Annotated in this window: 40 protein-coding genes, 4 tRNA genes and 1 pseudogene (1 of these 45 only partly in view); 22 read left to right on the plus strand and 23 right to left on the minus strand. The window is 35.0% G+C overall.

All coding sequences use genetic code 11. The annotated features are described in order from the left end of the window. Positions 1-1,215, plus strand: partial view of an exodeoxyribonuclease V subunit alpha gene (recD, locus tag A9G31_RS06405; RefSeq protein ID WP_065560948.1) — the 3' portion only. It extends 636 nt beyond the left edge of the window; 1,215 of the gene's 1,851 nt are visible here — the last part of the coding sequence; the start codon falls outside the window, past its left edge; it ends in the stop codon at positions 1,213-1,215. 96 nt (positions 1,216-1,311) lie between these two features. On the opposite strand, the gene A9G31_RS06410 is transcribed toward recD, so the two are convergent. From A9G31_RS06410 to rsfS, 9 genes are all read right to left on the minus strand, one after another. Then, complete coding sequence (locus A9G31_RS06410; RefSeq protein WP_065560949.1) at positions 1,312-2,037, minus strand: amino acid ABC transporter ATP-binding protein; 726 nt, start codon at positions 2,035-2,037, stop codon at positions 1,312-1,314. Beyond that, the gene (locus tag A9G31_RS06415; RefSeq protein ID WP_065560950.1) at positions 2,034-2,735 is read right to left on the minus strand and encodes an ABC transporter permease subunit; all 702 of its coding nucleotides are present in this window, start codon (positions 2,733-2,735) and stop codon (positions 2,034-2,036) included. The genes A9G31_RS06410 and A9G31_RS06415 overlap by 4 nt, the downstream gene beginning before the upstream one ends. Position 2,736: 1 nt before the next feature. Further along, positions 2,737-3,456: an amino acid ABC transporter permease gene (locus A9G31_RS06420; protein ID WP_065560986.1), complete on the minus strand. Its 720-nt coding sequence runs from the start codon at positions 3,454-3,456 to the stop codon at positions 2,737-2,739. Positions 3,457-3,610: 154 nt separating this feature from the next. Beyond that, positions 3,611-4,519, minus strand: a complete 909-nt coding sequence (locus A9G31_RS06425) for a glutamate/aspartate ABC transporter substrate-binding protein (RefSeq protein WP_065560951.1) — start codon at positions 4,517-4,519, stop codon at positions 3,611-3,613. A gap of 227 nt (positions 4,520-4,746) precedes the next feature. Beyond that, positions 4,747-6,288 (minus strand): apolipoprotein N-acyltransferase, encoded by a 1,542-nt coding sequence (gene lnt, locus A9G31_RS06430; RefSeq protein WP_065560952.1) that lies wholly within the window; start codon positions 6,286-6,288, stop codon positions 4,747-4,749. Then, the gene (gene corC / locus A9G31_RS06435; protein WP_065560953.1) at positions 6,281-7,153 is read right to left on the minus strand and encodes a CNNM family magnesium/cobalt transport protein CorC; all 873 of its coding nucleotides are present in this window, start codon (positions 7,151-7,153) and stop codon (positions 6,281-6,283) included. The genes lnt and corC overlap by 8 nt, the downstream gene beginning before the upstream one ends. A gap of 116 nt (positions 7,154-7,269) precedes the next feature. Then, on the minus strand, positions 7,270-7,737 hold the full coding sequence (ybeY, locus tag A9G31_RS06440; protein ID WP_065560954.1) for an rRNA maturation RNase YbeY: 468 nt from the start codon (positions 7,735-7,737) through the stop codon (positions 7,270-7,272). 18 nt (positions 7,738-7,755) lie between these two features. Next, entirely contained in the window at positions 7,756-8,226 is a 471-nt protein-coding gene (rlmH, locus tag A9G31_RS06445; RefSeq protein WP_065560955.1) for a 23S rRNA (pseudouridine(1915)-N(3))-methyltransferase RlmH, read from the minus strand. Positions 8,227-8,230: 4 nt separating this feature from the next. Continuing rightward, a complete protein-coding gene (gene rsfS, locus A9G31_RS06450) occupies positions 8,231-8,548 on the minus strand; it encodes a ribosome silencing factor (RefSeq protein ID WP_065560956.1) in 318 nt (105 codons plus the stop codon). A gap of 758 nt (positions 8,549-9,306) precedes the next feature. Between rsfS and A9G31_RS06460 the strand changes: the two genes are divergently transcribed. From A9G31_RS06460 to A9G31_RS06470, 3 genes are all read left to right on the plus strand, one after another. Further along, a complete protein-coding gene (locus tag A9G31_RS06460; RefSeq protein WP_141671399.1) occupies positions 9,307-10,698 on the plus strand; it encodes a hypothetical protein in 1,392 nt (463 codons plus the stop codon). Positions 10,699-10,969: 271 nt separating this feature from the next. Next, entirely contained in the window at positions 10,970-12,307 is a 1,338-nt protein-coding gene (locus A9G31_RS06465; protein ID WP_141671400.1) for a hypothetical protein, read from the plus strand. 253 nt (positions 12,308-12,560) lie between these two features. Then, a complete protein-coding gene (locus A9G31_RS06470) occupies positions 12,561-13,946 on the plus strand; it encodes a hypothetical protein (protein WP_065560960.1) in 1,386 nt (461 codons plus the stop codon). A 766-nt stretch (positions 13,947-14,712) separates the two neighbouring features. On the opposite strand, the gene cydC is transcribed toward A9G31_RS06470, so the two are convergent. From cydC to trxB, 3 genes are read right to left on the minus strand one after another with little or no spacing between them, the layout of a single operon-like run. Then, positions 14,713-16,344: a heme ABC transporter ATP-binding protein/permease CydC gene (gene cydC, locus A9G31_RS06480; protein WP_065560962.1), complete on the minus strand. Its 1,632-nt coding sequence runs from the start codon at positions 16,342-16,344 to the stop codon at positions 14,713-14,715. After that, on the minus strand, positions 16,338-18,053 hold the full coding sequence (cydD, locus tag A9G31_RS06485; RefSeq protein WP_065560963.1) for a heme ABC transporter permease/ATP-binding protein CydD: 1,716 nt from the start codon (positions 18,051-18,053) through the stop codon (positions 16,338-16,340). Before cydD ends, cydC begins: the two co-directional genes overlap by 7 nt. Before the next feature lie 15 nt (positions 18,054-18,068). Continuing rightward, complete coding sequence (trxB, locus tag A9G31_RS06490; protein WP_065560964.1) at positions 18,069-19,022, minus strand: thioredoxin-disulfide reductase; 954 nt, start codon at positions 19,020-19,022, stop codon at positions 18,069-18,071. Between the two features lie 363 nt (positions 19,023-19,385). Here trxB and A9G31_RS06495 point away from each other — a divergent pair, with 363 nt between their 5' ends. Beyond that, positions 19,386-19,571 carry a hypothetical protein gene (locus tag A9G31_RS06495; protein ID WP_034909658.1) on the plus strand — a complete coding sequence of 62 codons (186 nt, stop codon included), beginning with the start codon at positions 19,386-19,388 and terminating at the stop codon, positions 19,569-19,571. A gap of 62 nt (positions 19,572-19,633) precedes the next feature. Here A9G31_RS06495 and A9G31_RS06500 read toward each other — a convergent pair whose 3' ends face one another. Further along, on the minus strand, positions 19,634-20,305 hold the full coding sequence (locus A9G31_RS06500) for an NAD(P)H-dependent oxidoreductase (protein ID WP_065560965.1): 672 nt from the start codon (positions 20,303-20,305) through the stop codon (positions 19,634-19,636). Between the two features lie 8 nt (positions 20,306-20,313). Then, positions 20,314-21,564: an AmpG family muropeptide MFS transporter gene (locus A9G31_RS06505; RefSeq protein WP_065560966.1), complete on the minus strand. Its 1,251-nt coding sequence runs from the start codon at positions 21,562-21,564 to the stop codon at positions 20,314-20,316. A gap of 274 nt (positions 21,565-21,838) precedes the next feature. Between A9G31_RS06505 and A9G31_RS06510 the strand changes: the two genes are divergently transcribed. Further along, positions 21,839-22,834: a 2-hydroxyacid dehydrogenase gene (locus A9G31_RS06510; protein ID WP_065560987.1), complete on the plus strand. Its 996-nt coding sequence runs from the start codon at positions 21,839-21,841 to the stop codon at positions 22,832-22,834. Positions 22,835-22,883: 49 nt separating this feature from the next. Beyond that, positions 22,884-23,957, plus strand: coding sequence for a lytic murein transglycosylase B (gene mltB / locus A9G31_RS06515; RefSeq protein ID WP_065560967.1), 1,074 nt, complete (start codon positions 22,884-22,886; stop codon positions 23,955-23,957). A 67-nt stretch (positions 23,958-24,024) separates the two neighbouring features. On the opposite strand, the gene A9G31_RS06520 is transcribed toward mltB, so the two are convergent. Further along, entirely contained in the window at positions 24,025-24,831 is an 807-nt protein-coding gene (locus tag A9G31_RS06520; RefSeq protein ID WP_065560968.1) for a sulfite exporter TauE/SafE family protein, read from the minus strand. A 294-nt stretch (positions 24,832-25,125) separates the two neighbouring features. Between A9G31_RS06520 and A9G31_RS06525 the strand changes: the two genes are divergently transcribed. The 3 genes and pseudogenes from A9G31_RS06525 to A9G31_RS12095 all read left to right on the plus strand — a co-directional run bounded on the left by A9G31_RS06525 (position 25,126) and on the right by A9G31_RS12095 (position 27,717). Continuing rightward, entirely contained in the window at positions 25,126-25,545 is a 420-nt protein-coding gene (locus A9G31_RS06525; protein ID WP_065560969.1) for an OsmC family protein, read from the plus strand. Between the two features lie 112 nt (positions 25,546-25,657). Then, positions 25,658-27,007, plus strand: coding sequence for an APC family permease (locus tag A9G31_RS06530; RefSeq protein ID WP_218056397.1), 1,350 nt, complete (start codon positions 25,658-25,660; stop codon positions 27,005-27,007). An 83-nt stretch (positions 27,008-27,090) separates the two neighbouring features. Further along, positions 27,091-27,717: pseudogene (locus A9G31_RS12095) on the plus strand (LysE/ArgO family amino acid transporter). A 177-nt stretch (positions 27,718-27,894) separates the two neighbouring features. Here A9G31_RS12095 and A9G31_RS06540 read toward each other — a convergent pair. From A9G31_RS06540 to A9G31_RS06560, 5 genes are all read right to left on the minus strand, one after another. Further along, positions 27,895-28,848, minus strand: coding sequence for a tetratricopeptide repeat protein (locus A9G31_RS06540; protein ID WP_065560971.1), 954 nt, complete (start codon positions 28,846-28,848; stop codon positions 27,895-27,897). A 159-nt stretch (positions 28,849-29,007) separates the two neighbouring features. Then, positions 29,008-29,613: a tetratricopeptide repeat protein gene (locus A9G31_RS06545; RefSeq protein WP_065560972.1), complete on the minus strand. Its 606-nt coding sequence runs from the start codon at positions 29,611-29,613 to the stop codon at positions 29,008-29,010. A gap of 444 nt (positions 29,614-30,057) precedes the next feature. Further along, positions 30,058-30,133: transfer RNA gene (locus A9G31_RS06550), tRNA-Lys, on the minus strand. A gap of 9 nt (positions 30,134-30,142) precedes the next feature. After that, positions 30,143-30,218: transfer RNA gene (locus A9G31_RS06555), tRNA-Val, on the minus strand. A gap of 35 nt (positions 30,219-30,253) precedes the next feature. After that, positions 30,254-30,329 (minus strand) — tRNA-Val (locus A9G31_RS06560). Between the two features lie 203 nt (positions 30,330-30,532). Between A9G31_RS06560 and A9G31_RS06565 the strand changes: the two genes are divergently transcribed. The 6 genes from A9G31_RS06565 to tusA all read left to right on the plus strand — a co-directional run bounded on the left by A9G31_RS06565 (position 30,533) and on the right by tusA (position 34,804). Beyond that, positions 30,533-31,483, plus strand: a complete 951-nt coding sequence (locus tag A9G31_RS06565; RefSeq protein ID WP_065560973.1) for a PilN domain-containing protein — start codon at positions 30,533-30,535, stop codon at positions 31,481-31,483. Continuing rightward, positions 31,473-31,940, plus strand: a complete 468-nt coding sequence (locus A9G31_RS06570; RefSeq protein ID WP_065560974.1) for a hypothetical protein — start codon at positions 31,473-31,475, stop codon at positions 31,938-31,940. The genes A9G31_RS06565 and A9G31_RS06570 overlap by 11 nt, the downstream gene beginning before the upstream one ends. A gap of 1 nt (position 31,941) precedes the next feature. After that, on the plus strand, positions 31,942-32,313 hold the full coding sequence (locus tag A9G31_RS06575; RefSeq protein WP_065560975.1) for a hypothetical protein: 372 nt from the start codon (positions 31,942-31,944) through the stop codon (positions 32,311-32,313). Positions 32,314-32,446: 133 nt separating this feature from the next. Continuing rightward, positions 32,447-33,643 (plus strand): secretin N-terminal domain-containing protein, encoded by a 1,197-nt coding sequence (locus A9G31_RS06580; protein ID WP_081299370.1) that lies wholly within the window; start codon positions 32,447-32,449, stop codon positions 33,641-33,643. 108 nt (positions 33,644-33,751) lie between these two features. Further along, positions 33,752-34,558 (plus strand): Cof-type HAD-IIB family hydrolase, encoded by an 807-nt coding sequence (locus tag A9G31_RS06585; protein WP_065560976.1) that lies wholly within the window; start codon positions 33,752-33,754, stop codon positions 34,556-34,558. Between the two features lie 9 nt (positions 34,559-34,567). Beyond that, positions 34,568-34,804: a sulfurtransferase TusA gene (tusA, locus tag A9G31_RS06590; RefSeq protein ID WP_065560977.1), complete on the plus strand. Its 237-nt coding sequence runs from the start codon at positions 34,568-34,570 to the stop codon at positions 34,802-34,804. Between the two features lie 47 nt (positions 34,805-34,851). Here the strand turns inward: tusA and A9G31_RS12210 are convergent, their stop codons facing one another. After that, a complete protein-coding gene (locus A9G31_RS12210; protein ID WP_065560978.1) occupies positions 34,852-35,256 on the minus strand; it encodes a protein YgfX in 405 nt (134 codons plus the stop codon). 244 nt (positions 35,257-35,500) lie between these two features. Between A9G31_RS12210 and A9G31_RS06600 the strand changes: the two genes are divergently transcribed. The 5 genes from A9G31_RS06600 (at position 35,501) to A9G31_RS12215 (ending at position 39,654) form a co-directional block, all read left to right on the plus strand. After that, positions 35,501-38,041 (plus strand): PBP1A family penicillin-binding protein, encoded by a 2,541-nt coding sequence (locus A9G31_RS06600; protein WP_218056399.1) that lies wholly within the window; start codon positions 35,501-35,503, stop codon positions 38,039-38,041. A gap of 13 nt (positions 38,042-38,054) precedes the next feature. After that, complete coding sequence (rsmD, locus tag A9G31_RS06605) at positions 38,055-38,618, plus strand: 16S rRNA (guanine(966)-N(2))-methyltransferase RsmD (RefSeq protein WP_065560979.1); 564 nt, start codon at positions 38,055-38,057, stop codon at positions 38,616-38,618. Then, positions 38,618-38,890: a DUF1145 domain-containing protein gene (locus A9G31_RS06610; RefSeq protein ID WP_065560980.1), complete on the plus strand. Its 273-nt coding sequence runs from the start codon at positions 38,618-38,620 to the stop codon at positions 38,888-38,890. The genes rsmD and A9G31_RS06610 overlap by 1 nt, the downstream gene beginning before the upstream one ends. A gap of 69 nt (positions 38,891-38,959) precedes the next feature. Then, positions 38,960-39,035 (plus strand) — tRNA-Gly (locus A9G31_RS06615). A gap of 460 nt (positions 39,036-39,495) precedes the next feature. Continuing rightward, entirely contained in the window at positions 39,496-39,654 is a 159-nt protein-coding gene (locus tag A9G31_RS12215) for a transposase (protein ID WP_366940312.1), read from the plus strand. A 106-nt stretch (positions 39,655-39,760) separates the two neighbouring features. Here A9G31_RS12215 and A9G31_RS06620 read toward each other — a convergent pair whose 3' ends face one another. Both A9G31_RS06620 and A9G31_RS06625 read right to left on the minus strand, forming a co-directional pair. Further along, the gene (locus A9G31_RS06620) at positions 39,761-40,765 is read right to left on the minus strand and encodes a hypothetical protein (RefSeq protein WP_141671401.1); all 1,005 of its coding nucleotides are present in this window, start codon (positions 40,763-40,765) and stop codon (positions 39,761-39,763) included. A gap of 303 nt (positions 40,766-41,068) precedes the next feature. Further along, positions 41,069-41,410: a hypothetical protein gene (locus A9G31_RS06625; RefSeq protein WP_065560982.1), complete on the minus strand. Its 342-nt coding sequence runs from the start codon at positions 41,408-41,410 to the stop codon at positions 41,069-41,071. On the opposite strand from A9G31_RS06625, the gene A9G31_RS06630 reads away from it, so the two are divergent. Then, positions 41,364-42,554 (plus strand): hypothetical protein (locus A9G31_RS06630; protein ID WP_141671402.1); only part of this gene is annotated, 1,191 nt, incomplete at its 3' end. The two genes, A9G31_RS06625 and A9G31_RS06630, sit on opposite strands and share 47 nt — an antisense overlap.

Raw genomic sequence — 42,554 nt, forward strand, 5'->3', positions numbered from 1 at the left:
GGAAAAGCGGCATCAAGGTTAACCGAATCACTGAGTCGCACAATCGAGCAACTCGATTTTGCATCACTAAATATAAAAGCAGAAGCAATCACTTTACATCGTTTATTAGGTGCAAAAGCAGATAATCGTTCATTTAAGCATGATAAGAATAATCCATTGCATGTCGATGTGTTAGTCATTGATGAAGCATCTATGGTTGATTTAAATATGATGGCAAGAGTAATTGAAGCATTACCTAATTCTGCTCGTTTAATTTTGTTAGGTGATAAAGATCAACTCTCATCAGTTGAAGCCGGAGCCGTGTTTGGTGACCTTTGTACCTTTATTTCGCATGGTTATAGTGAAGCACGGGCAAAAGAGCTAAGTCAATTGACTGGTTATGATGTACCAGCTTGCCAGCAAACAGCAAAAATTACTGATAGCATTTGTTTATTACAAAAAAGTTATCGTTTTAACGAATCATCTGGTATTGGCTTGTTGGCTAATGCAGTCAAAGCTGGGAGCTCAACTTCTGTTAAAAAATTATTATTAGATGAATCACTGAGTGATATTCAGTATCATGCTCTTTCTTCACAACAGGCTTATGAAGATATTTTACACGATAGTATTAATCATTATAAACATTATTTAAATGTGATTAAGCAGAATGGAACTAATGATATAGCGTTGGTTTTATCTAAATTTGCTGAATATCGCTTACTTTGTGCTGTCAGAGAAGGACATTTTGGTGTCGAAGGTTTAAATAAACAAATTGAATTACTTTTAGCCAAAAACAAATTAATTTATTTGAAAAATAAAGAGGCATGGTATGTTGGTCGACCCATCATGATATTACGTAATAGCACTTCATTAGGGCTCTATAATGGCGATATTGGCATTACATTAATGGCTGAGCATGACAGCTCAAAATTGCGAGTATATTTTCCATTTGCTGACGGTTCAATTAAAGGATTTTCACCATTTCGCTTACCTGAACATGAAACAGCGTATGCCATGACAATTCATAAATCGCAAGGTTCAGAGTTTGATCATGTCAATATTATCTTACCAACTGATAATTCGCCGTTACTTAATCGTTCTTTACTTTATACTGCTATTACCCGTGCTAAAAAAACGGTTTCAATTTATGCGACTGAAGCTATCTTGTTACAAGCAATTAAATCACAAACGCAAAGACATAGTGGTTTAGTCAGTTTATTGCAAAATAATAGCTGATTCTGTTTTGATAAGCATATTTGAGTTTATTTTTTGAAAGATGATGTGTAATTCGAGGAAGAATATAACAGGGCTAAAAGCCCTGTAATAATTAAATTAATGGATAATTTTAGCTAAGAAGTCTTTAGCACGATCTGATTGTGGATTAGTAAAGAACTGCTCTTTTGAGGTATCTTCAATAATTTCACCAGCATCCATAAAGATAACTCGGTGGGCTACCTTACGCGCAAAGCCCATTTCATGAGTAACCACCATCATAGTCATACCTTCATAAGCCAGTTCAACCATAACATCTAGCACTTCGTTTACCATTTCAGGATCTAGTGCTGAGGTTGGTTCATCAAACAACATAACAATAGGATCCATACATAATGCACGAGCGATCGCTACACGTTGTTGTTGACCACCAGAGAGCTGAGCAGGGTATTTATCTGCATGGGCAAGTAAACCAACACGCTCTAAAAGATTAAGCGCTTTTTCTCGAGCTTCTTCGTCTGTTCGACCTAACACTTTAATTTGTGCAAGTGTTAGATTTTTTAAAATAGTTAAATGTGGAAACAGTTCAAAGTGTTGAAACACCATGCCCACTTTAGAACGTAATTTTGCTAAATTTGTTGATTTGTTAGTAATTTCTGTACCATTAATAACAATTTTACCTTTTTGAATTGGCTCTAAAGCATTAACGGTTTTTATCAGTGTTGATTTACCTGAACCTGAAGGACCACACACAACAACAACTTCGCCTTTACCAACTCGCGTGGTGCAGTTTTTTAATACCTGAAATTGTCCATACCATTTTGATATATTTTCTAAGGAGATCATCGATTTATCCCTTTTTTAAAATAATTAACTAAACATGAAGCAGTAAAACAAATTACAAAATAACTTGCTGCTGCAAAAATAATCATTGAATATTTATCTGTACCGCCTTGGGTGCCCCCAATTTGAGTTACACTTGCGCCAAATAAATCTATTAACCCCATAACATAAACTAAAGACGTATCTTGAAATAAGATAATACCTTGGGTTAATAATAATGGCACCATAGATCTAAATGCTTGCGGTAAAATAATTAAACGCATTGCTTGGCTTTTAGTCATTCCTAGTGCATAAGCAGCGTGGTATTGTCCTTTTGCAACGGCATTAATACCCGCACGAATGATTTCAGAATAATAGGCAGCTTCAAATAGAGCAAAAGCAATCATCGCTGATGCAATACGTACATCTGCATAAGGTGGTAAGTTAAATACATATTTAATCACTTGTGGTAGTGCTAAATAGAACCATAATAACACTAATAAAAGAGGTATTGAGCGAAATAAAGTAACATAACTTTTTGCAAAAATATTTAATATTTTAATATTAGATAAGCGCATTAACGCCAGTAAGGTTCCCCAAACAATGCCAAAAGCAACTGCGATGAAAGTGATTTTAGTTGTTAGCCATAATCCACTTAATAATAATTCATAATTATCTAATACTAATGAAGGGATATTTGCAATCCAATTAATTAACTGCATATTATCCTCCATGACTCATGTTAGGTAAGCGAGTGTACTTTTCAACAATTCGCATCACAGTAATTACCAAATAATTAATCAGCATAAAGGTAATAGTCACACCCAACAATATTTCAATAATGCTATTAGTTGACTCATTGATACGATCGATTTGACCAATCAAATCAATTAACCCAATTGTTGAAGCGACCGATGAGTTTTTAATAATATTGGTCATTTCTGATGTTAATGGTGGAATAATACGTCGATAAGCGTTTGGTAATAAAACATACATATAAGCTTGTCGATTCGTTAAACCTAGAGCAATAGCGGCATAGCGTTGACCTTTTGGTAACGTTTGAATGCCAGTTCTTACCTGTTCAGCAATACGTGCTGAAGTAAACAAACCTAGTGCTATTGTCGCAGTGATAAATGCGCTTACATTGGGCGATAAATCAGATATAAACCAAACTTTTATACGGCCACTTAATATTACAGGCAGTATCATGTACCACAAAAACATTTGTACAAGTAATGGAATATTACGAAATAGCTGAATATAACTTGCTGCAAAGTTATTTAAAAATTTATTATCTAATGTTCTACATATCCCAACAAGCGATCCTAGTACAAAAGCGATGATCCATGCCGTAAAAGCTAATGAAGCCGTGACGATAACACCGTCTAAAAGCCAGTTTAAATAAATTCCATCACCATAAGGAGTTGGTTCAAAAAAAAGCATCCAGTTAAAGTTTACAAAGAAGTCGAAAACACGTATACAGCATGCTTTAATAAATTGTATCCAATCAAAAATCATAATATATTTAATTCGCTAAATTAGATCATGTACCAAATGCTGTCACATTCAGTACATGGATGGAAAGACAAGAAAAGTACTAATCTAATGCTTTATCATTAGGATTGGCAAATAGTTCAACCATTTTTGGTGAAATCTCAAGACCCATATTTGCACCTTTTGGCGGAACAGGTTGAGTAAACCATTTGTTATAGGATTCTAATGCCTTTCCTGACTTTTGTGCATCAGCAATGGTTTTATCCATTAATTGTTTAAATTGAGTATCGCCTTTTCTTAACATACAACCATAAGATTCATAAGAAAGCGGTTCACCAATAATTTTCCATTCAGCAGGATTAATTGCACGAGAACGTTCACCAGCAAGTAATGCATCATCCATTAAAAATGCCACAGCGCGACCCGTTTCAAGTGCATTGAATGCATCGCCATGATCTTTTGGCGTAATGATACGAATACCTAGGTTATCTTTATTGTTGATTTGATTTAAACGGATTTCTGACGTTGTGCCAGCAGTAGTTACCACATTTTTGCCTTTTAAATCTTCAATACTATTGATATTGCTATCTGCTTTGACTAAGAAGCGCGTACCAACAATAAAAATACTGTCTGAAAAATCAACTGTTTTTTGACGTTCAAGGTTATTTGTGGTTGAACCACATTCGAAATCATAAGTATAGTTGTTAAGTAATTGAATACGAGTCTTAGAGGTAATTGGTAAATATTTTACTTGAAGATTTGGCAAATTTAATTCTTTTTTAACTGCATCAACAATTAAATTAGAATAGTCTTGTGAATAACCAATAACTTCTTGTTTTTCACCATAATAGGAAAATGGAATCGAAGATTCTCGATGACCAACAACAATAACACCTGTATCTTTAATTTTGGCTAATGTACCGCTTAGCTCTTCTGCAATAGCTGAACCAGTCATTAGACCTAACATTGCAAATGATAACACTAGTTTGGTTAATTTTGTCTTTTTGTTCATACTCATCTCCTACTGTTTTATTTTGTATCATATTAAATAATTTTAATATTTTTACAAAGGGCGTATATTATAACTTATTTTTTAGCATAAAAGTACTTTTTACTGTTTATTTATCTATCATTGGAGCTAGATGTAACCAGTAATTAACGCAATATTAGATTATTAATTACATCAAGACTTATTTAAACCCAATTATATTTAAGCAATAATTATGCCAGTATCGTGAACTATGAACGTCTTTTAATAAAAAGAGAGATAAACATTAATGTCATCACAACTAAATAAGGCCAATTTCCCCATATAGCATAAGGCGTTAGGCCTGTTGTTGGTGATACAGATGCAGATAAAGCGCCTGTTTCAAATTGCGGTAATTGTTTAACAATATTGCCATGCTGATCAATAATGGCTGTAATACCTGTATTAGTACTACGAATTAACGGTCTACCAAATTCAAGCGCTCTAGCTTGCGCCATTTGTAAATGTTGTTTAGGTCCAATGCTATCACCAAACCAAGCATCGTTTGAAACAGTAAGTAAAAAATCAGTGTCTGGAACAAAATTTTGCCACATTAAATTAGATAAAATCACTTCATAACAAATGGCTGGGGTAAATTTAAAGCCTTTTATTTGTAATTGAGGTTGTTTTGCTTCGCCAGATTTCATTGAGGACATAGGAATGTTGAGCAATTCAGCAATTGGTTCAAGTACTGATTCTAACGGTGTAAACTCCCCAAAGGGCACTAGATGGTGTTTTTTATAACGGTTGATAGTTGGATATTGATAAGGCTCCTTTTCTCCTAATACTAATAAAGTATTGTAGATATATCCATTAGATTGATACCCATCTTCGCCAAAACGATAATCAATAATACCAACAGCTATTTCAGAATCATGGGCTCGGGCTTCGTTATCTAGATATTGTAAAAAAGATTGTTGATTTATTTCGTAATCGGTGATGCTAGCCTCTGACCAAATGATAATTTTATCTTTACCAAAGTTTTGTTTAGTCAGTTTTGTATAGGTTTGTAGTGTGTTGTTAAGTTGTTCTCTTGTCCAACGAATTGACTGCGAAATATTTCCTTGAATTAAAACAAAATTAGCTGAACGAGTGTCATTAACTTTAGTCCAATTAATATTATTGAATAAAATTGGTGCAAATAAGATCACAAGCAGTGCAATAAATGCACCAAGCGTGTGCCTTTTTGGCGTTTTGCTATTTATTGTCTTTATGCAATAAACAAATAATCCGCATAAAATTGTTAGCAGTAAATTAACACCATCAATCCCCAATATAGGAAAATAGCCTTTTAACGGACTATCTAGTTGGCTATAACCGAGTTGCAACCAAGCAAATCCGGTTAAAATATACCCTCGTAAGAATTCGGTTAATTGCCAAAGCACTGGAGCAAGAAATATAAGTTGTTTAAATGAAAATTTTCCAGCAAAACGATTTGCCATCCTTAATAGAAAAGCAAATAGCATAGGATAGAGCGACAAGTATAGGATTAAAAAACCTAAAATAATAATAGCAATGGGGGTGGGTAACTCTCCATATTGCTTAATACTGATATAAACCCAATGGATCCCAGCGGCAAAATAGCCAATGCCCCAACTTAATCCCAGTAACATAGCTTGTTTTTTAGAGCTATCGGCAATCAGCCATAAAAGACCGGCAAACGATACAAAAGCTAAAGGCCAAATATGAAATGGAGCATAACTAAAAACTGCTATACCACCAAAAATTAGGCTTAATAATATTTTTTTAAGCATTTTCAGGTAACTCTAAATTAGGCACGGTAGCCCCATCAGGAATAGTCACATGCAATTGAATAATTCGTCTTCGATCTGCAATGGTAACTTTAAATTGATAGCCGTCAATGGTAATGGTTTCTCCGCGTAAGGGTAAGCGTCCAAAATGTTGCATTACCAGTCCTCCAATGGTATCCATCTCATCATCACTAAAATCAGTTGAAAATATTTCATTAAAATCTTCCACTGGAGTGAGGGCTCGCACAGTATAAACCGATTGTGTTAAGCGACGAATATCGCGATCTTCAACTTCATCATACTCATCTTCAATATCGCCCACGATGAGTTCTAAAATATCTTCAATAGTCACAAGCCCCGAAACACCACCAAATTCATCAATAGCCATTGCCATATGATAGCGCTGCATACGAAACTCTTTTAGCATATGATCAACACGTTTACTTTCAGGCACAACAACGGTTGGTCTAAGGATTTTTTTCAAATCAAAATTATCGACGCCTTGGCGAATAAAAATCAACAGATCTTTTGCCAATAAAATCCCTTCAATATGATCGCGATCTTCACTAATAACAGGATAACGGGAATGCCCATGTTCAGAAATAATATCTAAACACTCATCAAGTGAATAATTGTCTTTAATGGTAACAATTTGAGAGCGGGGGATCATAATATCGCGAATGCGTTGTTCAGCAATATCCATAACACCTTCTATCATATCAAGCGTATCTGGATCGATAAGCTCGTTTTCTTCGGCTTCGCGGATCACTTCGATCAGTTCTTCTTTATCTTTTGGTTCTGAATGAAATAACTGACTTAACCATAATGCAAACCCTTTTTTAGGTCTCCGGTGATTATCATCACTCATTTGTGCTTTTCCTTTCTTACTTTATTATTAATTTACTATTTTTGGCTTAGTTTACTTAATTTACTTACTAAAAAAGTTTGCAAAATAGCATATAACTAAACGGCCTATCGTACATTTTATTCATCAATGGGTTGATAAGGATCTTCAAACCCCAACTGCTGCATAATATCAATTTCGATATTTTCCATTTCTTCGGCCTCGTCGTCAAGGATATGATCATAGCCTAATAGATGCAAACAACCATGCACAATCATATGTGCCCAGTGTGAAGTTAATGATTTATGTTGCTGATCTGCTTCCGCTTCAACCACTTGCTTACAAATCACCAAATCGCCAAGCAAAGGAACATCAATTTCAATGGGTGACTCAAATGGAAAAGATAATACATTGGTTGGCTTATCTTTATGACGATAGGTATTATTTAATTGCTGACTTTCTTGTTTATCGACAATACGGATAGTGAGCTCGGCGTTATCCATAAACTGAGGTAAAATAACCTCTAACCATTGCATAATTTGCGCTTCGGTAGGCAAATTTTGGTTATCTTCTGTAGCAATTTGCAAATCTAAAATAATTGCGCTCATCATATTTACCTTACTTTATTATTCACGATGATAAGGATGATTAGTGGTTAAACTCCATGCACGGTAAAGGCTTTCAGCTACAATAACCCGCACTAAAGGATGAGGTAGGGTAAGTGGCGACAGTGACCAACTCTGTTCCGCCGCCGTTTTGCAAGAAGGAGATAACCCCTCAGGTCCACCAATTAATAAACTCACATCACGGCCATCTACTTTCCAACGTTCTAATTGTTCAGCTAAATTATGCGTTGTGTAAGGTTTACCTGGAATATCAAGAGTAACAATGCGATTGCCTTTACCACAGGCACTTAACATTGCTTCGCCTTCTTTATCTAAGATCCGTACAATATCTGCATTTTTGGTACGTTTTCCAGCGGGGATTTCAATAAGCTCTAAAGGCATATCTTTAGGAAATCGTGATTGATAATCATTAAAAGCAGTGGTAACCCAGTTTGGCATTTTATTGCCAACAGCAATAAGCTGTATCTTCACGTGATTAACTCCAAAGCTTCTCAAGTTCGTAAAGCTGACGGCTTTCTTCTTGCATTATATGTACAATGATCGCATCCATATCAACTACGACCCAATCGGCATCACTTTTACCTTCGCTACCTAACACCAAATGACCTTGTTTTTTTGCTTCATCAAGTAAATGGTTAGCAATAGAGGAAACATGACGGTTTGAAGTGCCAGTACAAATAATCATATAATCGGTAATACTTGATTTGCCACGAACATCAAGGGTAACAATGTCTTTTCCTTTTAGATCATCAATTTTATCAATAATAAAATCTTGTAACGACTGCTGCAAAATAATCTCTCTTTTTATTAAAAATAAAGCGCCATTATAGCATATATTTTAAAAATAACGGTGATGAATAATTTGTGTATGTATTTATTTGGAGGTGACAAAATATATCGATATTGAGCAATATAATTCATACTCCTTTATTAATATTTGTTTGCTAATGCAAAATAGTATTATTTAAATCTACCTGAAAAGGCGATTTTTTAATTATCTGTTTTCTTTTTTCTCTTTTTCAATAAGTTATATTCTCTCATTTTTTTATTTAACTTTTTTTCAGTTTTTTTGTTTATTTCTAGCTAAACGCGTTTCTTTTTTATTGCGTCTTTTATCGCATTTTCGCATTATTACTAGTAGTTAAGTGAGGTTTGCGTGCAGTGCGTAAAAGTCAAAAAGTTATCTTAACCGAATATTAAATTGATTTATCTTAACAAAACTTTACAAAAATCTCAATTAAGAACCTATCTAAAATTTTTACAAACGACTATACTTTCACTCACCTTTATATAGGTAATAAGAAAAAAGCATAAAAAAACGAAATAAAACAGAAAAACAATTGACGGGCAAGATAAAATGCGTTATAATTTCAGGCACCAGGCACCAGGCACCAGCACTGGCAAACCTATGTCTTAAATATTTTTAAATACTCAAATCTTTTTAAAACCTCACAAATCTCAATTCTTTCGAAGAAATCTGCGAACTTGTTTTTATTCGCTTTGCGATTAAAATTCGCTCCAAAATCTACTATTTCATTATCGTTGTCTTTAATGCCACTATGGTTATTACTATGTCCAGTTTCTTCGCAAGCATTAACAGTTAGTACGACCAACAGTATTCAAGGAACTGCACCGTACTTAACGTTTGATGGAGGACGGACAAAGGCAATAGACACTGAAACTTTGTTGTCTATCAAGTTACTCGACAATACAGTAATTACACCATCAACAAACCAATCAAGCCCCACAAATCCAATTCGGTTATTTAGTGTAGGGGATGATTTATCGATGGTAGAGATGTTTTTTCCGGTTCGCTTCTTTCATCCAGGAAACACAATTGGATTAAATGAACTCATTCAGGCACCGTATAACTATTTAAAAGATGATGATGGTGACAATGGTGCTACCGCGACTGGAAGTTTATCGATGACAATTACTAATAAATATGGCGATTTAGTAAATCGTGCTGATCCTATAGATATTTGTAAGTTGCCTTATAAGATAACGTTAAGTACTACAGGTGGTAGTTTAACTACAGAATATGGTGTGCCGAATAGTACTTCTTTCAGTGCAGGTACGGTGTCGTATTATATCTCTCTACCTCTATCACCAACTATTTGTGCGGTAAGGCCAAATTTAGCACAAGGCAGCTCTAATTTTGCAGGTCCATCTAGAGTTTGGGATCCAAATAAGGGTTTTTTAACTCAGGCTCAAAGTCCATTTTATGATTTTAATTTTCCTTCTACCGGTGCTGATGGTTTATATTTTGACCTAGACATTAATGAGATAGATGCAAGCCAATTGACGTGGTCTCCTGTCTCAAAAGGAGGAGTAACTGCAACGGTGAGGTTGGTAAAACCAAACAATAGTGATAATTGGATTAGTGATAAATCAAAATATGTAACACGAGTAACGTTAAATGGCCCTAGGGCAAGTAGTAGTCAAATAAATTCAAGCAATCCTGGTTTACTTACTGGACCTTCTTTTACTCCTCAGACCTTCGAGTTAGAGGGTAGAAATAGTAGAGGTCAAGTAGTCGTAAAATATGGATTTGTGTTGTGGAAGTGGTTTGTGAATCGTGGGGATAAGGATGATACGTTATCTAATCAATCCTCTTGGTGTCGTAGTATAGGTTATCGTTTATCACAGGTAAGGGATCTAACTAATGCAACCTGCGCCGGTCAGAACTCAGGAAATTGGTGTCAAGGTGCTATCGGCGCTACTCCATCATCGAGTAATAATTTTTACCAACGCCAAATAGGAGCAGGATTATTCACAGAATGGGGCTATATAAGTCGTTACACCGGTCCGAACTTCGCTGATTTCCACTATTGGACAAGTGATGCATCGGGGAACGATCAGTTCATAGTACTTTCATCCTTAGGCACTGTTAGCGGTGGTGAACCGAACGATAATTTTTATGCTGTTTGTGTTACTCCTTAACATTTAATTCTTATAGTGTATATGGGGTTATGAACAATTAGAGACAAATTACTAAAAAAATTGTTTTTAGAATGTTAGAAACAAACAATAGTGAGTTATGCGCTTTTGCAGGTAAATATCAGAAGCGCATAGGAAAAATAAAAATAGGTTGGAAACGATGCAGTATTATTACCACTACCGCAGCTGGTGGATTCATATTTTAAATTTTTTTAAGTATCAATTTGTACAAATTATTTATTTGATTTTATTTGTATCATCAAAAGTTTTGTTGATGTCGTTATTAATATTGCCATATTCATTGGAATCGCAGGCATTAACCGTCAGTTCGACCAATACTATTCAAGGAACTGCACCCTATTTAACGTTAGATGGTGTAACTAAAATCACTAAAATTGAGGATTTGTTAGGTATCAAATTATCAGATGGTACCAAAATTACACCAGAAACTAATAACTCATCGCCGACAAATCCTATTGAGTTACCGTTGGTAGGTCAAAGTTTTGCTAATGTTAATATGATAATTCCTCCATTAACTAGTGTAGTAAATTTTAGTGATTTAGTGGCACAAGGGAATTGGGGGGATGATGATGGAGATGGACAAGGACCAAATGAAGTAACGGCTACAGGGAATATAACGCTGATAATCACGGATAAGAATAACCAAACGATAAGTCGTAGTGAAGTATTAACAAAATGTAATGCACCTTATAAAGTGGTATTAAGTAGTACTGGAGGTAGTATAAGTACTCGTTACGGCATACCTAATAGCAGTGCATTTGAAGCAGGGAGTGAAATATATTACTTCAACCCTAACTCATCAAGTAACAATGTCTGCGCAAAAGTAGAATTTGCAAAGCCGAGTTTGAGATATGATTCTGGCGAAAGTCCTGATTTCATGTGGAATGCTGATAAGGGTTTTCTTACTCAATCAGTTATACCCACATCATACGGTTTAAATTTCCCAACCACGGCGGCAAATAACTTATATTTTGATTTGGAAATAACAGGAAGTGACCAACCACTTACTTGGGACTCAGTTTCTGGTGGGGGTATAACTGCTACCATGAGTAATGTCACTAGCACTAGTGTACGAGTTACTCTAACTGGTCCAGAGGCAAAAAACCAATGGGGAAATTCAAATCCTAGTCAAATAATCAAACCAAATTTACCTCAGGAATTCGAGTTAAAGGGTAGAGATAGTAATGGAAAGACAATAGTAAAATATGGTTTTGTGTTACAGACATGGTTTGTTAATCGCGGATTTACAAATGATATTCCTTCGAACCATGCTATATGGTGTAGCGGTTTGGGATATCGTATGCCACAAGTGAAAGACCTTGTTAATACAGACTGTACTACTGAATTAGGCAGTAATTGTCAAGGAGCCCTTCCGTCATCAAGTGGAAACTGGTATTCGCGATATATAGGATCGGGTCTTTTCTCCGAGTGGGGCAACATGCAATATTATAGCAATGCTGATTTCGATTTCGTCGAATACTGGGCGAATGGCATAACCGAAAACTCTTATTTTGCTGTTAGCCCGTTCGATGGTTATATGTACGACTACGGTGATTCTGCTGATTTCAACGGAATATGTGTTACTCCTTAGCTTTTTAATTTCTAGCTATCGTGGTAGAGCTTATAGGAACAACTAAAGCATTAAAAATATATATAAAAAATAGAGTAAATAATATTAAAGGGTTAAGTGCTTTTGTAAATAACAAAAGTGTTTATGAATAGAAAATACTATTTTATAGGCCTAAAAATAATGAGATATCGTCATGGTTGTTGTAAATTTTTTTAAGAGTCACTTTGTGCAAATTACTTTTTTGATTTCATTTGTATCATCAAAGGTTTTGTTGATGTCGCTATTACTATTATCATACTCATTAGAATTGCAGGCATTAACAGTTAGTACAAGTAATACTATTGAAGGTAGCGCACCGTATTTAACGTTTGATGGTGTCACTAAAACTACCACAATAGATAGTTTGTTAGGTATCACTTTGTCGGACGGTACTAAAATTACACCGCAAGATAATAATTCAGCAGTAACACCAATTGTGTTACCACGCGCAAGCGATACTTTTGCTAATATTGATATGGTAGTTCCGCCTTCAAGCAACTCAGTTAGCATAAATGACATAGTGACAAATGGTAACTATTGGGGGGATGATGATGGAGATGGACAAGATGGCATAACGGCAACGGGGGATATAACTGTTACTTTCACAGACAAGAATGGCAAAGTGGTTAATCGTGGTGATGCTTTAGATATTTGTAATGCTCCTTATAGAGTGGAATTAAGTAGTGCCGGTGGTCGTTTAACCACTCGTTATGGTGTGCCTGATAGTAGTACTTTCTCTGGTAGCAGGGTAACGTATTATATTAATCCTAATTTGCCACCCGTTATCTGCTTTGTAAGGCCAAATCTACTTGAGGGCGCAACTGTATCTAGACTCAACTTCGCTGGTCCCGATACTATATGGAATCCAATTAAGGGATTTCTAGTTCAATCAACCAATCCCTCATCCTACGATCTAAACTTTCCGACCACGGGATCTGATGGTTTATATTTTGATTTAGACGTAAGTGGAGGCGTTCAATTAACATGGTCATCTGTTACGCATGAAGGGATAACCGCTACAGTCAGAAGGTTAACTGCACGCGATACTTGGTTCCCTAGCAACAATCGCACTCAAACTGTAACACGAGTTACCTTAACAGGGCCTAAGGCAAGTGATGTACAAAAAAGTCAAGCAAATCCTGATCAAATTTATAAGCCAAATTTACCACAGGTATTTGAATTAGAAGGTAGAGATAGTAGTGGTAACGTAGTAGTCAGATATGGTTTTGAGTTGAAAAAGTGGTTTGTAAACCGAGGAAACAATGACAATACTGCCCCTAATCAAGCATCTTGGTGCCGTAGTTTAGGTTATCGTTTAGCACAGGTAAAGGATCTGACTAATTCAGTCTGTTCTGGTGTAAATTCTAGCAGTCTTTGTAGCGGAGCTGTTGCTGCTACCCCATCATCAGTAGCTAATCACTACCAGCGTCGAATAGGTGCTGGATTATTCACTGACTGGGGTTTTGTGGAAAACTATATTGGTGTGGGTTTTTCCGATGGCTACTATTGGACAAGTGACAACGCGACGGGAAACACCCAGTTTGTTGTGTCCTCACACAACGGTGGAGTTAACAAACATAGTCCGGTTATTAACAATTACGGTGTTTGCGTTAATCCTTAACATCTAATTTTTAAGTTGCTAATGAATCTATAATGTTAACCGATGATAATCGGCTAACGGAAATAGTTCCAGACTAAGGCGACTTTTTAGTAGGTAAAGTCGATAAGTTTGTAGTTTACAGTCGATAAGACAAGTTCGTAGGGAGATAAAAAGATATAGGTTGGATTGAGCTAACATATTCGTTCCAAAAATAGCAAATGGACCGTTGATGGAGATGAATATAGAAATGGTTTAACCAAAGTAGGATAGTTTAATAGTAAGCATTATAAATAAAATTAACCAAGCAGTTGGTTACAGCGATGTTTTAAGTATTCGTATGGTGTCCCTAACAGCAAAAAATTCATTGCTGAACGGTTATTTACTACATCAATCCAGCTTATTTTTACAGTCAGCTAAGTAAAGCAGAATTGATATGCTGAACTTACCGACAAGTGAAATAAAAGTGGGATTTTATTGTTCAATTTATTATATTTTTCACCTTACAGTCGCAACTTCCCGACTACTGGTGTTAAAAGTTATATTTAAAATTGATAATATTAGCAAACAACCAACTGACTTGGCCCTTATTACACCTGAAATGGTAAGAACAACCACCCTAAAATCATCCGTCATAAAAAATAGAAGTTGTTTTAATGTTTTTATTTTATTTATAAATAAAGAAAACTCTAATAAGTCTAATACATTAACTGAATGTTTTTTATAGAAAAACACACCACAAAATATAGTCCTTTATAAGCAATGAATGATATATAAATTAAACCATTGATTAAAGAGAAATAATTCGATCAAACAGCGGATTATCAGTCAAACGATGCGTAACCATGATTAGTGTTTTGCCTTTACATGTCTGCTTTATCAATTGGATAATTTGTTGTTCTGTTCGTTGATCAAGGCTTTCTGTTGGTTCGTCCATTAAAATTAAAGGGGAATTATGCAGTAATGCTCTTGCAATGCCTATACGACGAATTTCACCACCAGATAAAGTACGCCCACCTTGTCCAATTAGCATATCTAAACCTTGTTCTGTAGTTAGTAATTTGTCCAATTCAACTTGATGTAGAACCTCAATAAGCTGTTGATCAGTTGCATTAGGATTACCAATGAGTAAATTTTGCCGTAAAGTTTCACTAAAAATAGTAATAACTTGTGGAACCATTGCAATGGCTTGTCGCAAAGTTTTTTCATCCAGTTGATTTATTGGGGTATCATTAAAATAAATATTGCCGGAGCTTGCCTCCCAAGTCCGATTTACTAGGCTTAATAAAGTTGATTTACCACAACCTGTTTTACCAATTATTCCAATATGTTCACCTTGTTCAACCGTTAAGGAAAAATCAGTTAATATCGCAAAAGGTTGATTTGGGTAGCTGAAATTAATTTGTTCAAATTTTAATTTTGCTGTAGTTAAATCTATCGCTTTACCTTTAGAAACAAATTGAATGTTGGGCGTTTGATTAAAAATAGCCGTTGTGCGTGTGGCAGAAGTAAGTACTTGCCCTAAAAAGATAAATGCGCCAGGAATTGGCATGAGTATTTCAGCACTTGCAAGACTAACAAATACAAATAGTGCCACTAACGGGGATAGGGTGTATTGGGTAATTAGCCATAGAACAAGCAACGTTAAAAATCCAGCAATCAGCACAATCAATGCGCTTGATAGTGCCATTAATGTTGATTGACGTTGCTGGTTATAAAGCCAGTTTGATTCAAGCTCATCAAGTTTAGCACGATAGCGTGGTTGTGCATTAAATAGGATAAGTTCAGCTTGTCCTTGTAGATAATTAATTAATAATAAACGATATTCACTTTGTTGTTTAGCTAGTGTTTTGCCGAGTTGTTTTCCTGCTTGATAAAAAATGACCGGAACCACAAGTAAGGTGGTTGTAAGGATAATAGTAATAATTAACGCAATAGGTAAGTTTATATTTGCTAACCCAACAAACAAAACAACAATGGTAACAAGTGCGGTTACAATAGGTGAAAAAAGTTTTAGGTATAAGTGATCAAGTGCGTCAATATCGACAATAAAGCGATTAAGCAAGTCAGCCCGTTGGTAGTGGGCTAATTGATTGGCACTTAAGGGCAAAATCTTACGAAAAGCTAACGTTCTTAAATAAGCTAAGATTTTAAATGTAGTATTATGATCAACTAAACGCTCCATATAGCGAGCAGCGGTTCGAATAATTGCCGCAGCACGAACACCAGCAGCAGGCAACATATAATTGAAAGTATACAAACCTGCAACGCCAACAAAAGCGGTAGAAGCCAAAAACCACCCTGATAATGACAGCAAAAATACGCTGGCAAATAGGGTAAGAATTGACAAAAATAATCCCAATAAAATTTGCCCAAAATAGTGTTTATATAGTGCGATATAAGGGCGTAATATAGCTAGCATAAATCCCCCTTGATATCACAGTGTAGCTTACCATTAGCCAATTGCCAGATTTGTTTAAAATCTTGCATGTCATCTGTTTGATGAGTAATTGTAATGCTATTAGGGGCAATGTGTTGCTGATCCAAATTTTGGATGGTTCGTTTATCTAAACTAGCAGTTGGTTCATCAAGAATCAATAATTGACAGGGTTTTAGCATTGCTCTGGCTAAGGCGATCCGCTGTGCTTGTCCAACTGATAAACGTACCGCATCTTCGCCAACTTGGGTTTTAATGCCTTGTGGTAATTTAGCAATAACTTCGGTCAATTGGGTTTTGGCTATCACGTTATCCAGTTCATGGTTGGTTGCATTTTGTTTACCCAATAAAATATTTTCACGGATAGTACCATTAATCAAGTAAGGATTTTGACCAATCCAGCTTACTTGTAGTTGCCAATCATTAATATCTAATTGATTAAATTCAATACCATTAATCTTTAGTGAGCCTTGATAAGGTAAAAAACCGAGTAGTACTTGCATTAACGAAGTTTTACCCTCGCCACTAGTTCCTATTAGAGCTAATTTAAATGGTGCTTGCAAACTAAACGATAATGGACCAACGATAGGTTGTTGTTCGTTAGATAATACAATTAAATTATCTGCTTCAATTGTTTTTAATGGTTCAGTCAATTTTATGTTTGTTATATTATCATTGGCTTGTTTTGGTGCGATTTTTTTACTTAAAAAACTTTCGATATTATCTGCTGCTGCGATTGCTTCAGCTTTGGCATGATAGTAAGTGCCCAAATCACGTAAAGGTTGAAAGTATTCAGGGGCTAACATTAGCGCAAAAAAACCAGCAAATAAAGTAACCGTTCTATTATATGCACCAAAATCGAATTCGCCTAAATACGAAAATCCAAAATAAACCGCCACAATGGCGATTGAAATAGAAGTAAAAAACTCCAATACGGCTGAAGATAAAAAGGCTATTTTGAGCACTTGCATAGTTTTAATACGAAAATCTTCAGAGGCAATGGCTATTTCGTTAGTTTGTTTTTCGCCTTGGTTGAATAATCGAATGGTATTGAGTCCTTTTAAACGATCTAAAAAATGACCGCTTAAATATGCGAGCGCTTTAAAATGACGACGATTAATATCAGCGGCTCCCATTCCCACTAAAATCATAAAAATAGGAATCAGGGGGGCGGTGCCCAGTAAAATTGTAGCAGCAGCCCAGTTAAATGGGAAGATAGCAATGCAGATTAAAATCGGTGCCATGCCTGCCAATCGCATTTGGGGAAGATAACGGGCAAAAAAGTCATGCAATTTATCAACTTGTTCAATAAGCAACGTACTCCATGCGCCGATCGTGCTTTGATTTAAATAAGCAGGCCCATGCAACTCAAGTTGATCAATTAATTGCTGTCGAATTTGCTGACGAACTTTTTTGCCTATGGCAAAGTTGATCTTTTCGCGTAGATAAATTAAGCCTGCTCGACCAAGTAACACTGCAATTAGTGCGCCAAAAAAAGGCAGAATATCCACAAAATAGTGTTGTTCAATAATAATTTTTTGCAAAATTACAGCGAGTAATGCAGATTGAATAATAACTAATATAGTTAAAACCAAGCTGGTTAAAATTGAAGCACGCAAATTAGTTTTATGCATTTTTGCTTGCTGTTTTAACCAACCAAGTAGATAGGTCTGGCGTTTTTTATCTAATGACATAAAGATCTTTACTGCTTATTTTAAATTATCCAAATAATGTTCTGCATCTAAAGCAGCCATACAGCCTGTACCTGCTGAAGTGATTGCTTGACGATAGACATGATCCATTACATCACCAGCAGCAAAAATCCCTTCGACACTGGTTTGAGTAGCGTTGCCTTGCGTGCCTGATTGTACTTTGATATAACCGCCATTTAGTTCAAGTTGACCTTCAAATATAGCGGTGTTTGGTTTGTGGCCAATAGCGATAAACACGCCTAAAACCGATAACTCTTCGGTAATATTAGGATCTTGTGAGCTACGGATTCTAACTCCAGTTACTCCCATGTTATCCCCTAAAACTTCATCAACTACACGATGAGTATGTAGGATAACTTTACCTTCTTTAATTTTTTGCTCTAAGCGATCCATTAAGATTTTTTCTGCTCTAAAGGTATCTCGACGGTGAATTAAATGTACTTCACTTGCGATATTGGCTAAATAAAGCGTTTCTTCAACCGCGGTATTGCCACCACCCACGACAGCAACTTTTTGGTTGCGATAGAAAAATCCATCACAGGTAGCACAAGCCGACACACCTTTACTTTTGAATGCTTCTTCTGACGGTAAACCAAGGTATTGCGCTGATGCGCCAGTTGCAATAATAAGCGCATCACAACAGTATTGCGTTTCGCTACCATAAAGCTTAAATGGTTTTGTGCTAAAATCAACGCGATCAATTTGATCTAAAATAATTTCAGTATTAAATCTTTCTGCATGTTCTTTCATCTTAACCATTAATTCTGGTCCTGTTAAATCAGGAGCACCGGCTGGCCAGTTTTCAAGATCGGTTGTGGTTGTTAGTTGCCCACCTTCTTGCATTCCAGTAATTAACACGGGTGAAAGGTTAGCTCGTGCGGCATAAACAGCAGCAGTGTAACCGGCAGGACCAGAGCCAAGTATTAATAAACGAGCATGTTTGGTTTTCATTTTAAATCCTTACTTATTTTAAAATTTTGACGATTTTAGACAAAGTTAACGCAATTTATTGCCAATAAGTCTAACATTATCAATCGTTATAATGTAAAAGAATTGTTTATTGCAGCAATAGGTAATCATAATAGGCTTTTTTGTATTGCGTTAATTTTCATTAAACTACAAGTTTATCTTTTTCTTTTCAATTATTTTAAATACATTTATTCTTTATTTAAACTACATTAATTTTTGTTTGTGTTTTTACTGTTTAGAATATGCGATTTTCTTATTCTGATATCCTTTATCTGAAATTTTTTATTATTTAATAAGATATTTTTGATTATTGGTTTAGTTAACATCCTAACAGTAGGAGAGAAGATGAGTAATCCTTCAAAAGAAAGTGTTGAAGCTGTACTTACAAAAATTAATTGGGCTCAAGAGATTTTAAACTCAGTACAACAAAATATTACCGATCCACAGATTGGGAATATTTTATCTGGAATTGCCTTTATTATGGATTCAGCTTCATCTGAAGCGGAAGCGCTTTATCAATCAATTGAATAATTAAGTTATCTATTTTTATCAACACCTTCAATTACCATTTTGTGATTGAAGGTGCCTATTGTTTAATTCGTTTCGCTGTTATCAGATAGATACGTTGTTAAGTCTGAAAGTGGCCAACGAATATGCGCTGTTGGTTCATTAATTCGATAACCAAAAGCTAAGCAAAGTCCTATCCCGAATGAGTCGCCACCAAATTGTGGAATATATTTTTCTAGGATCTTTATGACGTTATCATGATCGAATCCACCAATAGCACATGAATCAATACCACGAAATGCCGCTGCAGTCATCATATTGGCACTAGCGATATAGTCTTGCATTTCTGACCAGTGGTTGATGGTTAAACCGTCGGCTAAGCCTTGTTCGCAAAAATTGATAAATCCTTGACAGGCAATATCAATATCGGTTTGGTTATTGGGATCAGGTAAGGTGCGTGCAATTGTTTGTCGTAAATAATCGCTCTGTAACGTAAAATTATTGGCTTTGCGGTAAAGTACAATTACAAAATGTGAACAGCTGGTAACTTGTTCTTGGTTATAGCAAACATTACGTAATTCAACTTTTATCTTGTGACTATCAACAACCACAAAATGCCATGGCTCCATGCCAAATGATGAAGGAGATTGACGACCCGCTTCTAAAATATATTTAATATCATCATCACTAATTTTTTTGGTATTATCAAATTTTTTACATGCATGTCTAAAGTCGAATGCTTGGGTTAGTTTGTCCATATTTTCTCCTAAGATTGGCTATTCCACGGGGCAACTTTTAACAATAATAACATACCGGGAAAAGCAAGAATAAAACATAACCAAAAAAAGTTTGTCCAGCCTAAATGTGATGTTAAAACACCTGATGTTGAATTTATTAATGTTCTTGGTATAGCTGAAAAACCAGTTAGTAGTGCAAACTGTGTTGTGGTAAATAATGGGCTTGTTTTTTTTGATATAAAAGTAACTAAAGCAGCTGAGCCCATTCCAACACCAATAGATTCAAAACTAATTACAGTCGCCAATGTGATAAGTTGACTATAAGTAATAGTTAAAAAAGGCCCTTGGTAAGATAAAAAGGCAAAACCTAAAATAGAAAACATTTGCACAAATCCCGATATCCACAATGAGCGGTTGAGTCCATATTTTGAAATAATAAAACCGCCTAAAAAAGCACCTAATAAACTTGGCCAGACTGCCGCATTTTTAACTACAGTTCCTATATGTCTCTTTTCAAAATTCATATCTAAATAAAAAGGTGTAGTTAAAGATGTAGCAAGGCTATCACCAAGCTTATAAAATGAAATAAAGGCAATAATAAATAAAGTGTTACGCAACGATTGTCGATGAATGAACTCATTTATTGATTGTTTGAAAATAGATTTATCTGAATGAATTACACTGATATGTGATGGCTCTTTTAATCTTATCGTAATCAATAGTATTGGTATAAAAAATGCAGCAGTAAATACGAATACTTCCATCCATGATAAATAATCAGCAAGAACCAAAGATAATCCACCAGGGACGAATCCTGATATTCGATAAATATTAATATGTATACTATTTCCGCTACCAAGTTCGTTATCGCTTAAAATTTCTCTTCTGTAAGCATCAATTGCAATATCTTGAGTTGCAGAAATAAAAGCTGTTAACAAACTTAAAGCAACGACTATTTTAATGTTATCTTGGGGAGTTAAAAAACCATACATAGGCATGATAATTAAGAGCCCTAATTGAGTTAAAAATAACCAACCTTTACGATACCCTAATGAGAAAGGTGACATCTTATCTAATAATGGTGACCAGAGAAATTTACATAAGTAAGGAATTTGGGTTAATGCGAAAGCACCAATTGTTTTTATGTCTACGCCTCCAACTTTTAGCCAAGCTGGAATTAATTGAATAATAAAGAAAAAAGGAAGTCCAGAACAAAAGCCTGTATAAATGCACAACAACATTTTTCTATTAAAAAAAATATGAGCTAATTTTTTATTCATTATTTAACTTTATTGTTAGTTTTTGGCAAAGTGTTATCATAGCACACAACATATAAAAAATAATTCAGCAAACCAAGATTGACCGTTTTATCCAAAGTCATGTTTTCAATATAAGAAAGTTATGTGCAATAACTTTTTTAAAGCTAGAGATTCATTATTTTAGCTGTTCTTTGTTAAAAAGTTTCCGGTAACTATGTGTTTCAGTATAAAATTAATGTCAATAATAAATTAACAAACTACCATTAAGAGGGGGTGTAGTAATATGAAAAGTTCAATCAGAGTGGCTGTCTTTAGTAGTAAGCATTACGATAAAGAACATTTAGAAATCGCTAATAAAAAATATGGCTTTGATATCGAATATTATGAACATAAACTTAGCTGTAAAACTGTGGTTACAGCCCAAGGTTATGACGCAGTTTGTGCATTTGTAAATGACGAAGTAGATAAAAAAGTATTAAAAAAATTAGCAAGTTATGGCATTAAGATTTTAGCGCTTCGTTGTGCTGGGTTTGATAATGTTGATTTAGCTGAGGCTGAAAAGTTAGGTATTACAGTAGTGCGTGTGCCCGCTTATTCCCCTGAAGCGATTGCAGAACATGCAGTGGCTTTAATGATGACGTTAAATAGAAGAACACATAAAGCCTATCAGCGTACTCGTGATGCTAACTTTTCGTTAGATGGATTAACTGGATTTAATATGCACAATCGTACCGCTGGTGTCATTGGTACGGGCAAAATTGGTCAAGCGGTTATCCGCATTTTGAAAGGTTTTGGTATGCATATCCTTGCCTATGATCCTTATCCTAATGATGTTGCAGTTGAATTAGGAGCGCAATATGTTGAGTTAGATGAGTTATATGCAAAATCTGATGTTATCACTTTACATTGCCCTATGACCCCTGAAAATTATCATTTATTGAATAAAGATTCTTTCCAAAAGATGAAAGACGGCGTGATGATTATCAATACAAGTCGTGGCGCATTACTTGATGCAACCGCAGCTATTGATGCATTAAAGAAAACAAAAATTGGTGCTTTAGGCATGGATGTTTATGAAAACGAACGTGATCTCTTTTTTGAAGACAAATCTAATGATGTTATTTTAGATGATGTGTTCCGTCGCTTATCTTCCTGTCATAATGTTATTTTCACGGGGCATCAAGCCTTTCTAACACAAGAAGCATTATTAAATATTTCTGATACGACGTTAAATAATATCAAACAAGTTGCGGAAGGGGAATCATGTCCAAATATTGTTAAACAACAATAAATATCTTATGATGTTGTCGATTTTTAATTACTTAAGATATGGATTTTTTATGCAGCGTATTGCCATTTTTATTAGTACAATTTTATTGCTTGCAGCTTGTAGTAGTGACAGATCTTCAACATCTCCCATGAGAGAACACCGTGGACATGCAAATGTTAAAGGCGGTGTTTATCTGGAAAAAGATCACAATCAATCAAAAATCGCTAGTGCTTCATTAGACTTAGATAAAGAAAAATTTATTGATAGAATGGTCAGTAAGCATGGTTTTAATCGTCAACAACTCCGTAATGTGCTTGCTCAAGCCAATAAGCTTGATTGGGTAATTAATTTAATGGATAAACAAGCACCAAAAACAACCTCGCCAACGGCACCAAATGGCGCTTGGATTCGATATAAAAATAAATTTATTACACCAAGTAACCTTCCTCGTGGTGTTGAATTTTGGAACCAATACCAAAAAGAATTACAGCGTGCTTATAATGAATATGGAGTGCCACCCGAAATTATTGTTGGCATTATTGGCGTTGAGACAGGTTGGGGTAGAGTGATGGGAAAAACTAAAATCATTGATGCCTTGTCAACTCTTGCCTTTTACTATCCAAGACGTGCGCAATATTTTTCTAACGAATTAGAAGATTTTTTAGTTATGTGCCGAGATGAAGGCGTTGATCCCTTTGATTTGAGTGGATCATTTGCTGGTGCTATGGGATATGGTCAATTTATGCCATCAGCATTTAGACGCCACGCTGTTGATTTTAATCATGATGGGCATATTGATTTATGGGATCCCGTTGATGCTATTGGTAGTGTGGCAAACTATTTTAAGTCACATGGTTGGCAACGAGGTAAAAAAGTGGCTGTGATGGCTGATGGACAAGCACTATCACTTGATACTGGTTTTAGTACTAAATACTCCATTGAAACATTAGCAAAAGCAGGATTAAAACCACAAAGTTCATTAGAAGGACATACGCAGGTAAGTTTATTGCGTCTTGATATGGGCGATCGTTACCAATACTGGTATGGATTACCCAACTTTTACACTATCACCCGTTATAACCATAGCACTCATTATGCAATGGCCGTTTGGCAATTAGGACTTGCAGTTAAAGAAGCAAGATAGTCATTTAATGGTATTGTATCAAAACTGATAAGGTCGTTTTTGCGGCCTTTTTATTTGTTAATGATGTTTAAGAAATGATTAATTTTGTTGCAAGCAATAATAAAAATATACCAAAGAATTTAATTAATTTTTTAATCGATAATTTTTGCGCAAGTTGTACACCTACCTTAGCCATCGGGATACTTGTTAGCATAATAACTAATGCAGCAGGTAAATAAATAAAACCTAAACAGTAGTTTGGTAATTGAGGGTTATTCCAACCCGCTACTATGTAGCCAATGCTACCACCTATGGCAACGGGAACGGTGAAAGCGGCAGATGTTCCAATGGCTTTACGTATATCAACACCACATCTTTGCAAAAATGGTACAACTAATATGCCACCACCAACACCTACAAGGGCTGCAAAAAGTCCAATCAAAATTCCAGCAAATACAAAGATACTATTATTTAAAGAAAGATTTTTATCAATTTGATTATTTGATACTTTATTTGTTTGTAGAATAAATTTACTACTAACATAGATAAGAAAAACGATAAATATCCACTTTAACCAAAAACCAGGAATATAAGGTGTTATGTATGAGCCGCTCAAAGTACCAATCATACAACCCAAAACCATTTTTTTTAGAATATTCCATTGAATATTTTTGTTTTTATTATGAATATAGCTAGAAGACAGACTTGTGCCAATAATGGTAGCTAACGATGTTGCAATAGCAATATGGTTAACCCAAGGATCACCTATATTAAAATAATTTAAGGTAAAAATTAAAGATGGTACTATTAGTGCGCCACCACCAACGCCAAACATACCGGCTAATAACCCAGCAACAGCCCCTATTAAAAGAAAGATAATAAATTCAAAAATCATATTTAATCCTTAGAGTAGGGTAAGCCAATCTGTATAATTATTTGTTAAGCAAAAATTAAGATTAGACCATTGATTTTAATTACATATTGCTAATATATATTGCAAATAATACAGTGATTTTACCCGAATAATTTAAAAGATCTTAATGATTCTATTAGTAAAAAGCTCACTAACATTATCATATTTGATCAATAAAGTAATAATCAAAAAGATGACAGCATGATTAAAAACGATTATGTTATTTAATAAATTGTAACTAATAAGAAGTTAAAGATAAATTTAAAGGAGATAATAATGAAAGATCGTTTAAAGTGGATTGATGAATTTGGTTTTTTAGGTGAAACTGCAAGTGGGCATTCGCTAGTGATGGATGGTGGTATTGAACATGGCGGTCGTAATCGTGGAGCTCGCCCTATGGAGCTTTTATTGCATGGTGCAGCTGGTTGTATGGCTTATGATATTATTGCGATTTTAAAAAATAAAAAAAAAGATGTTCGTGATCTTTGGATAGATATTGATAAAACTCAAGCAGGATCCTCTCCTAAAGTGTATACGTCAATTAATTTTCATATTGTCATTACGGGTATTAATATCGATAACGAAACAGTCGAAACAGCCGTAAAACTTGCATCAGAAAAATATTGCAGTGCCTCTATCATGCTTGGTAAAACAGCAAAAATGTCTTATACCTATGAGGTTAAAGAATATCACTAAAGTATTTTTTTATAACAAATAATTATAATCTAATAACAAGCTGATCTTAGCACGTTGTGAATTAATCATTTAATATTTCATCATTATAGATAATTGTGATACGAGAATGATTATGCAACAGTTAAATAAAAATATGCGATTCCGGGATTTAGTCATTCTGGGATTGCTTTTTATTGGTCCAGCAGCACCTGTAGGATTATTTGGTGTTTTAGATGCGATAAGTGATGGTGCAGTTGCTTTGGTTTATATCATAGCAACTTTTGTAATGGCATTTACCGCGCTTTCTTATGCCAGAATGGCAAACGTTTTACCGCATGCGGGAGCTGTTTATGCTTATTGTTCTATTGGCATTCATCCTAGTGCTGGATTTTTAGTAGGCTGGTTGTTGTTACTTGATTATATGTTTATCCCTGCCGTTGCGTACTTATTTAGCGGTATATCGTTCAATGCATTGATTCCCGAAGTGCCAGTATGGTTATGGACATGCTTAGCTGTAATGTTAACTACTACGCTGAATTTAGTTGGTGTTAGAAAATCGACTAAAATTACGTTAATCATCTTGATATTTGAAATTATTATATTACTTGCTGTGTTATCTGTTGGTATTTGGATAATAGCCACTAATGGTAGTAACAGAGATTGGTTACAACCTTTTATTGGTGGTAATTTATTCAGTTGGAGTAATCTATTTAATGCTGTGTCTATTGCTGTATTATCTTATTTGGGATTTGATGCTATTGCTACTTTTTCCGAAGAAAATGGCGGACCTCATAATTTAGTTAGTAAAGCGATTGTATGTTGTTTAATTTTAGCTGGGTGTTTATTTGTGCTACAAATTTATGTCGGTAGCTTACTTAACCCTTATAACCCTGAATATTTGCGTAGTCATCCAGAACTACAAGGTAAAGTTTACTATCATATTGTTAATCAAGAAATTAATCTGTGGTTAGGGTGGGCACTAGGTTTAATGAAAGCTATTGGTGCATCATTTGCAGCAATGGTTGGACAAGCCGCAGCAAGTCGTCTTTTATTCAGTATGGGGCGTGACAAACGTTTACCTTCATTTTTTGCAAAAGTAGGAAAAAAAAGTGGTGTACCGACAATGGCTATTATATTTGCAGCGCTATTTAATTTATGTTTAGTTGTTATTGCTGCTAATAATGCTAAAGGGTTGCCAACTTTAGTTTCATTTGTTGATATTGGAGCATTAACTGCATTTATCATGTTACATTTATCTGTAATTGGCTATTTTAAGTTTAAAAAAAGCTCAAAAGGATGGTTTTCGTGGTTTTTAGATGTCTTTATGCCCATTATAGGTATTGTAGTGCTATTACCTGTATTATTACATATTGATAACGACGCAAAAATGGTTGGTATTATTTGGTTAGCTATTGGAATGATCATTCTCTATTTAAACAAAAATAAAACCAAACTATTGTGGTTAGAGAAAAATAACAAATAACAAATTCAATACGTTTGTTATAAACTTATAGCATTTAGATTATATAATAAATTTTCTTATCTTTATTCTGGTGTTATAACTAAATGCTATTGGAAATATTACGTGGTGCTTTCATTTCGGCTAGTTTAATTATTGCTATTGGTGCTCAAAATTTATTTGTACTCAAGCAAGGATTATTAAAAAATCATATCTTTTATATGTCGGCAATTTGTTTTATTTGTGATTTTGCTTTAATGTCAATAGGGATTTTTGGGGTAGGTACTTTTATTCGTAGCAATTCTTTAATTACTAATATTTTAGCAATCTCTGGGGCGATTTTTTAATTTGGTATGGTTTTTGTGCGTTTAAAAGTGCAATTAAAGGCACAAGTAGCATACAAATAGAATCTAAGTCATTAAATAATAACAACTTATTAAAAGTTGTACTGGCAACTTTGGCTGTTACACTACTTAATCCTCATGTCTATTTGGATACTGTTGTTATTGTGGGTGGAATTGCTGGCACGTTAACTAATGAACAAAAATTTGCATTTTTGGTTGGTGCCGTCAGTGTTTCATTCATATGGTTTTTTAGTCTTGGTTACGGAGCAAAATTACTCATACCGCTATTTAGAAAGAAAAGAATGTGGGGTAATATTGGACTGGATAATTGGTGCTGTAATGTTCTATATTGCCTATTGTTTGGTTATGTATGTATTTGATGTGCATTAAGCACATACATAACCAAAACGTTGAACTAATAATTATTATTTGGGAATAGTGTAAGGTTATTCTTGACAAGCTTGATATATATTATTTTTACAATATTGTTTAAAAGTAATGTTTAGCAGTTTGAATACCTTTTATAGTGTCATTTTGTTATTTCCTATTGCCAATATTATATTTTTATTAAAGAAGTTTCTTGACATATTTGCAGGCCTCTTGATAGTTATTTTGGCAAGCTTGTCGAAAGTAATAGTTTGCAGTATGGATATTTTTTGTAACTCCTAATCCTTGTTGATAGATAATACCTAAATTGTATTGTGCAATGGCATGGTTTTGTTCAGCGGCAAACTGAAACCATCTTCTAGCTTCTGTATAATTTTTTTCAAACCATGAGCCATTATAATATAACCAACCTAAGCTATATTGTGCTTCAGGATTTCCGCTTTGTGCAGATTGTGTATCTAATTCTACACCTTTAGCAAAATCTTTTTTTAATCCACCTAATCCATTGTAATACATATTTGCTAAATTATGCTGTGCATATATATTGCCTTGCTTGGCTGCTTGTTCATATAGTTTTCTAGCTTTGGTATAGTTCTTTTTAACAACAATTCCAATATAATAAAATCTACCAAGATTGTTTTGAGCCTCTTTGTTGCCTAGTTGTACTGCTTTCTCGTAAAAATATTTTGCCTTAACATAGTCTTGGCTAATAATATTATTATCTGAATTTTGTTCAATTCCTTTTCTATAATGTTTTTTTTCTGCAAATTCGTAAAGTGCTCCTAGATTAAATAGGCCTAAAGCATAACCGCTTGAGGCTGCTTTTTCATATAGCAGCTTTGCTTTAAGCAAATTTTTCTTTACGCCGAGACCATAATTGTACATGTAGCCTAAACTTACTTGTGCATCGGCGTAATTTTGATTAGCCGACTTTTGGTACCATTCAATAGCCTTAGCATAATCTTGTTTAACGTTTAGACCGTACTGGTACATATAACCTAACCGGTTTTGTGCTTCAGCACTATTTTGTTCTGTTGCTTTTTTATATTCAACATCAAAGTTATATTCTATATTTTGTGTTGCAAAAATAGGCGCGTTTACAAATAAGTATATTATTAATAATAATTTTTTCATTTGACTGCCTCTATATTTGGAGCCCAAATTTTTATTAAAGAATGTTTTTAACTTGTTTGCAAGTCTATTTGTGCTTATTTTGAAAAGTCCATTGAAAGCAATGATTTAATGTATAGATATCTTTTGATATTTTTCTATTTTGGTGTGACAGATTAATTATTAACAACCGCAATCGTTATTACTAGCTTGCTTTTTCTTGGCCTGTTGTTTGGTTACAATGGCATTAACCTTTTTTGTTACAACATCTAAATGATCTTTGGCATCAGAATAGTTTTGTTCAGCGGCCTTAGCAAACCATTGTTTGGCTTTGAAATAGTTCTTTTTCACTCCTGTACCATTGTAATAGAGTGTTGCTAATGTGTATTGAGCAACGGCATCTCCTTTTTTGGCTGCTTTTGTATCCCACGCAATTCCTTTAGAGTAGTTTTGTTTTGTTCCTTGTCCATTGTAATACAATAAGGCTAAACTGTGTTGAGCTGCGATATGACCTTGATTGGCAGCCTTTTCAAACCACTCTTTTGCTTTAATATAATCAGGTTGTGCTTTTAATTGCTCATCAAAACCATATTCGAAACCTTTAAAGTGCCGTCTTTTAGTATATGAGCCATCAGCGTACATAAGGCCTACATGATATTGCGCCTCTGCATCTTTTTGTTCTGTTGCTTTTTGATATTCCTCATTAAAATCAAATAATGTTTGTTGATCAGCATTAGTAGCAATACTAAAACATAAAAATAATGATAGTTTTGCAAAAAACTTTAGCATACAACTTCCTTATAAAATAAATAACTTAATTATTTTATCGTATTTATTGGTTTAGTATAGCGTAATTAAGTGGGTTATTTATTGATTAAATATTGATGTCATGAAATGGTGGGTCGTGAACGATTATTCGGCACATCGTATGCCTTACCCCTTCGGGGCCAACACTGCGTGTTGTTCAAATTTGTTCCAGACAAATTTGTCGAACGCTATCGTTCTCATCGCTTTTTTTTACTTAATTAGATTGATTGGATTTATTTAGGAATTATTCAATAAAATGGTGGGTCGTGAGCGATTATTCGGCACATCGTGTGCCTCACCCTTTCGGGGCCAACACTGCGTGTTGTTCAAATTTGTTCCAGACAAATTTGTCGAACGCTATCGTTCTCATCGCTTTTCTTTGCTTAATTAGATTGATTGGATTTATTTAGGAATTATTCAATAAAGTGGTGGGTCGTGAGCGATTCGAACGCTCGACCAACGGATTAAAAGTCCGCTGCTCTACCGACTGAGCTAACGACCCATCTAAAGATGGTGGGTGATACCGGGTTCGAACCAGTGACCCCCTCCTTGTAAGGGAGGTGCTCTCCCAACTGAGCTAATCACCCCAAGTGTTTCATTACTGAAACGCCACGGTAAAGATTGGTGGGTGATACCGGGTTCGAACCAGTGACCCCCTCCTTGTAAGGGAGGTGCTCTCCCAACTGAGCTAATCACCCTTACCGTGTGGATGTGCATTATAAGGCACGCCTTATTTCAGTCAACCTTTTTTTTTAAAATTCTCTAAAATCTACTTCGTTCGATTTAATTTTAAACATTTTTTGGGTGATAGTTCGCAAAAATCGCTTTTGTCAGTTTTTATTTAGGAAAAGATGATTATGATTAAGTGATGCTATTATCAGAAACAAGAAGATAATCCATCATGATTTTTAATAAAAGTAGCGTCATTATTTATGTCGAACCTACAATTTTACGCTATAGGATTGAAAATTCAGTTAAGCGAAATGCTACAACAGCCACTAGCGAAGATCTGATTGTATTTAATTATCAAAATGAAAATGATATAGATATTTTTATTGATGAGTTACGAAAAAAAATTTCTGAGCGTGCGGTATTTGAACTTAATTTGGATATCAATTTAATTCAAATACAACAATTAACCTTACCTGATGTAAAGCTAAATTTAAATGAATTGAGTTTATACGTTGAAGCTAACATCTATAAATTATTCCAAGTGTCGGCTAAAAGTGTGTTTTTTGATTTTGTTTATTCAACTGAACATACAAAACAAATTACAGTGATGATAGTTGAACGTCATTATATTGAAAATTGGATCAATCTTTTTAAAAAGCATCAACGACTATTAACTTTTGTAGGTTGTCGATTTGAAAATAATAAAGTTAATTTTTTACCTTGGCGGCAAGAGAAACAAACAAAACATCAACGACAATTGACAGGCGTGGTTATTGGATTTATGGGCATAATAAGTTGTTTGCTCTGTTATTTGTGGGTACACGCTAAAAATGATTTACAAACTTATGATGAAAAATTACTACACCAGCAAAAGGTAGTACAAAAATTAACTGAAGAATTAGCTAATTATTTGCCTAATCCGTCATTAAGCCAAAAACAAATTCAGCAATCCCTATTATTGCTTTCAGCGCAGTTACCTTCAGTAATTTGGCTTGATTCTTTCTATTATGAACCTAAAAAATTAGCGATAGAAGGGCAAAGCTTTAGTTATGTCGAACTTACTCATTTTAATCAAAATTTGTTAATGCTAAAAAATATCGCTAAAAGTCAAATAAAGACAGTATCGACCAATAAGAATAATTTATTTTTTGAAATGGAAATGGAACTTAATGAACCGTGATTTTTTCTATCGCCCAGTTTGGCAACAGTACGCATTGTGTATTTTATGTTGTTTAGCATTTTTTGTTATTGTTTATCAACTTTTTATTAAAGAATACCAGCAACAAGCTGAGCTAAAGGCCGAGTTATATCAGCAAAAGATTACTGAAATTGAATTGTTACAGGCAAAAGTAAGGCGTTATCAGGAAAGTAAAAATAGTTTATATAGTTTGATATCTGAAAAAGAATTAGCGTTGGCTATTGAACAAAATCATCTAACACTAAGTTCCTTTAAACATTATCAAACTGACAATACGGTTAATTGGGATATTGAATTAGAAGGGAAATTTTTTGATTTTATGGCTTTAATTTCATCATTAACGGATGATTTTTATTATCTTGATTTTCAGAATCTAAAAATCAGCAAGCAAGAACAGCAGTTACAGATCATGTTTACGCTCTTATTTAAAAAGGCATAAAGTGAAACGTTATCTCTATCAATTTATTAGTTTATTAATTGTTATCTGTTTTGAACTAAAGGCCGATGTGTCTTTAGAACGAGATCCTTTTCAACAAAATTACTCGGTTTCTTGTAGTGAGCAAACGGCGTTACTGCTTGAACAAATTCAAGTTTGGCATTTTAGGGGAAGCATGAATCAAATAGATCAGAATTATCAGCAAATTTGGTTAACATCTGAAAATCAATGGTTAGCAATAACTGATGATGTGGTGCCTAACGTTTTGTTTCCTTGGCGTTTGCAATCTTTATTAAACGATAAAATAACGTGGCAGGCCGATTTACCTGATTATTGCCATAGTACTGTATCATGGACAATGTCGCTAAATGAATAATAACAATAGTAAAAATCAAACGCATCAATGGCTAGAACAATGTATTTGCAGATTGACTAAAGCAATAATAAGTTTGTTAGCTGTAATAATTTTTATATTTGTAACAATGATCATAAATACAACTTACGCAAATATGAAGCAATCAGTAAATGTCGATTCGCAACAAAATATCTCAATGACATTTTACCAAACCGACATTGCAATTATCTTACAAGCTTTAGCCGATAGTCAGCAGATGAATTTAGTCATGACCGAAGATATACCAATTAAGCAAACCATTAAACTCAACAACGTTGATTGGCACAAAGCACTAAAGATCATATTGGGTTCGGCAAATTTACAAGCCGAAATTGACGATAATATTTTGTTCGTATCTAAAGCGATAGAACCAGAAGCTTTATTGAAAAAACAGCAATCTGAACAAAGAGAAAAAGAATTAAACCAACCACTTAGTTCTTTGCCTATAGCAGTTAATCATGCAGACCCAGCCACCTTAATTGAAACAATTCAACAACAAGGATTATTATCAGAACGGGGTAAGGTTGCGATCGATAAGCGGACAAATTCGCTTATCATTACCGATTTAGCTAAACAATTTGCTAATATCCAAAAATTAGTTAAAACACTGGATAAACCAATGCCTCAAGTTCATATTTCAGCGCATATTGTTACCATGAATGAGGAGAGCATGTCAGAGCTAGGTATAAAATGGGGATATTCAGGAAAATCATCGCAACTATTAGATAAGTTCGATGTGGGGCTTGGAGCTAGTTATCCCACCACAACTGTAGGTTTTAATTTGGCTAAAATATCTGGTCATTTACTTAATTTAGAGTTATCAGCGCTCGAATCTGAAAATCAACTTGAAATTATAGCCAGCCCTAATTTGTTAACAGCCAATCAAAATATGGCATCGATAAAACAAGGTACTGAAATTCCTTACGAGGTTTCTAGTGGTAGTAATGGTGCAACATCTATTGAATTTAAGCCTGCGGTGTTAGGGCTAGAGGTCACACCTAAAATATTAACAGATGATAGGATGATTTTAGACTTATACATTACGCAAAATACGGCCGGTCGCTCAATTAAACGTAGTGATGGTGGTGAGGCGCTAGCTATTGATACACAAGAGATCAAAACACAAGTTCAAATAAAAAATGGCGAAACAGTAGTATTAGGTGGTATTTTTCAACAAATTAACACCAAAGGGCAACAAAAAGTACCTGGTGCGGGCGATGTGCCAATTATTGGAAATGTATTTAAACATAATAGAAAAAAACAACAAAAACGAGAGTTGGTTATTTTTATTACACCGCAATTGGTTGAGTAAATGCTAACGGAGTTGTATTATACTTTAACTTGTTTTAGCAGTTGCTTTGATAAGTAAATATTGTTTTAAAGTATATTATTATTACCATTAATTATAAAAGTAGAGAATATTATGCATGTTGTTGCTTCTGATTTAGACGGTACTTTATTAACTCCTGAACATAGCTTATCACCTTATACCAAACAAGTCCTTCAAGCGCTACGCAAAAAAGGCATTCATTTTGTCTTTGCAACCGGCAGACACCACATTGATGTTGCTCAAATGCGAGAAAATATGGAAATTGATGCCTTTATGATAACGGCAAATGGTGCTAGGGTGCATGATAGCGAAGGTAATCTAGTTTTTAGCCAAAGTATCGAACCATCGCTTGCTAATGAAATAGCTAAAATGAGTATGGATGATCCTTTAATTTATACTCATGTATATCGTGGTGATCATTGGTTAATTAATAAAGAAGATACATATTCATTAGAATTCTTTCGAGACACAGATTTTACTTATCAATTATTTAATCCACTTAATTTTGACACTAGCGATGTTGCTAAAATTTATTTTACGACTACAGATAATGCACTTTACCCACATTTAGTCCAATTAAAGAATCGACTTGATGCAAACTTTGGAGATAAACTTAGCGTTGCTTTTTCAACTCTAAATTGCCTTGAAGTCATGGCCGAAAATGTGTCTAAGGGTAGTGCACTAAAAAAAGTGGTAGAAAAATTAGGTTACAGTTTAAAAGATAGTATCGCTTTTGGTGATGGCATGAATGACTACGAAATGTTAAAAGCCGCAGGTAAAGGCTGTATAATGCAAAACGGAAGCTCGGAATTAAAATCATTATTGCCTGAGTTAGAGGTTATTGGCTCTAACGCTCAAGATGCTGTACCACATTATCTAAGTAAACTGTTTTTATAATTATTAAATATGAATATAACTATTGACAAAGAACTCAATACGCTTGGATTGCGTTGTCCTGAACCTATAATGTTGATCAGAAAAGCGATTCGAGAACTATCTATAGGGCAAGTCCTTTATGTGATCGCGGATGATTTTGCAACTACTCGTGATGTGCCTAGCTTTTGTCGCCATATGGATCATCAATTACTATCATTGCAAATAGAATCCAATCCTTATCAGTATTGGATTAAAAAATCCCATTAGCCTAACGACTTTTATGGCAAAAAGTTTTAGGAAAGTAGGTGTTTTCGTCAAGTTAATTCGATCTGCTTTAAGTAAAAACGCAATGTACGCCAATCGTTAGGTTGAAGATTATCAACCATTAATAATAGCGTACAGCGTTTGCCATTATGTCGGGATTTTAAATTCAAAATAATGATATAACGAAATATCAAAGGGTTATGTATTAAGTGCCAACGTTGCTTGTGCCAGTATATTTGATTGATACAGTGAAATAACGCAAATTCGTCTTTAATGGTTTTTAAATAACACAGACTGCGCCACCATTCTATTATTAATAATAGAACAATAACAAAGGTATAACAATTTAAGGATGTGTTAGCAAACATAACCAAACAAAGCGCAATTAGCAGTGAATAGAAAAGAGTTGAAATCAGTAATTGTATTTTTGATATGCTAAGTTTTATGCTCCACATAATTCCTTCTTTACTTTAGTTAAATTAGAATTATTTTCATCATTTTGTAAAAAATTACTTAAAATAAAGATAAATATGGGAGATAATGCGCATAATTTTGACTTATTTTAATAAAGTGATCGACTATTAGCATTTCCCTTTTAATGTCAAAGTGAGGATCCTCACTTAAGACAGGTTTACTCAATTTGGTGCAGCAATAGTATTGGTATCATTTTTTGCCGTAAAATTCAGATAGGAAAGATTTGTGATATTAATTAGAGTGTTAAAAATTATTCTAAAATTATTCATTGGCTTATTTCTTTGCGGCTTGGTTATTGGTATTGCAGGTTATGCTCATTATTCGAAAGATCTTCCCGACGTTGCAACATTAAAAAATGTTAAATTGCAAACACCAATGCAAGTATTGAGTAAAGATGGTGAGTTAATTGCCATTTTTGGAGAGCGTCATAGAACCCCTTTGAAATACGATGAAATTCCACCAGTTGTTGTTAATGCGGTTATTGCAACCGAAGATGCCCGTTTTTATGAACATTTTGGCATCGATCCTATTGGTATTGTTCGCGCGATGTATATTGGACTAAAGCAGAAAGGATTTTCTCAAGGTGGAAGTACAATTACGCAACAAGTTGCTAAGAACTTTTTCTTAACACCTGAAAAAAGCATAACGCGTAAAGTCAAAGAAATGATTTTGGCTATCCGTATGGAAAAAGAGTTATCAAAAGAAGAAATCATGGCACTATATCTTAACATGATTAATTTCGGCTCCAGAGCATATGGTGTTGCAGCAGCATCTTATACTTTTTTTGGTAAAACACCTGATCAGTTAACTGTTGATGAAGCGGCTTTATTAGCAGGCTTACCAAATGCGCCATCAGCTTACAACCCAATTTCACATCCGGAACGTGCATTAACAAGGCGCAATTGGGTGCTAGGACGAATGCTAGATCAATCCTATATTACTCAAGCAGAATATGACGAAGCGATTAAAAAACCGCTAGGAGCAAGCTATCATTCACCACAAATTGAGTTTTCGGCGCCTTATGTTGCCGAAATGGCACGTCAATTTATGTATGACAAATTTGGTGAAAATGCTTATACCGATGGTTATAAAGTTTATACGACTATTTCAAGAACCGATCAAATAGCTGCAACAGAAACGGTGCAAAAGCATATTATTGATTATGATATGAGGCACGGTTATCGTGGTGCAGAAAAAGTATTATGGCAACCGGACGAAACTCCATGGGATATTGAACAAATCCATCAGACCCTTAATAAATACATATGCTATGGTGGCATATGTCCAGCTGTAGTCATGACATCTTCAGATAAAGAAGCAACAGCGGTATTATCTGATAAAAGTAATATTACTATTGAATATCAAAACATGAAATGGGCTCGCCCATTTATTAGCGATACAAGACAAGGAGCTTACCCAAGAAAAGTCTCTGACACCATCAAGGCAGGACAGTTAATTTGGGTCAAAAAAACTGGTGATAATTGGGAATTATCACAAATTCCTGCTGTTAATGCTGCGCTAGTATCACTTGATTCAGACAATGGTGCAATCAAAGCAATTGTTGGTGGTTATGATTTTAATTTGAGTAAATTTAATCGAGCAACACAAGCACTAAGGCAATTAGGATCGAATATTAAACCATTTATTTATACCTCAACATTAGAGCAAGGTTTAACAATGGCTACGCTTCTTAATGATGCACCTATTGTCCGTTCTGCGGGTAGTGCTACATGGCGTCCTAAAAACTCACCACCTACCTATGCAGGACCTTTACGTTTAAGAATTGGATTAGGAATGTCTAAAAATGTAATGATGGTTAGAGCATTGCGTGCAGTTGGTATAGATTATGCTGCAACTTATTTAGAGCGTTTTGGATTCCCCAAAGAAAACCTTTCTCATAATGAATCATTGGCTTTAGGCTCGGCTTCGTTTACGCCATTGCAAGTGGCAAGAGCTTACTCGGTGATCACTAACGGTGGTTATTTAATAACACCGTATTTAATTGAAAAAATTGAGGAAAATGACGGAAAAGGTGTAATTTATCAACATCAACCTTTGATTGCTTGTCACAATTGTGATGATGATGACGTCATTGTTGGAGAAACATCCGTATCACTAGATAATGTTGAAAATGAATCAAACGAATCGGGTAATGAAGAGCCTGAACAAGAAAATTTAAAAGCAGATGATGATCTAGTTTTACCTGATATTGACACTGAAAATAAAACCACAGATGTAACACCAAAATATGCACCGCATACGGTAAATAGTGGTATTGCATTTATTATGAAAGACGGTCTTCGCTCAATCGTATTTGGTGGTTCAGATTGGCAAGGTACCGCATGGCGTGTAAAGGCATTAGGTAGAAAAGATGTCGGTGGTAAAACAGGGACAACAAACTCATCTAAAGATGTTTGGTTTTCAGGCTTTGGTGGCAATATTGTGACCCCCGTATGGATGGGATTTGATGATCACCGCCGTGATTTAGGTCGAACATTCCGAGCCGAAGCGGGCGCTGTAACAGCAAATCCTATATGGGTCGATTATATGAAAGTTGCCCTAAAAGATGTTCCTGTAAAACAAGATGTAAAACCTGATAATGTGATTTCGGTTACTATCGATCAAAAAACAGGCCTATTACCTAGCTCTGGCTCTAAAACCATGTCAGAATATTTTATCAAAGGCACTGAACCAACGGGTTATGCGACAAAAGAAGTTGGTACAAAAGTAACTGATTCAGAGGGCAACACATCAGAACTATTCTGATAAAGGACTTAAAATGAATGGTTCAATAAGAATTATTGGCGGAAAATGGCGCGGGCGTAAATTGTCGGTACTAGATAAACAAGGATTACGCCCAACTACCGATCGCATTAAAGAAACCCTATATAACTGGTTAATGCCAGTTATACATGATAGTGATTGTTTGGACTGCTTTTCGGGTAGTGGCTCATTAGGCTTTGAAGCCGCATCAAGAGGTGCCCAAAGTGTTACTTTGCTTGAAAAAGATAAACAAGTAGCGCAACTACTTAGTAAAAATAAACAGATTATTGCTAGCAACGCAATCGACATTTATCATACCGATACTTTACAATGGCTAAACAGGCCTGCTGTAAAACAGTTTGATATTGTATTTATCGATCCACCATTTCATCAATCATTAGTCGCAAAAACGGTTAGCGAACTTGAAAATAACAACTGGTTAAAACCATTGGCTTATATTTATATAGAAACAGAAATACAGCATGATCTAACAACTTATATTCCAACTAACTGGCGCCTACATCGTGAAAAGACTGCAGGGCAAGTTCACAGCTATCTATTTATACGAGAAGATAATTAATGTTCATCTTTATTGGTAAAACCTTATATTCATTAATGTGGTTATTTTTATTATTTAACTTAATCCACCCATATCCAAAACCGGCAAATGTTGTTGCCAATATTGGCTTAATCGCCTTTACGGTTACTCATGGCTTACAAGCATGGATGTTAAACTCAACCATGACCAAACAAGAAAAACAACAAGATAAATTTAAAGTGTTACGGCTATTTTTATTTGGTGTTTTTGAATCACTTAGTTGGAAAGATAGTAGGAAAGACAAAAATAAATAATAAAAAGTGGTTGCGAGATACAAAAATTTTTGTATAATGCTCACCACTTCTTTCGAAGCACCTCAATAAGCGGGAATAGCTCAGTTGGTAGAGCACGACCTTGCCAAGGTCGGGGTCGCGAGTTCGAACCTCGTTTCCCGCTCCAATAAAATATCCAGTATACTTCATTAAAGTTCGCAAAGCTTAGCGTTTGCAAGTGATATATAACGGTTTTACTTTCCAGTATGGAACCGAATAATCCTGAGTCATCCAAAATAATTTAGCCCAAAAATCCGTCCAAAAAACGTGTTGTAAATCCCCCAAAAATAGTACAGCAAAAAAATACTGCAAACTCTTCACAATTCACATCAGCTTTTATTTCTTTATTAGAAAGATCTATTCCAGCGTTATCTTTTTTGCTAAATTGATTACTCCATTAATACAAGCTTTAGTTCGTAATGACCAGTTTCGTGTCATGGAACTTATTAGAAATAGCTCAAGCATTTTGAAAGGTATCGAAAGTCCAATTATGTCCTCTAACAATTTATCGTTGAAGGTTTTGTCTGATACAGAAAAATCAATTAAAAAATTTAGACTTTATAGTTATCTTAATCGCAATAAGCCCTATAACTTTCTATAAATGGCGGGGAAAATACGGCGGAATGGAAACTTCGGATATCAAACACTTAAAGGCGCTAAAGGCTAAAAACCACAAGCTTAAGCAGATGTTTGCTGAACTGAGCTTAAAATCCCAGCTTCAAAAACAAATCATAACAACGCTTTAGTGCCCACAAAGGCACGTAAAACGTGGGCACAGCAGCTACAACAAAATCAAAGTCACCTTACACGGCTTTCATATTAAAGTCATCGATCACCATTTTATTTGTCGTCTTACTCATTATCATTGTTTCTTTTACTCAGGTATTCTGATTCGCGAACTTTATCGACAAAGATACCATGATTAATCATATACCTTACCGCCTTGCCACTTATTGACAAATCAGAACGATTATAATCAAAAGACGGAAGCTTAATTTTAGCCTCTTTTAACGATGTATAACCTGAGTTTGAAACAGAAAACTGATAATCATCGTTTCTTAAACTGTAAGAAGCCATCTTCATACCAACATAGATCTTCTTACTCTTATTCTTCGCGTCTTTATTAAAATCATCTGTACTTATGCCATCTATATTAGCAAGGTTTTGTTGATAAATATCATCCTGACTAAACTCATTACTGTATTTATCATTAAAGGTATTAAATTTATCTAAATCAATTAAATACACATCATGTATCATCGGCTTAAACACAGAATAATAAAGATCCTTATTAAAGGATTTCCCCAAAGATTGACGAATAACATCGGTCATAATATCGTTTTGACGCAAGTCGGCCATTTCCCGATCATCAAGTGAATTATGCTGATTACTATAAGAAGACGGCAAAATAAGATTCGATTTAGCTTGGCTTAATGAAGTATAAGCCACATTCGAAAGTGCAACAGAGTAGACATAATTGCTTGAATTATAGCTTAACAACTTCATTCCCACATAAAGGTCTTGATATCTACCAATATTGTCAGTATTGAAGTTATCAATATCAGAATCATCTATTTTAATGATCTTCTTTTGATATAGATCATAAATAAAATCGTTGTAATTATCGTTACTGTTTCTTCCAACATTTACTAAATTAAACAAATAGATATCCCCAACTTTGGGCGTAAAAAGGAGATAATCGCCTTTATTTCGGTAGGCTCTTTCTTGCGCAAAGCAATGGGTTAATGGAACAAAAACAAGAATGAAAATAAAGAGTTGCAATATAATCCTAGCACAGCTTTTCGGATTTCCATCCATTGACGTAAAACAACTACCTCGGCATATCCATTCTATCAACATTAATTCCTATCATTGTATTAATAAACAGCAATATACTAACATCAATTTAACAACAAATCGACAAACTCCCCACCAACACCAACATCGGTCGTTATTCCCCCTTAACAATTCCTTACAATAAATTAACAAAAAAAGTGGCGGATTATTTATCATCAAGTTATAATTTTTGAGCTTATTCAGGCAAGGAATCGCTCAAAATTCAAGGAACGGATATAAAAGTTCAGAAAAAACAATAAATTACTTGACAAGGAAATAAAAATGCATTACCATGGTTGGCATCTGGCATCTGGCCTGCCAAACCTATGCCCTAAATCTTATTGATTCGCACGGTAGCCAAAGTAGGGCGCCACAGTTATTTTCATCATCGAAGTCATTTCGCGTAGCGAAATCGACGCCGTCATCGGGGTCTTTACTGGCGATGCTGTCGGCGGATTCTTCGACAACATCTTCGGTCACATCATCGGCCATATTTTCGAAAAAATCATCGTCGATATCCAAGTGGTTATTAAAACCGCCATTGTTATCCAAACCGCCGTTACTATTTAAATCACCATTGTTATCAAAATCGGCATTGTTCTTTGCGCCATTGTTGTTATTGTCATATACACAGGGAACAGAGGCGTTAACGGTAAATACAACCAATACTATTCACGGTAGTGGGCCGTATTTAACGTTTGATGGTGGGCGGACTAAGGCAACTAATACAGACACATTTTTGGCAATCGAGTTGCCAGATGGAAGACGTATCACTCAGTCAACAAACACATCAAGTGTTACAAATCCGATAAGGTTACCAAGTGGAAATTATACATTTAATGATATTCATACGGTATTGCCGTCGGGTGCAACATCTATTAGTTTAAATAGTCTAATCAGCCAAGGGAAGTGGGGAGATGATGATGGGGATGGACAGGGTACAAATGGTGTTACTGCAACAGGGAGTATATCGTTAGCAATAAAGGATAAAAACGGTAGCACGGTTAATCGTAGTGATACATTAGATATATGTAAAGCGCCTTATAAGGTCACTTTAGATAGTACAGGGGGAAGTTTAACTACACAGTATGGAGTGCCAAATAGTAGTCGTTTTTACGGAGGCACAGCGGTTTATTATATCACTTTGCCGTCACAGCCGGTTATTTGTTCGGTCAGGCCGAATTTGTTGTATGGTGGAACAAGAGGCATTGTTTCTAACGACTACCCACGTTATGCCGGTCCATCTAACATATGGTCTCCTACTAAGGGCTTTTTAGTTCAGTCAACAAACCCATCATCTTACGACAGAAACTTTCCAACAACAGGAGCAGATGGATTGTATTTTGATTTGGACATAGGTGGTATTGACGCAAGTCAGTTGAATTGGACAGTTAACACAATTGGCAGTCTAGGTGCAACGGTGAGTTGGAGGTTGCCAGTCTCAGCAGACCCAAGTAATTCTTATGCTGATAATTGGATTACAGATAAATCCAAAAATGTAACACGGGTAACATTAACAGGTCCAAGGGCAAGTAGTAGTCAGATAAGCTCAAGTAATCCTGGTTCACTTACACGTCCATCTTTGCCACAGACCTTCGAGTTGGTGGGAAGGGATAGTAATGGTAATGAGGTTCGGTACGGATTTAAGTTAAGGCAGTGGTTCGTCCATCGGGGTAGTCAAAGAGCTAGCGTTTCCAATCAAACATCATGGTGTAATAGTTTGGGTTATCGAATGCCACGGGTAAGAGATTTAACCAATGCGGTCAGAACAGATAATCCTCCTATTTCAGGCGCAGCCCCTAGTTCATCA

This window comes from Gilliamella sp. Gris1-4 (assembly GCF_001690335.1).
GTDB lineage: Bacteria > Pseudomonadota > Gammaproteobacteria > Enterobacterales > Orbaceae > Gilliamella > Gilliamella apicola_P.

What these genes read in the sequence shown, in the direction of transcription:
- A9G31_RS06410 (WP_065560949.1), bottom strand. Translation starts at nt 2,037, where the DNA reads ATGATCTCCTTAGAAAATATATCAAAATGGTATGGACAATTTCAGGTA.
- A9G31_RS06415 (WP_065560950.1), bottom strand. Translation starts at nt 2,735, where the DNA reads ATGCAGTTAATTAATTGGATTGCAAATATCCCTTCATTAGTATTAGAT.
- A9G31_RS06420 (WP_065560986.1), bottom strand. Translation starts at nt 3,456, where the DNA reads ATGCTTTTTTTTGAACCAACTCCTTATGGTGATGGAATTTATTTAAAC.
- A9G31_RS06425 (WP_065560951.1), bottom strand. Translation starts at nt 4,519, where the DNA reads ATGAACAAAAAGACAAAATTAACCAAACTAGTGTTATCATTTGCAATG.
- lnt (WP_065560952.1), bottom strand. Translation starts at nt 6,288, where the DNA reads ATGCTTAAAAAAATATTATTAAGCCTAATTTTTGGTGGTATAGCAGTT.
- corC (WP_065560953.1), bottom strand. Translation starts at nt 7,153, where the DNA reads ATGAGTGATGATAATCACCGGAGACCTAAAAAAGGGTTTGCATTATGG.
- ybeY (WP_065560954.1), bottom strand. Translation starts at nt 7,737, where the DNA reads ATGAGCGCAATTATTTTAGATTTGCAAATTGCTACAGAAGATAACCAA.
- A9G31_RS06460 (WP_141671399.1), top strand. Translation starts at nt 9,307, where the DNA reads ATGCCACTATGGTTATTACTATGTCCAGTTTCTTCGCAAGCATTAACA.
- A9G31_RS06465 (WP_141671400.1), top strand. Translation starts at nt 10,970, where the DNA reads ATGTCGTTATTAATATTGCCATATTCATTGGAATCGCAGGCATTAACC.
- A9G31_RS06470 (WP_065560960.1), top strand. Translation starts at nt 12,561, where the DNA reads ATGTCGCTATTACTATTATCATACTCATTAGAATTGCAGGCATTAACA.
- cydC (WP_065560962.1), bottom strand. Translation starts at nt 16,344, where the DNA reads ATGCTAGCTATATTACGCCCTTATATCGCACTATATAAACACTATTTT.
- cydD (WP_065560963.1), bottom strand. Translation starts at nt 18,053, where the DNA reads ATGTCATTAGATAAAAAACGCCAGACCTATCTACTTGGTTGGTTAAAA.
- trxB (WP_065560964.1), bottom strand. Translation starts at nt 19,022, where the DNA reads ATGAAAACCAAACATGCTCGTTTATTAATACTTGGCTCTGGTCCTGCC.
- A9G31_RS06495 (WP_034909658.1), top strand. Translation starts at nt 19,386, where the DNA reads ATGAGTAATCCTTCAAAAGAAAGTGTTGAAGCTGTACTTACAAAAATT.
- A9G31_RS06500 (WP_065560965.1), bottom strand. Translation starts at nt 20,305, where the DNA reads ATGGACAAACTAACCCAAGCATTCGACTTTAGACATGCATGTAAAAAA.
- A9G31_RS06505 (WP_065560966.1), bottom strand. Translation starts at nt 21,564, where the DNA reads ATGAATAAAAAATTAGCTCATATTTTTTTTAATAGAAAAATGTTGTTG.
- mltB (WP_065560967.1), top strand. Translation starts at nt 22,884, where the DNA reads ATGCAGCGTATTGCCATTTTTATTAGTACAATTTTATTGCTTGCAGCT.
- A9G31_RS06520 (WP_065560968.1), bottom strand. Translation starts at nt 24,831, where the DNA reads ATGATTTTTGAATTTATTATCTTTCTTTTAATAGGGGCTGTTGCTGGG.
- A9G31_RS06525 (WP_065560969.1), top strand. Translation starts at nt 25,126, where the DNA reads ATGAAAGATCGTTTAAAGTGGATTGATGAATTTGGTTTTTTAGGTGAA.
- A9G31_RS06530 (WP_218056397.1), top strand. Translation starts at nt 25,658, where the DNA reads ATGCAACAGTTAAATAAAAATATGCGATTCCGGGATTTAGTCATTCTG.
- A9G31_RS06540 (WP_065560971.1), bottom strand. Translation starts at nt 28,848, where the DNA reads ATGAAAAAATTATTATTAATAATATACTTATTTGTAAACGCGCCTATT.
- A9G31_RS06545 (WP_065560972.1), bottom strand. Translation starts at nt 29,613, where the DNA reads ATGCTAAAGTTTTTTGCAAAACTATCATTATTTTTATGTTTTAGTATT.
- A9G31_RS06565 (WP_065560973.1), top strand. Translation starts at nt 30,533, where the DNA reads ATGATTTTTAATAAAAGTAGCGTCATTATTTATGTCGAACCTACAATT.
- A9G31_RS06570 (WP_065560974.1), top strand. Translation starts at nt 31,473, where the DNA reads ATGAACCGTGATTTTTTCTATCGCCCAGTTTGGCAACAGTACGCATTG.
- A9G31_RS06580 (WP_081299370.1), top strand. Translation starts at nt 32,447, where the DNA reads ATGAAGCAATCAGTAAATGTCGATTCGCAACAAAATATCTCAATGACA.
- tusA (WP_065560977.1), top strand. Translation starts at nt 34,568, where the DNA reads ATGAATATAACTATTGACAAAGAACTCAATACGCTTGGATTGCGTTGT.
- A9G31_RS12210 (WP_065560978.1), bottom strand. Translation starts at nt 35,256, where the DNA reads ATGTGGAGCATAAAACTTAGCATATCAAAAATACAATTACTGATTTCA.
- rsmD (WP_065560979.1), top strand. Translation starts at nt 38,055, where the DNA reads ATGAATGGTTCAATAAGAATTATTGGCGGAAAATGGCGCGGGCGTAAA.
- A9G31_RS06610 (WP_065560980.1), top strand. Translation starts at nt 38,618, where the DNA reads ATGTTCATCTTTATTGGTAAAACCTTATATTCATTAATGTGGTTATTT.